This window comes from Luteimonas rhizosphaerae, assembly GCF_002849595.1.
Classification (GTDB): Bacteria; Pseudomonadota; Gammaproteobacteria; order Xanthomonadales; family Xanthomonadaceae; genus Luteimonas; species Luteimonas cellulosilyticus.
Genome location: NZ_NRQR01000022.1, coordinates 1 through 56,816 on the forward strand (window position 1 = coordinate 1; position 56,816 = coordinate 56,816).

A 56,816-nucleotide genomic window follows, 5' to 3' on the forward strand; every position below is an offset into this window, starting at 1 on the left:
GGCCGCGCCGGCCTGACGCCGGTCACGGCGACGCCCGACCGCGCGACCACGGTCAACCGCGGCGGCTTCGGCGCCTCGGGCCGCAGCCGCGCCAGCGCCGGCGGCTGATGCGTCGCGTCCCGATCGTCGAGCGCGGCGACTGGCGCGCGCGCGCCGCCGACAGCGGCTTCCGCTTCCACACCATCGAGGGTGAGCGCTACTGGGACGAACGCGCGTACTACGCGTTCACCCTGCGCCAGATCGAACACGATCTCGAGGACCCGAGCGCCGAGCTGCACCAGATGGCGCTGGCGCTGGTCGACGAGATCGCCGGCAGCGAGGCGCTGATGCAGCGGCTGGCGATTCCCGAGCCCTTCCGCGACTGGATCGCCGAGAGCTGGCGCCGCCGCGACGGCCATCTCTACGGGCGCCTGGATTTCGCCTACGACGGCCACGGCCCGGCCAAGCTCTACGAACTCAACTACGACACGCCGACCTCGCTGTTCGAGGCCGCGTTCTTCCAGTGGCAGTGGCTGGAAGACCAGCGCGACGCCGGTCGGCTGCCGGCCTCGGCCGACCAGTTCAACGCGATCCACGAAGCGCTGGTCGACCGCTTCGCTGCGCTGTCGCCGCAGCTGCCGCCGCCGCTGGTGTTCGCGGCGATGCGCGAATCGGAGGAAGACCAGGGCACGGTCGAGTACCTGCGCGATTGCGCGGCGCAGGCGCAGCTGCATGGCGCCGCCGTCGCGCTGGAGGACATCGGCCTGTCGGACGACGGCCGCTACACCGATCCCGGCGACATCGTCATCGGCTCGCTGTTCAAGCTGTATCCGCTCGAAGACCTGTTCGAGGACGACTTCGGCCGCGCGCTGCCGGATTCGGGCCTGCGCCTGCTCGAACCGCCGTGGAAGGCGCTGCTCAGCAACAAGGGCGTGCTGCCGCTGCTGTGGGAACGCCACCGCGGGCACCCCAACCTGCTGGCCGCCGAGTTCGACGACGGCGGTGCGCTGCCGCCGGGCTGGGTGCGCAAGCCGCTGCATTCGCGCGAAGGCGCCAATGTCGCGATGCGCCTGGACGACGGGCGCCTGATCGAGAGCGACGGCCCCTACACCGGCCCCTGCATCCGCCAGGCCCTGCATCCGCTGCCGCAGTACGACGGCAACTTCCCGATGGTCGGCAGCTGGATCGTCGGCGACGCCGCCAGCGGCATCGGCATCCGCGAAGACGCGTCCCCGATCACCCGCGACACCGCGCGCTTCGTGCCGCACGCGATCGTCGAGGACGGCGCGCCGGGCGTGTTCTACGCCTGACGGGGGAGGATGCGCCGCGTGCCGCGCGCGTGCGCCGATTCGCTAGCCCATGGCTTCCAGCCTGCGCTGCGCCTGCTGCCGGCGCATCGACCGGCCCATCAGATGCAGCGCCAGATCGGGCGCGAGCCGGCTCAGGAATCTGAGCGTGCTGGCCGAGCCCGGACGGATTTCCAGCCGGTCGCCCTGCATGCCTTCGATCGCATGCGTCGCCAGCACCGCGACGCTCATCGGGCTGGCGTCGCGCGTCGTCCCGGCGCGCAGGCCGCGATGCAGCGGCGTGTCGGTGGCCGGCGGCGCCAGTTCGAACACCTGGACGCCGGTGCCCCGCAACTGCAGGCGCAGCGACTGCGTGTAGGAATGGATCGCCGCCTTGGTCGCGCAGTAGACCGGACACGTCGGCAGCGGCAGGAAGGCCAGCGCCGACGACACGTTGACGATCGCCGCCTGCCTGTGGCGCAGCAGCTGCGGCAGGAACAGGGCGTTCATCCAGATCGTGCCGTTGAGGTTGGTCTGCACCTCGCGCGTGAGTTCGGGCAGCGACGGCGCGCCCTGCTGCAGGTCGATGGTCCGCAGGATGCCGGCCGAGTTGATCAGCAGGTCGAGGTCCGGAAACGTGCGGATCACCCGCTGGTGCAGGGCCTGCACTGCGGCCGGATCGTCGATGTCGACGTGCAGCGCGTGCAGGCCTGCGGCGCGGGCCGCGTCCAGGCGCGCCGGATCGCGGCCGGTGACGATGACGGTGTTGTCGTATTCGGCCAGTTGTCTGGCGAGCTCGCGCCCGATCCCGGACGTCCCGCCGGTGATCAGGATGGTGTGGCCTGACATTCTCATTGCGTGTCCTCGTGGAAGGGCCGGGCGCCCGTGGACGCCCGGCCGGTGGGGTCGCCGGACACGGCTCAGCGGAAGCGCGTGCCGGTCAGCTCTTCGGTCAGGGTCCAGAGCCGGCTCGCCGCGGCGGCGTCGCTGGCGCCGGCCGGGATCGTGGCCAGGCCGAGCGGGCCGCTGGTCTCGTTCTGGGCGGTCGGGCCGTAGTAGGTGCCGCCCCGGGCCTCGGGCGCCGTGGCCGCGTACAGCGTCGGCACCGCGCCCTGCGCCGCGGTCTGCAGGTGCTCGCGCATGGCCGACCACTGCCGGCCCTGGTCGCTCTCCAGGCCCGGGCCGCGTGCGACCAGTTCGGTGACCGCGACGCCGGGATGGGCGGCCATGCTCTGGAGGCCCCAGCCCGCCGCGTCGCTGCGACGCTGCAGTTCCAGCGCGAACATCAGGCAGGCGGTCTTCGACTGGGCGTAGGCCGCCATCGGCTCGTAGGCCTGCGTGGATTGCAGGTCGTCGAAGTTGATGCCGCCGCGGTGGATCGCGATGCTCGACAACGTGACGACGCGCGGCGCATCGCTCCTGCGCAGCAACGGCAGCAGTTCGGCGGTGAGCACGAAGTGACCGGCGTAGTTGGTCGCAAACTGCAGCTCGAACCCGTCGGCCGACGTGCCGCGCTCGGGCGGCGCCATGATCGCGGCGTTGTTGATCAGGATGTCGATCCGCGGCAACGCGGCACCGAGCCGCTGGCCCAGGGCGCGGACCGATGCGAGATCGGCCAGGTCCACGGCTTCGAACTGCACGCGGGCATCGGGCACGTCGGCGCGGATCCGCGCGATGGCGTCCTGGCCGCGCTGCGGATTGCGCGCCGCGATCACCACCTGCGCGCCGGCCGCGGCCAGCGCACGGGCATCCTCGAAGCCCATGCCGCTGGTACCGCCGGTGACGACGGCGATGCGCCCGGCCTGGTCGGGAATGTCGCCCTCGTCCCAGTCGGGCTGCGGCGTGGTCTGCGCCAGTGCCGTGGCAGCCGCGAGGACGCCGCCGAGCAGGATGCCCACGGCGACGAGCTGGCGGGGTTGCGGGCGACGGAGCGATGCGTCGGCGACGAGCAAGGCCGGCGGGAACGGGCCGGGGCGTTGGCGGGAAACGGAGATCTCGAACATGGTCTGCACCTGTCGTGGGGGAGGGAAAACGCGGGTACCGCAGGGACGCACCCGGAGGTGCGGAGGACGCTGTGCGCAGGCGTGCGCGACGTTGGGGCCGGGTCAGTCGCCGGCATCGAGCGGCGGGCCGGGCGACGCCACCGTGCCGCCGGGTGGCGCGTCGCGGCGACGGTCGCCCAGATGCGCCGCGTAGAACGGCGCCAGCGTCGCGATCGCCGCATCGACGTAGGCGGGCACGTGGTAGAGGTCGTAATGCCCGGCGCCGTCGACGACGCAGAACCCGTTCGCCGGGTTCGGCGCCAGCTCGAACAGGGTCTGCCCCGCCTCGTACTGGCCGGTGCTGCCGCGGCGGCCACCGACGACGACCTGCAGCGGCTGGACCAGCAGTTCGGGCACGAGATGGAAACCGTCGAAGCCGAGCACGGCACCGAAGCTCGTGAACAGCAGACGGTTGTGCGCATTGGGATGGCGGTGCGGCGGCTCGCGATAGAACGCGACCGCGGCGAGGACGTCGGGATCGTCGACACCGGCCGCATGCGCTTCGGCGAGGCGGTCGGGAATCCACGGGTCGCGACGCGGCGCACGACCGCGCGCTTCGGCCGTGCGCTGCCGGCCGACGTCCGCGAGCGTCTGCAGCAGCGCCTCGCGCGACTGCATGCGCCGGAACGACCGGCCGATGTCCGAGGCCACCACCGTGCCGACGGCGCGGAAGCGATGCTCGGTCAACGCCGCGGCGATCGCGTAGCCGCCGCCGGCGCAGATGCCGAGCACGCCCAGGCGCGTCTCGTCGACGTAGGGCAGCGTCACCAGGCAATCGACGGCGCAGCGCAGGTCTTCGACGCGCAGCGCCGGATCTTCCAGATCGCGCGGTTTGCCGCCGCTTTCGCCCTGGCACGAGGGATCGAAGGTCAGCACGACGAAGCCCTGCGCCGCGAGTTTCGCCGCGTAGATCGCGCCGATCTGTTCCTTGACGCTGCTGCCCGGCGTCGCAATGACCAGCGCGGCGTACGACGCCGCCGCGTCGAAGCCGTCGGGCAGGTACAGCAGGCCGGCGATGGGAATGTCGCGGTTGCGGAAGTCGATGGCGTGTTTCACGGCGGTGTCCTGGCGAAGAGGGGCGCTGCACGCGTCGTCGCGTGCGGCATCGGCGGTGGGGCTCACGACGTCAGCGCCTGCAGGCCGCTGCTGACGCGGTGTCCCCAGGCGCCGCGGGCGAAGGCGGCCGTCACGACGACGACGATGCCGCTCGCGACGACCAGGGTCGCCGTCGACGCCAGCGCCGCGAACGCGCCGCGCACGCGCTGGCGCGCGCGGATGCACAGTTCGGCGATGACGAGGTTGGGCAGATAGAAGAAGAACGCCATGACCTGGTCGAACCCCCCGGTGAACGCCGGGCCGACGCCGAGTCCGCCGGTCAGCAGGAACCACGCGCCGTACTCCATGCGGTAGAGCCAGGACCCGACGGTCAGCGCGAACAGGCGGATTGCCCACGCGCGATGCCGCTCGAAACGCCCGGCGCGCGCATGCACGAACGCCAGCGACGCGCACAGCACCATCAGCACGCCGTAGAGACCGAAGCCGATGTCCATCACCGCGCCGCCGATCGTGCCGCGGGCGACGATGAACCCCAGCCCGCCCACACCGGCGAGACCGGCGGCGACCACGTAGACCCGCCCGAGCCCGCGATGCAGCGCCGGCATCCGGCGGCGCACCCGGCCGATCAGCTGCACCGGACCGAGCAGCAGCAGCACGGCGCCGGCAAGGAAATGCGCGCCGATCGCGAGCGCCGCCAGCGGCGTGGCCGCATCGAAGAGCCCGGGCAGCGACGCGTTCCAGCGTTGTGCATCGCCGCCCAGCGCCGCGCCGCCGAAGAACACCACGATGTAGGCCGCGAACACCGCGCCGCCGATCCAGCTCGTCGCGACGAGCAGCCGCGCACTCCAGCGCAGGCCGGTGTCGAGCCGGCGCTCGGGCACGACCGGTGCGAAGGCGCTGCTTGCCGGCGCGTCCATCACGCGGCGCGGGCCGTCGGCGCCAGCAGATAGCGGACATCGCCCGGTCCGGCCCAGGCCTCGGCGACGGCCGACAGCGGCAGCGTGGCCACCGGCATGTGGAAGCCGGCGTGCGGCGCCTCGGCCAGCAGCTCACGTGCACCCGCCAGCAGCTCGGCCATCGCGACGCTGCCGATGCCGCTGCCCAGCAGTTCCAGGCCCGAGCCGCGCAGCGCATCGCCGCGCAGCGGGACCTCCTCGCCGGCCGCGGTGCCCAGCTGCACGTAGCGCACGCGCGGTTCGCCGCCGCGTCCACCGCGCGTCTGGGCGGCGGCGGCGATGACCCGGCGGCCCGGCGCGCCCCACAGGAAATCCAGCACGACATCGACGCCGCGATCGAATTCCGCGCGCAACGCGGCGTCGGCCGCGGTGTCGAGCGCGATCGCCGACGCCACGTCGAGTTCGCCCAGGCGCTCGACGTTGCGGCCGACCGCGACGATCCGGTCCGCGCCGAAATGCGGCGCGATCTGGATCGCCATGCGACCCGCGGCGCCGGTCGCACCGTTGACGAGCACGGTCGCGCCCGGCTGGATCGGCGCACGCCGCGTCAGTGCGACCCACGACGCCAGGCCGCCGGTCGCGACCGCCGCGGCGCGCGCGTCCGACAGCGCGTCGGGCACGTCGACCAGCATCGCGTTCGCCACCAGCGTGCGTTCGGCCATGCTGCCGAACGGCGCGCGGGGAAACAGGAAATAGACCCGCCGGCCATCGGGAGCGGTGCCGACGCCGTCCACGCCGGCAATGAAGCCGGTGCTGGCCTGGCTCGTGTAATGCCGGCCCGCGGCGAGCGCGCGGACGATCGGACTCAGCGGTGCGGCATGGACCTGCACCACCGTCTCGCCGGCGCCCGCGACGGGGTCGTCGAAGTCGGCATAGACCGGCGGGGCATCGAAACGTTGGACGACGGCGGCTTTCATGGCATTTCCGGGAGAAGGGTCGGACGGCGGGGCCGGCGGTGCGCTCAGGCGGCCTGCAGGGCGCGCAGCATCGGCAGCGTCGAGGTGAGGAAGCGCACGGCCATCGGCTCGAACGCGGTGCGGGCGTCGCCCGGCAGGCGGTCGCGTCGCACCGTGTCGCCGGGCTGCAGGAAGGTGCGCAGGTAACGGGTCAGGCCCTGCACGGTGTCGCGGCCCTGGTGGACGGCATCGAGGAACAGCAGGCCGATGCGCGAGACGTGGATCGCGCCGCCGGTCACCGGCGAGGCGAGGTATTCGACGGCGTCGTCGACGCGCGCGCGTTCGCAGACGTGGCGGTTGAGGCGATCGCAGCGGGCCACGACCTCGGTCGACGGCGTCTGCGCGAGGCTGGCGTGGCCGGTGCCGGCGAGCAGCAGCAACGCCGCGATGACCTCGTCGACGCTCGCGGTGCCGAGCCGCGGATGCGCGCACAGCGCGGCAATGGTCCGCGGCGCGTATCCGTCTTCCGCCAGCGCGGCGACGACCTCGCCGGGCACACGGTCGTCGAGGCGGATCGTGCCGGGCGGCAGCACCACGTGTCGCGGCAGTTCGCTGACGTGCGTGGTCAGCACGAAGCGCTGGCCGGCCCAGTGCGCGCTGAGTTCCTCGTCCGCCATCGGCCGCCCGCCCTTGACGTAGACGTCGCTGCGGCCACGCGCATTGGTCAGGAAATCCTTGGCGGTCTCGCGCAGCAGGCGGTCGTCGATGCGGTCCAGCAGACGGCGCTTGTCCGGCGTGAGGCGGAAGGACTCGACGTTGTCGAGCAGCCGCGTCGAGCCGGCGAAGGTCAGCCGCGCGCCGCCGAGCCGGGCCGCGGTCTCGGAGAACGTGGCCATCGTCCAGTCGGCGCTGCCGGAGGCCTGCACGCGGTCGCGGCCATCGAGCGCACCGAGTGCGTCGAGATGCCGCGACATCGCCGCATGGCCGTCGCCGTCGCCGTCGCGGGCCTGCAGCACGTCGGACGCGCACTGCAGGGCGTCGGCATCGGCGCCGCGTCCGGTGAACAGCGACAGCAGCTGGCGCACCGGCACATCCGGTGCGCAGCCGGGCGAGGTGTCGTAGCTGAGGTAGGCGATGCCCCCGGGCGCCAGCTTGCGGCGGATCAGATCGACGATGACGTCGCGGTTCTCGTCGGAGATCCAGCTCCACACGCCGTGCAGCGCGATGTAATCGAACTCCGGCAGATCGCGGCGGACGGCGAATTCCCAGAACGAATCGTCGGACAGATGGGTGCGCGCGCCCGATGCCGCGGCCAGCGACCGCGCACGCGCCGCATGCGCGGGATTGGCGTCCGTGCCCCAGTAGGTGCCGTCGGTCGCCGCCGCGTGGAACCCGACCGAAACGCCGTGGCCGAAACCGAGTTCGAGGTAGCGGAAATCCTCGCGCGGCGCCGGTGCGAAACCGGCGGTCAGCGCGGCCAGGCGCAGCTCGGACGGCGCGAGGTGCTTGCAGTAACCGTGCGTCCTGTCGACGCCGGCGTCATCGCGATGGGAAACGTGCATGGAAGCCTGCCCTCGGGAAGCGGGAGATGAAAACGGATGCGCGTGCATCGCGGTGATCGGCCGGTTCAGAAGCGCCGGCTCAGGCCCAGCACGACGCGCGCGGCGCCGTTGCGGTCCGGATCCAGCAGCGGGCTGTCGCGCAGTTCGCTCGACAGGAACTGGTACTCGACCGCGCCGAGCAGCACCCAGCGCGTCGCGCCGATCGGGCGCGACAGCGTCAGGCCGGTGCGCGGCAGCACCGTCGAGCCGGGCGCATACGCCACGACGCCGCGCGCGACTTCCTCGTCGAGCGTGCCGAAGTAGTAGCCCGCGAGATCGGCCGACAGCCAGCTCGCACCGGCGCTAGCGGTCAGCGCCGCGCCCTGGAACTGCCAGGTGTAGCGGTAGTCGAGGGCGATCTCGTAGCCCTCGCTCGCACCCGAGATGTCGTGCAGGCCTTCCAGCGAGACCGCGCCCCAGTCCGCGCCGAAACTCGCGCGCAGGCCGGCGTCGAGACCGTCGTCGCGATCGCGCAGCAGGTCCGCGTCCACGCCGTTGGCCAGCAGTTCGGCGCGGCCGAGGTCGTCGATGTCGAAGCCGTCGAGGCGCGCCGACAACAGCGCATCGAGCGAGAAGCCGCCCGACTCGACCAGGTGCACGCCACCCGACGCACCCTCGAAGAACAGGCGCTCGCCTTCGTAGCGCAGCAGCGGCACGGGCCGGACGCGGGTGCCTTCGCCGGCATACGGACTGTCGATCGCGACGGCGGCGACGCCGACGGACCAGACGTCGGACGGCGGCGCGGCCGCCTGGGCGAAGGCGAGGGCCGGGCAGGCCAGGAGGGCGAGCGTTGCGAGCGGGCGCAGGATCATGGGAACGGTCTCGAGAGAAGGAATCGGAGGAAAGGCAGGACGCAGCCGCGCCTGCCGCATGCGGCGCGGGCGGTCAGGGGCGCACGGCCACGTCGTGGCGCGCGGTCGGCGACGCGGCCGGGCGTTGCGTGTGCGGCGTGCGGCGGGCCTGCTCGCGGCCGAGCCACAGTCCCAGCGCGGCCCACACCAGCGCGAGCGGCAGCACCACGCCGACCAGCCCGCCCATCGCCATGCCGAGCCGGCCGAGCACGCCTTCGGCCTGGGCGCCGACGACATCGCCGGCGCGGTACATGAAGGTGTCGACGAAGGCCTTGGCCTTGTATTTGTCTTCGCGGCTGACGACGGTGAACAGCACTTCGCGCGCGGGCCGGGTGATGCCGCGCTGCACGGCGCGGTTGGTGGCTTCCAGCAGGATCAGCACCACGAACGAGCCGTAGATCGCCAGTCCGATGAAACCGAGCGCCGTGGCCACGGGCAGGATCGCCAGGGCGACGCCGAGGCCGAAACGCTGGATGAGCTTGCCGGTCAGCGTCAGCTGCAGCACCAGCACCGCGATCTGGGTCCACATGTCGATGCTGCCGAGCAACGCGGCGCGCGCGTCCATGTCGTCGGCGATGCCGGCGACCATCTGCAGGCGGGTGAAATAGATCAGCGTCGCGACCACGGTCATCAGCACGATGTAGCCGGCGATGCCCGCCAGGTACGGCGAGCGGAACACCGCGCGCAGGCCGGCCCACGCGCTGCCGCCGATGCGCGCGGTCTCCGGCGGCACGCCGGTCGCGTTGGCCGGTGCGGTGGCGCCGTTGCGATCCGGCGCCACGCGCACCAGCAGCCAGGCCATCGCCAGCGCCAGCAGCAGGAAGCCGCCCGCGACCAGCAGCAGGCTGGGCGTGCCCAGCGGACGCGCCAGCTGCGAGGTCAGCCACGGCCCGAAGATCGCGCCGAGCGTGCCGCCGATCGAGATCAGCGCGAACACGCGCCCGGCCTGCTCGCGGGTAAAGCGGTCGGCCAGCAGCGCCCAGAACACCATCGTCACGAACAGGTTGAAGACGCTGAACCACACGTAGAACACCTGGCCGCTCGCCTGCCCGACCACCGGCTCAGCACGAAGAAGCCGTAGGTCGCGCCGATGAACTGCAGGCGCCGCAGGCGGCTGACCAGCCAGCCGAACAGCGGATTGACCGCGAGCGTCGCGACCGCGGTGCCGATGAACAGCCAGCGGATGCTCTCGATGCCGCGCTCCATGCCGAGCGCATCGCGCGCCGGCCGCAGCAGCATCAACGCGGTCAGCACGAAGAAGAAGAACACGGCCGCGATCAGCACCGGCCGCACTTCCTCGCGGCGGAGGTTGAGCAGGGTCTGCAGGGCACGCGGTCGACGGGGGGCTGAAGTCATGGTCCGGCTCGCAGGGGGCTGACGACGGGCACGCAGGCGCCCGCAACGGGAATGGAGGACAGCGGGTGTCGCGGCGGCGCGCCCGACGGCGCGACCGCAGGCGTCAGGGACCGATGTCCGGGAACTGCGCGCCGGTCAGCGTTTCGCTGATTTCCCACAGGCGGGTCGACGCGTCGGCGTCCGCCGCGGCATCGGGCAGCGCGGCGAAGCCGAGCGGGCCGCGCATTTCCATGAAGCCGGTCGGGCCGTAATAGGCGCCGCCCTGCGCGTCCGGCGCGGTCGCGGCATACAGCGTCGGCAAGGCGCCACGCGACGCGTCCTGCAGGATCACGCGTCCCAGCGCGCGCCGCACCGGGCCGTTGTTCGCCTGCAGGTTGGTGCGCGACACGCCGGGGTGCGAGGCGATGCTGGTCAGACCCCAGCCGGCGGCATCGCTGTTGCGCTGCAGTTCGCGCGCGAACATCAGGCAGGCCAGCTTCGATTGCTGGTAGGCGTCGCCGGGATCGTAGGCGCGCGCGAATTGCAGATCGTCGAAGTGCAGCGCGCCGAGCCGGGCGGCGATGCTGGACTGGGTGACCACGCGCGGCGCGTCCGATTGCTGCAGCAGCGGCAGCAGAGCTTCGGTCAGCGCGAAATGTCCGAGGTAGTTGACCGCGAACTGCATCTCGAACCCGTCCGGCGACACGCCGCGCTGCGGCGGTTCCATGATGCCGGCGTTGTTGATCAGCGTATCGAGTCGCGGCAGCGTCGCATTGAGGCGATCGCCCAGTGCGCGCACCGACGCGAGCTCGGCGAGATCCAGCGGTTCGAACCGCACGTCGGCGCCCGGCGTCGCCTCGCGGATGCTCGCGATCGCCTCGGCGCCGCGCTTGGCGTCGCGCGACGCGATGATGACCTGCGCGCCCGACGCCGCCAGCGCCTTCGCGCTCTCGTAGCCGATGCCGCTGCTGCCGCCGGTGACGAGCACCACGCGGCCGCTCTGCGACGGCATGTCGCCGAGGCTCCAGTCCGGATCGGGCTGTCCCGCCGTCGCCGGATTGCCGATCGCGCAGGCCGACAGCACCAGCAGCGAAGCGGCGGCGGTGCAGGCCTTCCAGATCGCGTGCAGCGGCCGGCGTGCCGGGGCGGCCTCCACGAGGCTGCCGCGTTCGCGTCGGGGAGAGAGAAGTGTCGTCGCGTTATCCATGATCGATAGCCCTGGGGAGTAGGACGTGGCGCGTCGCATCGGCGGCGCGTGGTTGCGGGTGTAGATGCCACGTTGCGACAGCGCGATTAATCGATGTTTAAGGCGATGCCTATTTTTTTTTCTGATGTGATTCGCGCGGCGTCATCGCACGAGGCGATGCATGCCGGTGTCGGGCGACGGGGAAAGCACTGCGTCATCGCAACGCGTCCTGCATCGCGCGCGACGTCGCCCATCAGAAAGTCGGCTTCATCAGAGGCATCACCAGCGCGGTGCCACACAGAGTCAGAGGATTCTTGAACGACGCGCAATGCCAATGCGTCGCGCGTGGATCGCAGCTCGCCGCGCGGCGGGTACGCAGGACAGCAAGACGCAATGCAAGCTGCGCCAGGTCTGCAGTGGATGCGATCCGCAGAGCTGGCGTCAGCGCGGTGCGCGCAGAAACGAGCCCGGACGCAGGCGTGCCCGCGAGGCGAGCTGCATGGCGAAGACGCCGGCAGCAGCGCTGCCGGCGCAGCGGGTCGCGGTCAGCGCGCCGCGGTCGCGAACCGGACCCGGGCGAGCGACTCGCTGATCGTCCACAGATGGGCCGCGTCGTCGGTATCGCGTGCGGCGTCCGGCACTTTGGCGATGCCCACGGCGCCACGCGTCTCCATCAGACGGGTCGGTCCGTAGTACGCGCCGCCCTGGGCCGCCTCTGCGGTGGCGGCGTACAGCGGCGACAACGCGCCCTGCATCGCCGGCTGGAACAGGAACGCGAACTGGCGGCGCGCGAAGCCGTTTGCCCCTCCGTGATGGACCAGCAGATCGGTGCGCGACACGCCCGGATGCGACGCCATGCTTTGAATGCCCCAGCCCGCGGCATCGCTGCGACGCTGCAGTTCGAAGGCGAACATCAGGCACGCCAGCTTGGACTGGCTGTAGGCCTTGCGGGCGTCGTAACGCGTCTTGAACTGCAGATCGTCGAAGTGCAGCGACCCGCCGCGTGCGGCGATGCTCGACAGGGTGACGACACGCGGCGCATCGGCCTGACGCAGCAACGGCAGCAACGCCGACGTCAGGGCGAAATGCCCCAGATAGTTGACTGCGAACTGGATCTCGAAGCCATCGGCCGAGACGCCGCGCGTCGGCGGCTCCATCAGGCCGGCATTGTTGATCAACACGTCGAGACGCGGCAGCGTGCGCTGGATGCGTTGACCGAATGCACGCACCGATGCGAGGTCTGCGAGGTCGAGGGCTTCGAACCGCACGTCCGCGGTCGGCGTGACCTGTCGGATCTCCGCGATCGCCGCCGCGCCGCGTTTCGGATCGCGTGCTGCGATGACGACCTGGGCACCGGCAGCCGCCAGCGCCTTGGCGCTTTCGTAACCGATGCCACTGGTGCCGCCGGTGACCAGCACGATGCGACCCCGCTGCGATGGCATGTCGGCAAGCGTCCAGTCGCGTTTGGGCTGCACTTGCGAAGGTGAAGCATTGGTGGCGCTCGTCGACATCACGAATAGGGACGCGACACCAAGGGCGGCCTTCCACGCCTTGTCCATCGACCCTGGCCCTGGACCGGTCGAGACGGCGACCCGCGTGGTGCGTTGACGCCGGGGAATTGCAATTGTCGAGGTCTGCATGGTCGCTGCCTTGGAGAGTGTGGCGCCGCGAAGCACGACGCCGTTGGGGGAGTGTTGCCAACTTGCGGCCGCGTGATTAATCGATCTTTAAGCCATGGCGGTCGCGGCACCCACCCTGCGTGCGGTCACACACGCCGGATGCGGATCCCCGCGCCATGTCTGCTTGGTCCGCTCGCGTCAGGCGTCCGCCGCGGTAGCGCGGTGCCTTGTCGACGGGGCGACGCGAACGCGCACAGGGCACCCGGCTTGGCGCAGTCGGTCCGCGAGCCGATGTGCCACCGGCGGCGTCGCATTTCCGTCGCCTGGCTTGGGCGCGGGACCCGGTCGACATGCTTGTACGGTTTAATCCGTTATTAATGCGATGGGCGCACGCTCGCGCACCGAACGCTGCTGACTGTTTATGGATTCCATCCTGCTCGTCGAAGACGACCACATGCTCGGCCAGGCGCTCACGTCGGCGCTCGGCCAGGAAGGCTGGCGCGTGGTGCACTGCAAGGACGTGGCGACGGCGCGTGCGGCGCTGGTCGATCACGGCTTCTCCGCGGTGCTGCTCGACCTCGGCCTGCCACAGGGCTCGGGCCTCGACGTGCTGGAGACGATGCGCGGCCGCTACGACGCGACACCGGTCGTCATCATCACCGCGCGCGACCAGCTGAGCGACCGCGTGCGCGGCCTCGATGCCGGCGCCGACGACTACATCGTCAAGCCGTTCCAGCGCGACGAGATGCTGGCGCGGCTGCGCGCGGTGCTGCGCCGCAGCCGCGGCGGCGTGACGCCGCTGCTGCGCTGGCGCGATGTCGAGATCGATCCGGGCGCGGGCTCCGTGACCCGCGGCGGCACGCGCGTCGGCCTCAGCGGCAGCGCGTTCCGCATCCTGGTGGCGCTGTTCGAGGCGCGCGGCCGCGTGCTCAGCCGCGACCAGCTGCAGGACCGCCTGTACGGCGACGACGGCGAGATCGGCAGCAACACCGTCGCCGTCTATGTGCACCAGCTGCGGCGCAAGCTCGGCGACGGCATCGTGCTGACCGAGCACGGTTTCGGCTACCGCGCCGGGGACGAAACCTGATGGGCGCGTTACGCACCCGCCTGCTGGCCGCGCTGGCCGCCGTGCTGCTGGCCACCTGGGCCATCAGCTTTGCCGTCGTCTATCTCGACGTCCTGCAGCGCCAGGGCGGCGAAGTGGACAACATGCTGCGCAGCGTCGCCGAGACGATGCTGCAGTCGCTGCCGGCCGACATCGCGACCGCGGGACGCCAGCAGCAGTTCGTGCTCGGCAGCGAAACCGCACCGTCGGAAGGCAAGTTCGCCGCGCTCGGTTTCCAGGTCTGGGAACGCGGGGCAAAACGACGCCTGATGGCGTCGCGGCCGGCGCCCGCGCATGCGATGGCGCCCGCGTTCGCGGACGGATTCTCCGATGTCATGGTCGACGGCGAGCCCTGGCGCGTGTTCGCGCTCAGCGACGCCGACTCGCGCGTGCAGGTGCAGGTCGGCCTGCCGCAATCGGCGATGCGCACGGAAATGCTGCGCTGGCTGGGCGGTCCCACCCTGCTCGCCGCGCTGTCGTTGATGGTCGGCATCGGCGTGGCGATCTGGCTGGTCATCCACTGGTCGCTGCGGCCGGTGGTACGGCTGAGCGAATCGCTGACCGCGCGCACGCCGCTGGATCTCGCGCCGCTGCCCGAGCGCGGACTTCCGTCCGAGGTCACGCCGCTGGTCACGTCGTTCAACCGCGTGCTCGCGCGGCTGGACTCGGCGCTGCAGCACGAACGCGAGTTCCTCGGCGAAGCGGCGCACGAACTGCGCACGCCGCTGGCCGCGCTGCTCGCCCAGGCCCAGGTGCTGCAGCACGCCGGTGATGGCGAAGAAGCGCGCGAAGCGCTCGACCGCCTGGTCGCAGGCATCGAACGCACCTCGCGCCTGGCCCAGCAGCTGCTCGACGCAGCGCGCGTGGACGCCGGCGGCAGCGCCGCGCGTGCGACGGATGTCGACCTGGCGATGGTCGCCGGCATGGTCGCCGACGAGTTCGAGCTGGTCGCGCTGCGCGGCGGCCAGTCGATCGAACTCGAAGGCGGGCCCGCGCCGGTGCACGGCGACATCGACGACCTCGGCATCCTCGTGCGCAACCTGATCGACAACGCGCTGCGCCACGGCGGCGCGGGCACGCGCGTGCGGGTGCGCACCGGCGTCGAAGGCGTCGGTCCCGACCGGGTGACCACGTTGCGCGTCGAAGACGATGGCGCCGGCATCCCCGAAGCCGAGCAGGCGCACGTGTTCGAGCGCTTCTACCGCGCCGGCGACGGGCATCGCGCCCAGGGCATCGGCATGGGCCTGTCGCTGGTCGAACGCGTCGTCGCCTCGCATGGCGGCCAGCTGCGCTGCGGCGTGGGTCTCGACGCCCGCGGCTTCGGCGTCGAGATCCGTTTGCCGGTCCACCGCCGCCGGGCGGCCGACACCTAGGCGCCACACCGACGCGCCCCGTGGCAGCGAACGCGTCGGCGCGCGGCGCGACATGCTGGCCAGACGCACGACGCGCGCCGTGGTCCTGCGCCGGATCCGCTCGAGCCGCGTTGACCGGATCACCGATGTTACGCGGCCGTCATGCGCGGCGCGCGTGCATGCATCGCCCGTTGCGGCGTACCCCGCGTGACAGCCGTTTCTCGACGCGTGCGAGCCTTCGACACTAGGGCCGACCCTAGCTGTCGCGCGCGCGGCCGCGCATTAAGGTCGGGCCACACGCAGGCGCTCCGGCGCCGGCGCGTTCCCCCACCGATCTGGAGTTCGACCGATGACCGACAGCAGCTCGGGCGTGTCCGGCAGCGATTCTGCCGGCAGCGCCAGCGACGCACGCGGCACCGCAGCGGAAGCCGCCGCGCAGCACGATCTCGATACCGCAGGCGATGCCGCCAGCGACGCCACCGCCGCCTCGAAGACCGCGACCGACGCGGCCGCCAGCGGTGATGTCTGCACTGCCGAAGCCGCGACCACGCGCGCCGAAGCCGCCGCCGCCGAGGCCCAGGCCGCGGCCGCCGCGCTCGCCGACATCGCCGAGCAGACACCGACGGCCGGCACCCAGGCCATGGCGGGTTTCGCCGCCGGCTATGCGGAGCAGGCCCAGGCTGCCGCGGATGCCGCGCGCGCGGCGCTCGACGGCTTGCAGGCGGACCAGGGCGTCGGCGCCTGCATCTCCGAAGCGCCGTCGACCCCGGCCACGCCCACCCAGGGCCTGGCCCTCGGCACGATCAACCAGCTCGGCGCGATCTGGTCGTAAGGCACGCGTTCGCGTCGCATCCGCCTGACCCTAGGCCTGTTCGCCGTCGCCGCTCGCGGCGCAGGCTGCGATTCGGGCGTGTCCCAGCCGCGTGGCGCGCGCGTTCGGGCTGTCACGCCTTCCACCGGCGTCACCCACTGGGCGCTGTCCCACGTTCAGCGCGGGTCGGCGCGCCGGAGCCCCCGGTACACGCCGTCCCGGGGGCGCAGCATCGTGCCGACGCCGCAGCAGCCAGAATGGTCGGCCCGCGCGCCTGGTCGGCCTTCTGCGCGCGCCCCACACGAGGACGTCCCGATGGCAGTGCACGATCTCTTTTCCAGCCCGCTCGGCTTCGGCAGCGCGCCGCTGGGCAACATGTTCCGCGACATCCCCGATGCCGAAGCGCAGGCGACGGTGGATGCCGCCTGGCGCGACGGCATCCGCTATTTCGACACGGCGCCGTTCTACGGCGCCGGCCTGGCCGAACTGCGGCTCGGTGAGGCGCTCGCCGGCAAGCCGCGCGGCGACTACGTCATCAGCACCAAGGTCGGCCGTCTGGTGCTCGACGAGGTCGAAGACGTGGACGCGCGCGACCAGGGCGAGAAGGGCGAGGTGTTCAAGCACGGCCGTCCCAACAAGGTCGTCAACGACTACTCCCACGACGCCACGCTGCGCTCGATCGACGACAGCCTGAAACGGCTGCGGACCGATCGCATCGAGATCGCCTTCGTCCACGACGTGGCCCAGGATTTCTACGGCGACGACTGGCTGCGGCAGTTCGAGAGCGCGCGCACCGGCGCGTTCCGCGCGCTCGACCGGCTGCGCGACGAAGGCGTGATCCAGGCCTGGGGCCTGGGCGTGAACCGGGTGGAACCCATCGAGCTGCTGCTGGCGCTCGACGAACCGCGTCCGGACGTCTTCCTGCTCGCCGGCCGCTACACCCTGCTCGACCACGCCATTGCGCTGCAGCGGGTGATGCCGCAGGTCGCCGCGCAGGGCCTGGGCATCGTCGTCGGCGGGCCGTATAGCTCCGGCGCACTGGTCGGCGGGCCGAACTTCGAATACGCGCCGGCCACGCCGCAGATTCTCGACAAGGTCGCGCGGATCAAGGCCATCGCCGAGCGCCACGGTGTCGGCATGAAGGCGGCCGGCCTGCAGTTCGCGCTCGCGGACCCCGCGGTCGCCGCGGTGATCCCCGGCGCCAGCCGGCCGGAGCGCATCGCCGAAGACACCGCCGCGCTCGCCGAGACCGTGCCGATCGATTTCTGGCGCGAGCTGCGCGAGGCCACGCTCGTGCATCCGGACGCGCCGCTGCCCGGCAACGCCTGAGCCGCCAGGATCGGCCCACGGGTCGTTCCACTGTGTTGCACGCGGCGCGATGCGCCGCGCATGCGCCGGGTCTACGCTCGGGGTCACACCACCCCAGGCCCGTCGCATGCGCATCCCCGCCCTGCTCGCCACCGCCGCCCTGCTGCTGGGGCTGACCGCTCCGGCGCTCGCGGCGCCGCCGAAGATCACCGTGCTCTACGACGCCTTCGGCAACGACGCCACGATGGACAAGGACTGGGGCTTCGCCGCACTGATCGAAGTCGACGGCCGCCGCATCCTGTTCGACACCGGCAACGATGCCGGGGTGTTCGCGCGCAACGTCGCCGCCAAGGGCGTCGACCTCGCGACGGTCGATTCGGTCGTGCTGTCGCATCGCCATGCCGACCACATGGCCGGCCTGGCGACGGTGCTGGCCGCCAATCCCGACGTCACCATCCACGCGCCGCAGGAAGGCTTCGGCATCTACGGCTCGTCGCTGCCGTCGACGTTCTACCGCAAGGACCCGTCGTTGCCCGCGCGCATGCGCTACTACGACGGCGCGCCGCCGGAGACGATGACCTTCGGCAGCGCCTGGCCGGGCGCCGACTTCAAGCCGCTGGCGCAGACCACCGAAATCGCACCGGGCGTGTGGGCGATCGCCGCGGTGTCCGACGCGCCGGGCACGCGCGAACTGCGCGAACTCTCGCTGGCCATCCGCACCGACCAGGGCCTGCTGCTGGTCGTCGGCTGTTCGCATCCGGGGCTGCCGGCGATCGTCGCCGAAGCGGCGAAGATCGATCCCCACCTGCACCTGGTCATCGGCGGCTTCCATTACGTCAACGCCGACGATGCCGCGATCCAGTCGCTGGTCACCGCGCTGGCGCCCTACACCATCGACTACATCGCACCCGGCCACTGCACCGGCGAGGCCACCTTCGCCGCGCTGCAGGCCGCGTACGGCGCGCGCTATCTGTACGCCGGCGTCGGCGCCGAACTGGTGCTCGACGGCACGGCGCCACGCGAGCGCCAGGGCGACGCCGCCGCGTTCGACGCCTCCGAGCGCGTCGCCTATCGCGCCCTCGCGCTGCGCGGCGCCCACGTGCACGACCACAGCGCGGCGCACGCGCATCCCTGAGCGTGGCGCGCGGGCGACGAGTTGGCGTCGCGTGATTCAGGCAGGCAACCTGCTCGCGTCAGCGCACCAGTTCCTGCGGCGCGGAATGCGACGCGGGCGCTGGCGGCAGTGATATTGCCGCTTCGTGCTCCATCGATTCCTGCAGCTGCGCCTGCCCGCGCCGCAGCCAAGCCTGGCCGTCATCGCTCTGCAACTGCTCGCGCACTAGGCGCGCCACGTCGGCCCCATCGTTATCGCGTGCCGCTTCCAGCAGGCGCTGCACCATCGGGTTGCCGGCCTTTGCCGATGGCTGGGCGCGCGCATCGTCGGGCCCGTTGGGCACTTGGCCGATCTGCACCGGGCGCCATGACAGCGCGGCGGCCATCGCCTCATTGCGCGGTTCGGCGTCGCGGCAGTCGATGCGGCACAGCGCTTCCGGCGCCAGCAGATCCTGGTGCGCGCGGATGCCCGCGCGGTCGTAGATCGACGTGCGATAAAAAGGCCTGGTGGTCCTCCGAGCGGTGGATCATGTTGCGCGCCGGATCATCGGGCTCCGGGCGCTTGTCTAGGTACGGACGGTCACTGAGCGCGTTGAGGTAGTCGACCATCAGGTTGCCGCTGCGTACCGACAGCCCGTCCAGCGAATAGCTGCCGCCGATGTTGCTGTGCGCGCCGGCAACGGTGACGTTCAGGAAGCGCCCGTCCGCGGTGGCCCCGGCGTCGAGCACGCGCGTGCCCTGGAACAGGTTGCGACGCTCGTCGGCGGCGGTGATCTGGAACCCGGAGACGACCGAGGCCGCCAGCCGCCGGTCGTGGTCGCGCGGCGTGCCGGTGCCGACCGGGTCGAACAGGCCCGCCGCCTGCACCACGGTGCCCGGTTCGCGCAGCGGCGCGCCCTGGTAGTCAACGCGGTCGATCAACCCGTCGCGACCTCGATGGACCCCTGCACCCTCGGGATCACGGATCCCGCGCTCCTCCACCATGCGCGTAAACCCCGCGGCCTGCTCGGCACCGCGGCTGAAGCCCACCACGGCGACGCGGATGTCGACATCGGGGTTCTCGCGGATCCAGCGGGCAGACTGCGTCGCGAACTGCAGGTACATGTCCTCCAGGCGAGATTCGTAGGTACGGCCTGAAATCTGGTCGCGCAAGCCATCGATCCCCCCTTGCGTCCCGACGCCTTCGACGTACCCGCTGCGGATGTTCTCGACGCCCTTCTCACGCAGCGCCTGTACCTGCGCGTGGAGATGCGCAACGTTGGTGTGGTTCTCGGGGGCGTCGCGCAGCATGCTGTTGCCAGTGCCATCGAACGCGGCGATGAACAGCCGGTCGCCGGGACGCGACCCTTCGACCAGGACAGGCGTGGCGAATGCCGCAAGCTGCTCGCCGGCATGCGCATACGTGGCAAGTTGCTCCGCCGTCGCAGATCGTGTCCCGACGCCGTCGGGATGCCGTCCACCACCCATGCTGCACCTCCGTGTCGTGCGGAATCAGTACGTCCTGCTCCAGACCCGCACCACGTCATCGCGATGACCGCTATGCGGGTTATCCGCGTCCTGCAGCGCCTTCGTCGGAATGAACGAGCGCATGTAGACGTTGACCGTACGGTAATTCACCTCCAGCACGATCTCCGGGTTGCCGATCGAGACACCCTCGCGGATATCTTCACGTGGCACCTCGTGGCGGATCCGGCCGTCATCGAAGATGCCGCCGATGTCCACCTCGGCGACGTGCGCGGCGCCGTCCTTCGAACGCCACCGCACCCGCGCGGGTCCAGGGAAGTTAGCGATGCCCAGCCATCCTGCACCCAGATTGCGCGGGTAGCGGTCACCCAGGGAGTCCGACGACAGCTTGAGTTCGTCGTCAGGATCCGATCGGACCAGCCGCCCGCCGTATTCCACCTGGCAGCCATACGCCGAATAGCAGAAGGCGCCAAAACTATGCTGCACGAACTTCAGCGGCCAGTCGGCCACCGTATTGTCCGGGCGCGAAGCGCGTTCGCTTCCCGTGTCCTGTGTCGTTGCCGCCATGCCTTGGCACCCCGTTGTTGCGATCGTCGCCGCCACCATGGCCACCACCAGGGGGCGGACCTGACGACGGGCCTGTGGTCGCGCGTCGGGTCGATCATCCATGACAGCCTCCGGATCCCGCGCTGTGGCGGGTTGCCCCCGACGACCGTACTCCCGGGGCGGGTCATCGACAAGGCGGGGACCCGGCAGGCGGGCGCCTGCATGTCCGCTCTTCATACCGCTTTACCGTCCACCCGCCCAGAATCGCGGCTCCCTTCCACCGGAGTGTCCCGCATGGGCCTGTTCTCCAAGATCGCCGACCGTATCTTCGGTCGTAAACCCGCCGCCGCCCCGGCGCCCACGCCGGCCGCCAGCACGCCCGCGCCCGTCATCTTCGAGGGCAAGGCCAGCGACCCGAAGGTGTCTCCGCCCGCATTGAACCCGGCGCCCGCCGCGCCGGCCACGCCCGCCGAACCCGTCGATGTCGAAGCCGTGCTGCGCGAGATGGCCGAGGCCAAGGGCGGTTCGAGCGACTGGCGCCGTTCGATCGTCGATCTGCTGAAGCTGCTCGACCTCGACTCCAGCCTCGACGCGCGCAAGGAACTCGCCGCCGAACTCGATGTCGACGCCGGCGCGCACGGCAGCGCCGAGCAGAACATCGCCCTGCACAAGGCGGTGATGCGCAAGCTCGCCGAGAACGGCGGCAAGGTGCCGGACGACCTGAAGGACTGATCCGCGCGCGAGCGCCGCGTCATCGCGTGGCGGTCGCGAACGACAATGCACGGACGAACGCCCCGGCTCTCAGGCCGGGGCGTTCTGCGTTCGGAGCCCTGCGTTCCGTACGACGCGGCGACGCGTCACTCGTGATGCCCGGTCGGCGGCGGCAGCGAGGCGAGTTTCGCTTCTTCCGCTGCTGCGCGCGCCGCGGTCCAGTCGTCGCGCAGAAAGCCGTGGATCGCCGCGATCTCCGCGTCCGTCAGGTGGGAGAACTGCAGCCGCGCGACCGCGCCCATCAGGCTGCCCTGCGCGTACATGTCGCGGCCGTCTCGGGTCACGCCGCTGCGCATCAGCGTCGCGAATTCGGGCAACGAGTAGGTCTTGGCGATGACCAGCGGCGGCGCATCGATGATCGTCTTCGGCGTCTGGTGGTGGCAGTTCACGCAGCCGGCGATGTAGACGAGATGCTCGCCCGATGGCAACGCGACCGCAGGCGCCGGCGCAGGTCGCGCGCTCGTCGAGGGGACCGACGTCTCGGCAGTACACGACGCCAGCCACGGCAGCAGACACAGCGTGACGGCGCAGAACAGTGTGCGAAGCATCGTGGCGTCCCCGGTTTCGATTGCTGCCATGGAAAGCAGACGCGGCGCGCGGCGCGAAGCGGCCAATGCGGATGACGCGCGCAGCCGGTGACCGCAAATGCCACACGCATCGCGCGATGCCGCAACCGCCGCGCTCACGACCACGCGCCGGTGACCCGCCGCGTGCGCGTCTTCGCGAACCGCACCTGACCCGCGCCCCGCTCACGCTGCGCGCCCGCCACGAACCCGTCCCCGGCCGCGTTACGATGCCGCGTCCCCACGTCACCCACTGCCGATCCGCATGAAGGCCCACCCCTCCGACGCCCCGCCGTCGGCATGAGCGCGACCCAGCGCCGCGCGGCGCCCCAGAGCGGATCCCGGATCGAACGCCTGCAGCCGTGGATCGCCGGCAGCCTCTGCGTGCTGCTGCATCTGCTGCTGCTGTGGCTCGTGCTGTCGCGACCGCCGGTGACCGTCACCACGCCGCAGGGCGGCGACGCCGGCAGCCGCACGGAAGTCACCTTCATCGACGACGACACCGGATCGCCGCCGCCGACCGATGTCCCACCGGCGCGCAGCACCGCGCCGCGCACGCCGCGCCCTCCCCGCCCCGACGCGCCCGCACCGGCACCTGCCGCCTCGCGCCTGCAGGCGACGACGGTCGACCGCGCCGACGAACCCGTCGCGCCCGACGTCGCCGATCCGGCCGACCCCGTCGCCGCGATCCCGCCGCCGCCAGCGCCGCAACCCGACGAACCCGAGCCCGAGCCGCCATCGTCGCCGCCGGAGGTCACCGCGCAGGCGTCGGTGCCGACTCCGCCGCCGCCGTCGACGCCGCGTCCCGCGCGCACCTGGGGCCAGCCCCCGGGCATGCAGGCCGAACCGCGCGCACCGGTCAACGCCGGCATGGCCAACAGTTCGGCTGTCGTACGCGGCCGCGGGCGCGACGGCACCACGTCCGAGCTGTCGATGGACATCGGCGGCTACCAGGTCTACTACGAGGTGCGCAGCGAAGACCGCCTGCGCGCCTGGCGCGACGAGGGCATCACCGAGCTCTACCTGCCGCTGCCGGGCATCCGCGAATACATGATCTGTCCGCTGGAAGTCGCGCTGCGCCGCGGCTCCGGCAAGTGCCGCCTGCTCGACCCGTATTCGCCGGAGATGGAAAAGATCGGCGACGCGCGCGAGGTCATCAACATGCAGGAGGTCTACCGGCGCGGCCAACCGATGTGGCGTGGGCCGGGGCCGTACCGCTGAGGCCGGACACCGGGCATCTGCACCTGATCGCACGATCGCGCCACCGACGATGCCAGCTACCTGCATCCCGGACGACGCCGCGCACGATTCCGGTTGCGAGGCTGGCTACGCCGATTGACTCGCGCAGCACGCAGCTCGCGGCGACGAAGACCGGAATTGAGACGTTGGGTCAGCGCGAATCATGGATCGCACTCGTCCTTGCGTCATGCCGCCTGCACCTTGAGTGGCCGCTCCTCCACGACCTGCGCGTTTCCTGCCTGCGGGGCCAGTGACCGGGCCCGACTGCGTGCACAGCGGTTTCGTGAAGGAGCATGACATGGCGTTGTTCGAAGAATGCAGGGGCCGCTGGTGGTTGCACACGCGCATCGATGCGCATTCACTCGGGACGGCCCTGCAAGCCGACGGCGCGCACATCGCCGATCTGGAAGTCCATCCCGGCGCTGACGCGCTCCGCTTCAGCGCGGTGGCATTGCCGAACCGGCCGGGCGGCGCCTACTGGTGGTATTTCGGACTCGATGGCGCCGCTGTCGGCGCCCGTCTCACGGAACACGGCGCCGTCCCTGTGTCGTTGACCTGTTATCGAAGCGCGGGCGGGATGCGGATGGCCGTCGCGATGCGTCGCGCGCCGGGCCAGGGCTACTGGTGGTACTTCGGGCTGTCCGCGTCGGACCTGGGGCAGCGACTCGCCGCCCACGACGCGCTGCCAGTCGACATCTGCGCCTACGAAGAAGGCGGACAGCTCTGGTTCGCGGCCGTCATGGTGCCGGCCCGAGGCAAACGGCATGCGTGGTACTTCGGACAGCATCCGCACGATGTCACCCGGCTGCTGCGGGAGACCGGCGGCCAGCTGCACATGCTCAGGGGCTACGCCACGACCGCGGGCACGCGCTACGTGGTGGTGATCCATCTTCCGAACCAGGACCGCAGCTGGTGGTACTGGGGCCAGACGCCTGACGACATCCGGCGCAACGCGCTGTTCAACGGCGCGTTCCCGTCGGATATCACGGTCTACCGCGAGGGCGGCGGCGACCGCTATGCGTGCGTGATGCGCGAGCGCACCGGGCTGACGACGGATTCCACGCGGCACCGCCGCGTGCGCGCCATGATCGAAGCCAGCCAGCAGGGCGGCTACTTCGGCTTCTATCTGCGAAAAACCGGTGGCAGCGTCATCGAGGCCTTCAACGAGGACGTGGTGTTCGATCCGTGCAGCTGTCTCAAAGCGCTGGTGCATGCCCATGCGCTCAGGGCCGTACAGGACGGAGCGCAGTTCGATGGCGCGCCCCTGACGCTGGCCACGACGGTCGCGGTCCCGGACCACACGACGGGCTCATGCCCGTTCGATGATCCCGGGGACCCGGCTTCCGGCTGGCAGTCGGGGACCCTGCGTGACGCCCTGCAACGCGCGATGCGGGATTCCAGCAACATCACGCCGGAGGCCGTCCGGCAGGCCCTCGGGCCTGCCAACGTGGCCGCGTCCGCGCAGCAGCTCGGGATGCCCCACACGCGTCACCTGGGTCCGACGGGCTGCAAGAGCAACGAAGCGACCCTGCTCGACTTTGCCAATCTCTACGAACGCTGCGCATCGATATTCTTGGACGCGACACATTGGGATCTGTTTCGGAACCTGGCACGAAGTGGGGAAATCCTCGCCGCCGTCGAGCGCCGTTGCGGCGCGCTCATGCAGGCGCACCCGTTACCGGCCGATTTCCCACGCCGCTTTCGTGCGCACTGCGTCGGCGTGCTCAAGCGCGGCAACGGCAGCGACGGCGACAACCACAAGAAGGCCACCGCCGGCTATATCGCGATCCCCTTCTGCACCGACGGGCGCGTGGTACTGCAGGGCTACGTCTATGGCGTCTTCAGCGAATACAACCGCTCCGGCCCGACGCTGGATTATGAGGATGTCGCCGCCGAGATGCTTTCGGGCGAAATACTCGCTGCGATACGCAGCTTCGCCGGCGGGAGCTGCTCGCTCTGACCCGACATATGCACTGATCCGTGCAGATTGCTGGACGTAGTCGACGCGCGATCCGATGACACGTGCCGCAATGCGATCTGCGCCTAGCGCGGCTCGTCCGCCGGCTGCGCCGCCGCACCCGTGAAGCGACCCTCGTCGACGTCGTCCGCCTGCCAGCCGCGATCGGCGTCCAGTCCCGTCAGCCACCAGGTGTGCGCGTCGATCCGCAGCGGGCCGCGGACGCGTTCGTGGAAGCGCGTCGGCACGCGCACGCCGCCGAGGTCGCGGTAATCGGTCAGCGTGGTGTCGACGTGCGCGCCCTGGGTGGTGGCGAAACCGTTCAAGGTCAGGTGCACGCGGTACAGCAGCTGCGTCTGCGGGTCGATCCACGCGACCACCTCGTCGCGCGCGGCCTCGCCGAAGCCCGGCGCGATCTCGACCAGCACGCGCCTGTAGTCCGCGCCGGCCTCGCGCGCATCGGGCAGCCGGGTCACGCGCGTGGCGCGCGCCGCCAGGAACGAGGGGCCGAAGTGGAAGAGTTCGAACGCATCGGTCGTCATTGCGGACGCCGCCAGGATGTCCGGATCCGTCACGGGCACGCCGTCGTAGTGCACGGCGATCGCGCCGGGCGTGCGCAGCACGTGCTTCACGCCGTTCGGCCCCTGGTAGCGGATCGCATGGATGCCTTGCGACGGCGCATAGCGCGCCTCGGCCGTGACCCGGTAACCGGCGTCGGTGACCACCGGCTGGATGCGCTGGATCAGCGACTGCCAGCGGCCGTCGCTCGCATAGTTGAGGTCGCCCTGGCGCGTGCGCAGATCGCCGCCGTGCGCCGCCACGCTACCCGCCAGCAGCGCGGCGCCGTCGAGGCCGTCGCTGCCTGCGTACGGCGCGGACGCGCGGGGAAATCCGGTCGCGCAGCCCGCGAGCCACGCGGCGGCGACGCACACCAGCAGAATCCGGATCACGACGTGCATCGCAGGTGCTCCTTCGAAAGTCTGCCCCGCTTACGCGCGACCACGCGCGATGGATGCAGCGATCGCGATGCGGAGATTCGGCCGGACGTCCGACGCCATCGGGCGACGCGGAACGGCGAGACCCTAGTCGGCCGCCTCCGGCGCCGACATCGATCTGCTGAAAAGACCCGAGCGGTCGAAGCAGCAGGCGCGGCGCTTGCCCGAGGCCAGCATGTCGCAGGCCGTCGCCAGGCGTTTGGTGCGCGTGTCGGCCTTCTTGCCGGACACGATCCAGTGGATCCAGTCGCGTCGCTGCACCGGCGTCAGCGTCGTCCACTGCGCGTGAGCGTCCGCATGGGCCGACAGCGCCGCGCGCACGTCGTCCGGGACCACGGGCTCGGGTTCCTCGGCAACCGGCGCGAACACGAGCGCGACCGCGTCGCCGACCGCCACGTCCGCGGCATCGGACAGCGCGCGCGGCACCCGCAGCCAATGGCCGCCCTGTCCGTCGGGTTGCAGCGTCGCGACGAAGGCCTGGCCAGCGAAGGTGCCGTCGACGGTGACCAGGCCGCGCGACGGCAGCCTGGCGCTGGCAACGGCCGGCACCAGGAGAAAGCGCCAATCCGCATCCGCCGGCGCAGCGGGGCGCTGGAGTCGGGCGGTGCAGCGGATGCGCGCGGGCGTCGAAGGCATGGCGAGCGGTCAGGTGAGCGAAGCCAGCACCGAGCATGCGACGCGCCGTCGTGGAAGTGAACCTGCCGCCATGACCCGACATGGCACGATGCCGCACCGTTCCCCGCGTTGCGCCTGCCATGACCCGTTCCCTTGCGTCCTTGTTGCTGCTGTCGCTGCTCACCGGTTGCGCCACCCAGGCGCCGCTGCAGATGCAGCGCAGCCCGGACGACGTGCGTGCGGAGATCGTGCGCAAGCTGCCGGCCGGCGTGGACGACCGCCAGGGCTGGGCGAACGACGTCTACGTCGCGCTCACCGCGCAGGACATCGCGCCCAGCAGCGAGCACATCTGCGCGGTGCTGGCCGTCACCGAGCAGGAGAGCACCTACACCGCCGATCCCGCGGTGTCCGGGCTGTCGACGATCGCGCGCGCCGAGATCGAACGCCGCGCCGATGCGCTGCACGTGCCGGGCTTTCTGCTCAATGCGGCGCTGCGGCTGGATTCGCCCGACGGCCGCACCTACGCGCAACGGCTCGAGCGCGTGCGCACCGAGCGCGACCTCAGCGAACTCTACGAAGACTTCATCGACATCGTGCCGCTGGGCGGCCGGCTGTTCGCGGGTCTCAATCCGGTGCGCACCGGCGGACCGATGCAGGTCCGCATCGACTTCGCGGAAACGCATGCGCGCGGCTATCCGTATCCGGTCGAGCGCGGCATCCGCCAGGAAGTGTTCACCCGGCGCGGCGGCCTGTACTTCGGCACGACCCATCTGCTGGGGTATCCCGCGACTTACGACACGCCGCTGTACCGCTTCGGCGATTTCAACGCCGGCTGGTACGCCAGCCGCAATGCGGCCTTCCAGAACGCCGTGACCGAAGCCTCCGGCATCGAGCTCGCGCTCGACGGCGACCTGCTGCTACCGGGCGCGAACCTCGACAATCCCGGCGCCACCGAACGCGCCGTGCGCGCACTCGGCGGCCGCATCGGCATGGACGACGCACAGATCCGCCGCGCACTGGAACAGGGCGGCGAACTCGACTTCGAAGAGACCCGGCTCTACGCGCGCGTGTTCGAACTCGCCGATGCCGCCGCCGGCACGCCGCTGCCGCGCGCCGTGCTGCCGGGCATCGTGCTGGACAGCCCCAAGATCACCCGCACCCTGACGACCGCGTGGTTCGCGAACCGGGTGCAGGAACGCTGGGAGCGGTGCATGCGGCGGTGACGCCGCGTGCGCCGTCGCTGGCACGCGACTCGGCGGTACGCGTCCTGCCCCCGAGCGCTGATGCGCCGGTGCGGTCGAACGGTCAGGACGCGTCGGCGCGCGGCGTGAAATAGCCGGGTGCCGCGAGGTCGGTCAGCAGATCGGGCTCGACGGGAGCCCAGCCGAGTATGTCGCGCGTGTGCGCGCTCGACGCGGGCTGATCGATCGCGGCGAACCCGGACATCCAGCCGAAATGCGCGCACGCCTCGTCCGCGGACAGCGACACGCACGGCACATCGAGACCGGTCGCGATGGCCTCGGCGATCTTCCGGAAGGCGACGCCCTGCTCGGCGACCGCGTGCCAGGTTCCGGCATACGGGCCACGTTCCACGGCAAGCCGGAACGCACGCGCGGCATCGCGCACGTGCACGGTGGGCCAGACGTTGTCGCCGGCGCCGATGTAAGCGGAGCAGCCCGTGCGCCGGGCGATGTCGATCAGCGTCGGCACGAAGCCGTGATCGCCCATGCCGTGCACGGTCGGCGGCAGCCGCATCACGCCCGTCGCGATGCCGCGCGCCGACAGCGCAGCGGCGGCGGCCTCGGACGCCCGTGGATAGTCGTCCGTCGGCGGGAAGGCGGCGTCGGCTTCGGTCGCAACAGGACCCGCCGCATCGAGAGAGGCGACGCCAGCGGTCACGATCAGCGGCTTACCGGTGCTGCCGATCGCCGCGCCCAGGGCGTCGATCGCGCGCCGATCGATCGCGCAGGCCTCGCCGAAGCGCGCGAAATCGTGCACGAAGCCCAGATGCAGCACCGCGTCGGCGCGTTCCGCACCAAGCTGCAACGTGTCGAGCGCTTCGAGGTCGCCGCGCAGCGCCTCGGCGCCCAGTGCGGCGAGTGCACGTTCGCTGTGGTCGGAGCGCGCGAGGCCGAGGACCCGGTGCCCGTGCGCAGCGAGTTCGCGGACGACGGCCGAGCCCACGAATCCGGTGGCGCCAGTGACGAATACCTGCATGACGATCGCTCCCTCTGTGGTTGACGGGCGAAGCGTGTCGCTACACTCCATGGTGGTAAAGACGTGGGCTTATCCTGGTATGGACGCTACTCCCCTCGCGACCGCGCACGGCGCAAACCGCCTCGGTACCTTTCTGCGGGACCGTCGCCAGCGGCTGGATCCCGCCGCCTTCGGGCTCGGCGGGCGCCGCCTCACGCCGGGCCTCCGGCGCGAGGAAGTCGCCCAGCGCGCCCACATCAGCACCACCTGGTACACCTGGCTCGAACAGGGCCGCGGCGGCGCACCGTCGCCGCGCGTGCTCGACCGTCTCGCGGACGCGCTGCTGCTGACCGAAGCCGAGCGCGAGCATCTGTTCCTGGTCGCGATCGGAAGTGCGCCCCGGGCCCAGGCCCGGACGCACGACGGCATCTCGCACCGGTTGCAGCGCCTGCTCGATGCGATGCCGATGATTCCGGCCACCGTCGCGACCGCGACCTGGGACATCGTCGGCTGGAATCGCGCGGCCCGGCTCGCACTCACGGATTACGAGACCCTGCCACCCGGCGAGCGCAATGTCCTGCGGCGGATGTTCCTGGACCCCGCCGCGCGCGCGGCGCAGCGCGACTGGGCGGCGGTGGCGCGCTTCCTCGTGGCGACGTTCCGCGCCGAGACCGCACGCGCGGGCCAGGATGCGCGTGCCGGGGCGCTCGTGGCCGAGTTGTCCGGCAAGAGCGACGACTTCGCCCGCATGTGGATCGAGAACGACGTGCACACCACCGGCGAAGGCGCGAAGACGATCCGCCATGCCGCGGTGGGCGACATCACGTTCGAGTTCTCGTCCTTCGCGATCGACGGCCGTCCGGACCTCAAGCTGATGATCTACAACCCGGCGGGCGACGCCGACCTGGCGAAGATGCGGCGGCTCTGCGGCTGAAGTCGAGCGAAGATCTGAGGCGCTCGCCCGAGCGCTTGAACCTGACGACCGCGTGGTTGGCCGACCGGTTCTGGAGCGATGGGAGTGGTGCGTGCGGCGTTAATTCGTCATGTGCGGCGAGCTTGGCGGCGCTCGCCGCTGACAGCGCCGCCACAACCTAACCAGCGGGCATCCTGCTCGGCAATCCGTGACGTGGACCAAGCGCAGCGGTGGTGCGTTGGCAACATCCGGGATCCGGTCGACTCAATCCTGCGAGAGCACGACAAATGCCGTAGCGATTTAACACGTCATCGATGCAGACTTAATGTTCTGTCCGTGACGCTCCTAGGTCATATATCCATGGGGTCGTCGTAATGCATCGATATCTGGCTGCAGTCCTCTTTATCGTCGGCGCTTGCGTCGTTCCGACCGACGCCCGTGCAGAGACCTGCCCGGGCAATTTGATTGGGGTCAAACCATTGCTGTGGGGCGATGGGGCACGTCTCGGCGAGTTGCAGCTCTACTACAACCCGGGGAATGGCAGAAACTGCGCCCGTGTTGTGCACGGCGGCGAGACATGGGGCAAACGGCGCACCACCAGCGTCCAGATCGAGACCTGCACGCAGGCGGTGTTCCGCGCCAACGGCAGGACCTGTCCCGGAGCTGCCTCTATTCCGAGACGTCAATGGAGCGGTGTCACGCAATACTCGACCAATGCAGTGTCGCTACCCGGACAAGGGCGTTGCGTAGACGCAACGGGAAGTATCGAGCGACGGCTGAATGCAGGCGGGGTGACTGCATCGCGGCTTGCAGGTTTCTGCGGCGGCTGACTCTATGGATGCGGAACTCACCCTTCACGAACATCGCCACGTCGAGAGGTCGCCCGCGACGCGTTCCGCTTCTTGGCCGACAGTTTTCTTGGCCTGTGCAGGCGCCGCCATCGTTGGAACAACGATCGGCTGGTTTGCCGGGTCCATAGATTCTGGCGCCGAAACTCCCGCACAGGCTCCTGCAGCATCGGATAGTCCGCAGCGTCGCCAAAACCCATCCGATTCCCGGAGCGCAACGTACGCGTCACGGAGCGGCGAGGCTGTTGCTCTAACTGATGCGCGTCCCTCGGTAGAAACGGTGGACTCGGCGTGTCCCGGCAGCCGCACCGCCACACCCGATGCAGGGTGTGTCACGGCCTTGACCTCCGCCAACCTGCGTGATGCGTCGGTCCGATATGCGCTGGTCGCGGCGCTCAAGTCGGAGCAGTCACCCGCTGCCAAGGCGGCGATCTTCGGCGCACTGCAACCGACGCCGTTGGCAACCGAGGACCTGGCGCCCCTGTTGGAAGAGCTGCGGGTGATTTATGACACGGGGCAGCCTGAACTGCGTGCAGCCGCGCTGGTGCATTGGGCGCAGTGGGATCGCGGCGATGGCATTGCTCCGTTGCTGCGCGACGGCCTGTACGACGACAGTCCCCAGGTCGTCCTTGGTGCGGTGACCGCGGTCGCGCTGTCGAACGTGCGCACTCAGGAAATGAAGGAAGCGCTGCTGCTGCTCGCGAACGATGCAGCGCCGGACTCCGAGGCCCGCGTCGCCGCGCTGGACGCGCTGCGCGATTTCAGTCTCTCTCGCACCGAAGACGCGATTTTCCGTGAAAGCGAAGCCGCATTGGCTGACGGCATAGACGACTCGTCCGGATTCACTTGAGCGAGCGGCCCATCTGGAACCACTAGCCCCCGGCAGGGATGCCGTTTGAAAGAAGCCCGCTGCACTCAGCGCCTGACCGACTCCGCATCCGACGGTGCGTCCGCCGGCAAGGTCGCGCGCTGCGTCGACCAGTGCAGCATGGCGTCCAGCGCGGGGCACAACGCCTGGCCCCAGGGCGTGAGGCGGTAGTCGACCTTCGGCGGCACCTGCGGATACACCGTGCGCGTGACCAGGCCGTCGGCTTCCAGCTGGCGCAGCTGCTGGGCAAGCATCTTCTGCGAGATGCCGGGCACCCGGCGTTCGAGATCGGAATAGCGTTGCACCTGCCCACCGAACAGGTGGAACAGCAGCTCGAGTTTCCAGCGTCCCTCGAGCAGGCGCAGCACCGTCTCCACGTCGCGCGCAGCGGTTTCAGGCGTGTGGTCCTGACCCATGGGTGAGGTCCTTACCTTGCGGTGCGTTCTTGATGCGGCCCGAGTCTATGACCACCATCCCGGGCAGACAAACGCAAGGACACGGACATGCCCCCTTCCCTGCCCGCCGTGGTGGCCGACTACTTCCGCATCAGCAACGGCGGCGACGATGCCGCGCTCGGCGCCTGCTTCACCGACGACGCCGTCGTGCACGACGAAGGCGGCACGCACCGCGGCCATGCCGACATCCAGGCGTGGAAGCGCGCGGCGCGGCGCAAGTACGACTATTCGGTCACGCCGGTGGAACACCAGCGCGACGGCGACCGCCTGACCGTCGCCGCCGAGCTCGTCGGCAATTTCCCCGGCAGCCCGGTGACGGTCGATCACGTGTTCGAACTGGCGGGCGATCGCATCCGCACGCTGCGGATCGGCTGAGCGCGGCGTCCCGCGTTGCGGGGCGCACGCCGGAAGCGGATGCTCGCGCGATGGAACGTTCCGCCACCGGCCACGAGACCGCCGCGCACCCGCCCGGTGTGCTCGGGCTGACCCGCGCGATGGACCTGCCGCAGGCGCCGGTGCTGGCGACGCGCGACGCCGGCGTCACCGGCATGGCCTTCCTCGAACTGGGCAGCGGCGAGGCCGCATCGGGCGTGGCCGCGCCGGTCCGCGACGATGCCTTCCTGATCGCACTGCAGCTGCGCGACTGCACCGATTTCGACCTCTACGCCGACGGTCGCCTGGTCCGCCCGCGCGACTTCGCCGCCGGCAACGTCGCCATTTTCGACCTGCGCGAGAACCTGGCCACGGAGCGCCGCGCGGCCTTCCACGCCGTCGATCTCTACCTGCCGCAGGCCTCGCTCGCGGCGATCGCCGAAGACGCCGGCGCGGCGCGCATCGACGACCTGCGCCACGACACCGGCGCGGCGTTCCGCGATGCCGTCGCGCGCGATCTGCTCTCCTCGATCCGCCCAGCCCTGGCCTTGCCGGCGCAGGCCAACCAGTTGTTTCTCGACCACGTCGCCCTGGCGCTGGCCTCGCACGTGGCCCACACCTACGGCGGCCTGCGGGCGCGCCCCGCCACGCAGCCCGGCGCGCTGGCGCCGTGGCAGGCGCGGCGCGCGCAGGACCTGCTGGCGTCCCATCTTGGCGGCCGCGTGAGCCTGGCCGAACTGGCCGGCGCCTGCGAGCTGTCGATCCGACACTTCACGCGGGCGTTCCGCGCGACCAGGCTGCTGCGCCTGCGTGTCGAACGGGCGAAGGCGCTGCTGGCCGACGCACGGCGGTCGCTGGGCGAGGTCGCACTCGACTGCGGCTTCGCCGACCAGAGCCATTTCACCCGCGTGTTCCAGCAGCGCGTGGGCCTCAGCCCGGGCGCGTGGCGGCGCCTGCAGCGGCGCTAGGCACCCGCACGAACGCGCATCGACGCATCGCGTGATCCGCACCCGACGGCCCGCCGCACGCGCGCGGCCCGATCGTTCAACGCACGGCCCGCGCGTGCAGGATCGTCGGCCGCCGCTGCATCAGCCTATGGGCTCCCCCAAGGTGCGAGGCACGCAGCACATGCACAGCAACAGCGACCGCCCGCCGGCGGCCGGCCCCACGTCCACAGCGCGCGCACGCGACAGCCGCGAACGCGACGCGGCGCATTACGACTTCATCGTCTGCGGCGCCGGCCCCGCCGGCTGCGCGCTGGCCGGCCGTCTCGCCGAGAACCCCGATGTCCGCGTGCTGCTGCTCGAGGCCGGCGGTACCGACGACGTGCCCGAGGTGCAGGTCCCCGGCCAGTGGCCGGCCAACCTCGGCTCCGAACGCGACTGGGGGTTCGTCGCCGAACCCAACCCGCACCTCAACGGCCGCGCCATCCCGCTCAACATGGGCAAGGTGCTCGGCGGCGGTTCCAGCATCAACGTCATGGTGTGGGCGCGCGGCCACCAGGAGGACTGGGACCAGATCGCCGAAGCGGTGGACGACGACGCCTGGGGCTACCGCGCCGTGCTCGACGTCTACCGCCGCATCGAGGACTGGCGCGGCCTGCCCGATCCCGAGCGCCGCGGCAGCGGCGGGCCGGTGCATGTCGAGCCCGCGCGCGATCCGCAGCCCGCGGCGGTGGCGATGGTGGCCGCCGCGGAGTCGATCGGCCTGCCGGTCTTCGCCAGTCCCAACGGCGCGATGATGGAAGGCCGCGGCGGCGTCGCCCTCGAAGACCTGATCATCCGGGCCGGGCAGCGCACGTCGATGTACCGCGCCTACATCTGGCCCCGGCGCCACCAGGCCAACCTCACCGTGCTGACCCGTGCGCACGTCGCGCGGCTGCTGTTCGCAGGCCGCGCCGTGGTCGGCGTGGAGGCCATCGTCGGCGACCGCCGCGAGACGTTCATGGCCGACCGCGAAGTCGTGCTGTCGATGGGCGCGATCAACACGCCGCGCGTGCTGCTGCAGTCCGGCATCGGCCCGGAAGAGGAACTGCGGCCGCACGGCATCCCGGTCGTGCATCACCTGCCGGGCGTGGGCCGCAACCACCAGGACCACGTCGCCTTCGGCTGCCTGTTCGAATCCACCCGGCCGCTGGTCGTCGGCCATGGCGGCTCGGAATCCACGCTGTACTGGAAGACCGATCCCGCGCTGCGCCTGCCCGACATCTTCCAGTGCCAGCTCGAGTTCCCGGTGCCGACGCCGGAAACCGCGCATCGCGGCGTCCCCGAGCACGGCTGGATGACGTTCGCCGGCCTGTCGCATCCCAAGAGCCGCGGCACGCTGCACCTGACCGGCGCGGATCCGCACGACCGCATCCGCATCCAGGCCAACACGCTGTCGCACCCGGACGACCTGCGCGCGGCGAAGGCGACGGTGGCGATCGCCCGGGAGATCGCCCATGCGCCGGCCTTCAAATCGCTGCTGAAACGCGAAGCCATGCCGGGCCCGCTCGCCGGCGTCGAGCTGGAGCGCTACATCCGCGATGCGGCGATCACGTTCTGGCACCAGGCCTGCACCGCGAAGATGGGCCGCGATGCGATGTCGGTCGTCGACGGCCGGCTGCGCGTGCACGGCATCGACCGCCTGCGCATCGCCGACGCCTCGGTGCTGCCCAACATGCCGAGCGGCAACACCATGGCCCCGTGCGTCGTCATCGGCGAACGCGCGGCCGATCTCATCAAGGCGGCGCACGGCATCTGATGCCGGCGCCCGCTCCCGTCCCTGTCCCACGTCGATCGGAGGAACACCCCATGCGCTTCGCACTCCCCACGCTGCTCGCCGGCGCCCTGAGTCTCGCCGCCGCCACCGCCACGGCTGAAACCCGCACCGCCGCGCCATTGCCCGCAGACGCGGCACGCAACGTCGTGCTGGTGCACGGCGCCTTCGTCGACGGCGCCGGCTGGCGCGGCGTCTACGATTTGCTGGTCGAGCGCGGCTACCGCGTCAGCATCGTGCAGAACCCGCTGACGTCGCTGGCCGACGACGTGGCCGCGACCCGGCGTGTCCTCGACCGCCAGGACGGCCCCACCGTGCTCGTCGGCCATTCCTGGGGCGGCACCGTGATCACCGAGGCCGGCCTGCACGACCAGGTGGTCGGCCTGGTCTACGTCTCCGCGCTGTCGCCGGATGCCGGGGAGACCACCGCGCAGCAGTACGAGGGCTTCGAGCCGCAGCCCGAATTCGTCATCGACACCCGGCCCGACGGCTACGGATTCCTCGACCGCGCGGGATTCAAGGCCGGCTTCGCCCACGATGCCAGCGACGCGGATGCCGCGTTCATGGCCGACGCGCAGGTGCCGATCCACATGAGCGCCTTCGCCACGCCGCTGCAGCATGCCGCCTGGCGCAGCAAGCCGAGCTGGGCGGTGATCGCGACCGAGGACAAGGCGTTCGACCAGGCCATGCTGCAGCACATGGCCAGGCGCATCGGTGCCGAGGTCACCAACGTGTCGGCCAGCCACGCGCTGTATGCCACCCAGCCAGGCGTGGTAGCCGACGTCATCGACCGCGCGGCACGCCAGGCGGCCCAGGCGCGCTGACGCCCACGCATCGCCGCGCGTCGCTGCGCGGCCGTGCGGTAGGCGCGGTTGTCCGGGCCCCACCTTTACGGGATAGTCGACCGCGTTGTCAGCGCAGGGCGCCGCCGCCCTGCGAACGCCACGCATCCGCCTGGCGACAGGACGCGGAGGGCGCATGCAGATTCGACATCCCGGCGGCACGGGGCCGCGGACACGCCTGCGCCTGCGCGAGCAGGTGGGCTACGGCATCGGCGATTTCGGCTTCAATCTCTACTGGGCCAACATCGCCGCGTTCCTGCTGATCTTCTACACCGACGTGATGGGCCTGGCGGCCGCGGCGGTGGGCACGATGATCCTCGTCACGCGGGTGCTCGACGCGGTCACCGATCCGCTGATGGGCGCCATCGCCGACCGCACCCGCACGCGCTTCGGCCGCTTCCGGCCCTACCTGCTGTGGGGTGCGTTGCCGCTGGCGTTCACCGGGGTGCTGACCTGGACCGTACCCGACCTCGGCGACACCGGCCGGCTGGTGTGGGCCTACCTGACCTTCAGCCTGATGATGCTGGCCTACACCGTGCTCAGCACGCCGTACTCGGCGCTGTCGGCGGTGATGACCAACGACAGCCAGCAACGCACCACGCTGATCAGCTTCCGCTTCATCGCCGCGTTCGCCGGTACCACGGTCGTCAATGCGTGCACGCTCGACCTGGTGCGCTGGTTCGGTGGCGGCGACGAGGCCCTGGGCTGGCAGCTCACGCTGGGGTTGTACGGGGTGGTGGCGTCGCTGCTGTTCGCGACGGTGTTCTTCAGCACGCGCGAGCGCATCGCGCCGCCGCCGCAGCAGCGCAGCGACGTGCGCCAGGACCTGCGCGACCTGCTCGACAACCGGCCGTGGATGGTGCTGTTCGTGCTGGCGCTGGTGATCATGGTCACCATCGTCATGCGCAGCGGCGCCACCGTGTACTACCTCAAGTACTACCTCGAGCGACCCGACCTGACCGGCTGGTTCCTCGGCAGCTATTCGCTGGCGCTGGCGGCGGGCGCCGCGCTCACGCCGGTGATGACGCGTTTCGTCGACAAGAAACGGCTGATGGTGTGGCTGATGGCGGCCGTGGGCGTGCTCAGCTGCGCGATGTTCCTGGTGCCGCGCGATGCGATCTGGCTGCTGTTCCTGCTCAACACGCTGGTCGGCCTGGCGCTGGGGCCGAAATCGCCATTGGCGTTCTCGATGTATGCCGACTGCGCCGACTACACCGAATGGAAGACCGGGCGCCGCGCCACCGCGCTGACGTTCTCGGCCGCCACGTTCTCGCAGAAGCTCGGCGGCGCGCTGGCGGCGGCGGTGATCGGCTGGATGCTCGCGGCGATGGGCTACGTCGCCAACGAGGCGCAGTCCGATGCCTCGCAGCTCGGCATCGCGCTGCTGCTGACCGTGATCCCCGGAGTCGTCGCGTTCTTCGCGGCCGTGGTGATGCGGGCCTACCCGGTCGATGCGTCGACGATGGCCGACGTGCAGGATGCGCTGGATGCGCGCAGGGCGGCACGCGCATGAGCACGCTGCAGTACGGCTTCAGCGACGACGGCCGCAGGTTCACCATCGACAGTCCGACCGCGATGCCGCACGCCTCGTCGTTCCTGTGGAACCGGCGGATGATGGTGCAGGCCACCTGCCGCGGTTTCGCCACCGCGCAGTTCATGCAACCCGAACCGGCGAAGTACGCGCATGCGCCGACGCTCGAGGCGCGCAGTTTCATGCAGCCCGAGCAGCCGGTCTACGCGCACCATCCGGGCCGCTTCTGCTACGTCAAGGACGAGGACGACGGCACGCTGTTTTCGCTGCCGCATGAACCCGCGCGTGCACCCGCGGATGCCTTCGCGTTCGAGGCGGCGCCGGACACGCTCATCTGGCGCATCGAACGCGATGGCCTCGCCTTCGAGTGGCAGCTGACGCTGCCGGTCGACGATGTCGCCGAGCTGTGGAGGCTGCGCGTGCGCAACAACTCGGGCAGGACGCGACGACTCAGCCTGTATCCCTATTTCCCGGTCGGCTACATGTCGTGGATGAACCAGTCCGCGACCTGGCGCGAGGATCTGGGTGGCATCGTCTGCAACAGCGTCACGCCCTACCAGAAGGTGGCCGACTACTTCGTCCAGCGCGACTTCATGGACCGCACGGTGCTGCTGCATGCCAACGCGCCCGACGCCTGGGACGCGCGCCAGGCCGCGTTCGAAGGCGAGGGTGGGCTGCATGCGCCGTCGGCGATCACGGATGCACCACTGCTGGGCGGCCGCGATGCCGATTACGAAATGCCCACCGCGGCGCTGCAGTACCGCTTGGTGCTGGCCGATGACGACGCACATGAAGAGCGCTTCGTGTTCGGCCCCGCGCGCGACGACGCGCAGATCCACGCGCTGCGTGCGACCTATCTCGTCCCCGGTGGCTTCGAAGCGGCCGCGGCGGCGTATGCGGATTACCTGGCCGGCGGGCGCGGCTGCGTCGACATCCGCACCCCCGATGCATGGCTCGACGCCTTCGCCAACCACTGGCTGCCGCGGCAGGTGTACTACCACGGCGACGTCAACCGCCTGACCACCGACCCGCAGACGCGCAACCTGCTGCAGGACCACATGGGCATGGCCTACCTGCAGCCGGCGACCGCGCGCACCGCGTTCCTGCGCGCGCTGTCGCAGCAGGCGCCCAGCGGCGCGATGCCCGACGGCATCCTGCTCGTTGACGGCGCGCAGCTGAAATACATCAACCAGGTGCCGCACACCGACCACTGCGTCTGGCTGCCGGTATTCCTGCAGGCCTACCTCGACGAGACCGGCGACGACGCCCTGCTCGACGTGCCGGTCACCGATGCCGACGGCCAGGTCGCCAGCGTGGCCGCGCGCGTGGACAAGGCGATGCACTGGCTGCTGGCGGCGCGCGATGCGCGCGGGCTGGGCTACATCGCCCAGGGCGACTGGTGCGATCCGATGAACATGGTCGGCTACAAGGGCCGCGGCGTATCGGGCTGGCTGACCCTGGCGACCGCGCATGCCCTGCGGCTGTGGGCCGGCATGCGCACGCGCCATGCCGGCAGTGCTGCGGCCGCGGTCTTCGTGCAGGGCGCGCAGGCCTGCAACGACGCCGCGAACCTACACCTGTGGGATGGCGACTGGTACGCGCGCGGCATCACCGACGACGACGTGACCTTCGGCGTGCAGCGCGACACCGAGGGCCGCATCTACCTCAACCCGCAGAGCTGGGCGATGCTCTCGGGCGCGGCCGATGCCACGCGTCGCGAACAACTACTGGCAGCGGTGGAAGCGCAGCTGGTCTCCCCGTACGGCGTGGCGATGCTCGATCCGCCCTACACCGGCATGCGCGACGACGTGGGCCGCCTCACCCAGAAATTCCCGGGCTCGGCCGAAAACGGCTCGGTCTACAACCACGCCGCCGCGTTCTACCTGCACGCGCTGTATGAAGTGGGCGACGCCGACCGCGCCTGGCGCGTGCTGCGCGCCATGCTGCCCGGGCCCGATGCCGACGATCTGCTGCAGCGCGGCCAGCTGCCGGTGTTCGTGCCCAACTACTACCGCGGCGACTGGCGCGGCCATCCGCGCACCGCGGGGCGTTCCAGCCAGCTGTTCAATACCGGCACCGCGGCGTGGCTGTATCGCTGCCTGATCGAAGGCCTGTTCGGCTTGCGCGGCGAAGGCGACGCGCTGCGCATCGCGCCGCAGCTGCCGTCGCACTGGTCCGGGGCTTCCGTGGTGCGCCGCTTCCGCGGCGCCGAGATCACACTGCAGGTGCGGCGCGTGCCCGGCCTGACGGCCATGCGCGTGCGCGCCGACGGGCACGTGCTCGACGCGCCGCTGCTGCGCGGCATCGTCGCCGGTGGCCGGCATCGCATCGACGTGGAGTTGCCGGAATGACGGCCACGCCGCAGGTGGTGATCGTCATGGGCGTCTCGGGCAGCGGCAAGACCACGCTGGCACGCCTGCTGGCGGAGGCCTGGCACGCGACCTTCCTCGATGCCGACGACATCCACGACGATGCCGCCCGGGCCCGCATGGCCGCGGGCCTGCCGCTCACCGACGCCATGCGCGACCCCTGGGTGGCGCGCATCGCGACCGAGCTGATGACGCGGGTGGCGGCCGGCGAGCGCGTGGTGCTCGCGTTCTCCGGCCTGCGCCGTCGCCATCGCGACCGGCTGCGTGATGCCGGCCTGTCGCTGCGCTTCCTCTTCCTGCAGGGGGACAAGCCCCTGATCGCGACGCGCATGCAGGCCCGCAGCGGGCACTACATGCCGGCGTCGCTGCTCGACAGCCAGTTCGAGGCGCTGGAGATGCCGGCCGGCGAAGACGACGTCGTGACGCTGGCGATCGATCGACCGCCGGCCGAGGTGCTGCGCGATGCGCTCGCGGTTTGCGTGTGAGCTTCCAGCTGCGGGCTGGAGGAAGTACCGGTCCGTTGCGGGGGAACGGTCAACCTCATGGGCTGGGCAGTGAATCTGCAACCGGTATCGCTGAGGTCACGACCCGGATGCGCCTGGCACCGCTGCATGCGGGCGCCTGGGCGACCTGCAGGCGAAAGCGCCCATCCAGGTCAGCGGCCGTTGTAGCGGGCCGAGAACCGACCGTTGGTCACATGCAAGCGCGGCGCATCATCAGCGGCGCCATGCTCCTTGAGCACGCCGGAGAACGTGCCCGCCACGCCGTCTGCATCCAGCCGGGTCAGCGTCATCCCGAAGCGCGTGCCTGGGGCGCCGGCCGCCATGTAGGTGGTCGTCTGCCCGCGCCCGTTGCTGGCGTAATACGTGCCGTGCAGCTCATCGCGTTCGCCGTCATAGGTGCCCAGCTCGACACCCGGCGAGACAAGCTGGAAGGAAAAGCTCGACCCGCTCCAGTCGGGCGTCTGGCTGCCGCCGACCGTCACGAAGTGCACGGTGGGCTCGGACGGCGGATCGTTCGCACTCACGGCGGCGTTGAACGTCATTGGCGTTCCATCGATCTCCAGCGTCAGGTACTGCGCCTCCGCCTCTTTCGATGGTCCGCCGCCGCAGGCGACAAGCGCCGCCATCGCCAGGACGCCCACGGTGCTGCGAATCGGGTGCTTCAAATAATTCATCGATCGCTCCTTGATCGTCGTGTAGCCGTCATGGCCGATGTATCCGGGTCCAGCCGTCGCACCGAGCAGCTGTTCGCCTCGGAACCTACCTCGGGACGTGATCGCGTTCTATCGGGATGTCGGCCAAGGGGCTTCAGTTGAAGCTGGAAGCGAGCGCCAACCTGATGTCCGCCATAAGAAACTGAAGCCGTAGGCTGTCAATCGGAACGCGGTTCTGCAGTCTGAGTTCAGAAAAATTTGGCCTACAGCGCGACGCAGCATGGGAAGTGAACCTGACACCGTTAGTTCACGCCGCGTTAGTTCACGCCGTGTGCGCACGGTTGACCTGATGGTCTGGGAAGTGAACTTGGCACCGTTATCCTGCGGCCGCTAGAAGTGAACCTGACCCCGTTACCCTGCTGTAAGTGAACCTGGCACCATTATCTCGCGCCTGTTCTCTCCTATAGCCTGGGCGGCTTGTCAGTCATCGGTCCAAGCCGACTAACGTGGCGGAAACTGTTAGCTCCAGAAGTGAATCCGACACCGTTATCGACGAAAATTGAGCGAGGATGCCGCTTTGCCCGCCAACTATGGTGTCGTTCGCTCCGTCCTACGGCAGTTCTCGCTAGAAGAGTCGCTTCCTCACATCTGGCATTATTCACGGCTTGTATCGCAGAATGTGCCGCTACCGAGTAGCTATACCTACGGTAGACCGGGCTACTGGGACCGCCTCCCGCAGACCTTGTTCCCTCACAAGGTTGATCTGCTTGTACGCGAACTATTGCTGCATGCCGATCATTGGGACACAAAGCAGATCAAATCGCTTTCCCGTTGGGACGATTTGGCGGACGCAGTCAACGCCTTGAGGGACTTCGGCGATAAGTCGTTTGATCCGCATGCCGGGGGTGGAGTCCGGTTGACCCTTCATCGGTTGGCTCAGCAACAGTTCCCACGTTTTAGCTTGTTGACGAGCCCGAAGATGGGCCGTCATCTGGCGCTGTACCGCACACCGGCAATCCGCGAGGTGTTTGAGAGAAACCTAGGCATCGGCGTGGATGCGTACTTCCTCATGGCGTTCGCTGTCATTGCCGGTTCGCTTTCCCGTCCGCACAACAACCTAAGAACGGATTACACAATCGTTGGGCTGGATCCAGAGCAGACCAAACGCTTCTTTGATCTGATCGTGGGTCAACGCAAGGAAATGCGAAACAAAGCGATTGAGGTACAGCGGTTGGACGATCAATGGGAGTACGCGTTCAACGTCTTCCATTACAAGCCAATGATCTCGCTGGATCCCAACCACCCTGAGCGCGCGTTCTGCCCTGTTCCGGCCGCATTGGAAAAGCGCGTGGTGGAAGGCCTGTATTACGATCTGGTCAACGCACAAGGCTTCGATAACGCCTTTGGTGAAGCCGTAGATGGTCTCATCGGTCGCATGCTCAGAAGCCTGGCGCCTGAGTGCGAAGTCTTCAAGCCGGAAGCTCTGATCATCGGCAAGTACCGGTACGACGGGTCTGACTGGATCATTCGCAAGGGCAACTACGATGCCCATGTCGAGTGCAAAGCCAAACGAATGTCGATGTCAGGACGTGTCGCAGACAACGTCCAAGCCCTGAGGAAAGAGCTTGCCAAGTTGGCCGAGGCCATCGTTCAGAACTACGGAAACATCCAGCGATCTCGACAGCATGGCAGCCAACCCGGCATCACTGAGCGTCAGCATTTCAACTTGGTCATCACGCTCGAAGACTGGCTCATTTTTAGTGATCTGACGTTCGATCTGCTGTACGAATTGGTTGTTGAGCAACTTGGCGCTGCGCGCCTATCCTTAGACCTCCTGGATGAGGTCCCATATCGAGTGATGAGCTTCGAGACGGCCCAGCACTTTTGCGGTGCTGTAAAGACCCATCCCATGGAAGAGGTGATTGGAGCGTCCAATGACGCCAAGTACGGTGGCATGGCGTTTACACACGAGCTGCAGGATCGGTTCCCAGACGTGGATTACCACGGTGTGGGCGGCTTCGATGCAGATTTCGATGCGCTAGTAGCTCCAATCGTTGAAGCCAGCGGCTTTCGTAAGACTGCAGAGTAGAAGAGGCGCGTCGACCCTCAAGGCCGGGGGCAGCCGTGATTGCGGCATGCCCCCAGACCAAACACAGCGTCAACCGACGCGGTGCTTACTTTTTGATGCCAGCAATCTTCTCGTACTGAGCTTGGACGACATCCTTGCCGTACTTTTCTTCCAGACGCAGGACGGTGAAATGGCCTCGCGCCATGTCCTGGTAGAAGTCAGTGAAAAGCGTGTTGATCGCAGCGCCAGACACTGCGCCAATGATTGGCACCGCCTGAGCCGCAAACTTCTGTGAGATCACTATCCCGAAGCGTGCTGCGACCTTTTCGATGAGCTTTGCGAGCATGGTGCTCGCTTGCTTCTCCGCGGCCTTGGACAACGCGCGGGTACCAGCCTTCTTGCCCGACTTGACAGCAATGTCAGCCAGGCTCTTGCCTACCGCGCCTGTAAAGCTGTTCAAGAAGCTACGGGTCATGTAATAGCCCGTCTCCGCGGCATCATCCGTTGAAGAGCCTCCGCCCATCGAGAAGACCTCGATACATGCGCGTTTGGTCTCGAAGTCATCCAGGTCGAAGTTCTCGCTGCGGGCAATGTCCACCACAGCTCGCATCATGATTGTTGTGGAAACTGGCAGATCTACCAGCAAGCCCGGCAGGCCGAAAGCGCCTCCAATACCGCCGGAGGTCGCCGCCAACAGCTTGTTGAAGCCTGTCGAGGCCTCAGTGCCAGGCTCGTTCTTGATCGTCAAAAGTGCGCCTTCAACAGCCTTGTTGAACGCAGCTTTGACAGCCAAGTCCAAAGGCCTCTTCATCATCTTAGGCAGCATCTTGATAGCGCCTTCAACAGGCGTGCCTATGAGATTGGAAATCTGGGCAGTGAGAGATGGCGACTCAAGCAGATCAACTGCCTTCTGCAAATCTTTGTAGTCCTGCGAACCCTTGGTGATCATTTCTTGCTCTCGGACGTCCATGCCGACGTAGGCGCCAAGCCCCCTGACCTGACCTGGTCAGTTTACAAGTTGGCTGCGGAGTAGCGGTTCCAGGTTAACTTCCAGCGCAGTTATAGCGCCCATCATCGCCCCCCCACTCCCCCGATACGCCGCAATCGTCTGCTCCGTAATCGGATTCGACATCGCCAAGCCGTTGACGTACACCGCCGACGCAGCTAACGGTTCCGCAGCTAACGGTTCCAGGTTCACTTCTACCCGCACCACTGCGCCTCACACGGCACCCCATCGTGATTGCCATCCATCTTCGTATCCGGGCAATTGCGGATGAAGAACGTCGCCTCCTCGCACGACCGCATCTGCGAGCAATGCTGGCGGCCATCGCAGCTGAAGGTCTGGGCCGGCCTGGGCAGCACCCGTTCCGGTGTCGATGGCCGAACTGTCGAGGTGGCGGCAACTGGCGCCGCCATCGTGGGTTCCGACGGATTGAAGTAGCGATAGCCGGCCCAGACGGCGAGACCCAGGATCAACAGCATGACCAGGCGTGTCATGGCGCGGCCTCCGAATTGACGGGATGACGGACGTGGACTGCGCCTGCCGCCGCGCTCATCGCGTGCCGCGGCAGACGGGGAATGCGGTGCAGCCCCAGAAGGTGCTGGCGGTGCGGCGGTTGGTGCGTTCGACCATCGTGGTGCCGCAGCGTGGGCAGTCCGGGGTGGGGGTCGCGAGAGATGCGGGCACGACGACGGGGTCGCGTGGTGGGGCGGGCGTCTGCGCCGGCAGCGGCTGGGCCGCGTGCGTGGCGGCCTGCGCGCTGCGGATCATCGCCAGCAGCGCGGTGCCGTCGAGCAGGGTGATGGGCTTGCCCTGGGCGAAGCGCGCGGCGTCGCGGGTGAAGCCGTGCAGCGCGGCGATCTGCACCGCGTGCGCGCCGTGGTGGGCGAGCAGGCCGTACATCTCGCGGACCACGCTGACGGGCACCTGCCGCCGGCGCCACTGCTTGCACTGCACCAGCGTGCGCTGGCCGTCCCTGCGCAGCACGAGGTCGATGCCGCCATCGGCGCCGCCGAGCCCGGTTTCCTCGATGGCGTAGCCCTGGCGCCGGAAGGCCTCGCCAACCAGGCGTTCGAACTCGCGCCAGTCGAGCGTGGCGATGCTGTCGAGCCCGGTGCGGGTCTCGAGCAGGCGACGCCGCCGGCGCGCGCGCACGAACGACACCAGCGAGGCGATGGTGCAGAGGGCCAGCACCGCCCATGCGATGGGCGCGAGGGTATCGGCCTGCGCGGCCAGTGCCTGGGCGAACGGCCCGTCCTGGTGCGCGAAGAATGCGGGAATGCCATGGCGGATGCCGGCGTAGCCGACGAGGCCCACGACCAGACCGACCGGCCACGGCGATGCAGCCAGATCTTCGAGCGTGCTGCGTCGTGCGCGTCCCATGCGACTTCCCCGTTCCCCTGGGCCGACGATAACGCGAAAGTCGCGCACTGCGGTTTGCAGGGTCGGAGAAAAGGCCTGCGTGCTGCGCGATCCACGCGTGCGTCGCCGGCGGGATGCGGGCGCGACCGCTGCCCTGCCCCACTCGCGGCACGTGCGTCACGGTCGTGCCTGGACAGCGTGGCGATCAGGCGATGGCACATCCGGGCGGCATGGTCGCGGCGGCGAGTCAGGTCACGGCTTCTGGCCCGGGAGCCATGCCGGTTTGCCTGCAGAGCGGGGCATTGCAGGCCGCGGCCCGGGTGCGGGATCCGGACGGCCTGCGCTATCGCCCGGCCTGGCGGCGCATGTCGCGGGCGAGCATGCGGGCCTGTCCGGCGCGCGATGTGAACGGGCTGAGCCACGCCAGCAGGCGGTTCAACCGGCCGGACACCACGCTGGACCGTCCTGCGAACAGGGCGTCCAGGCCGATCTCCACCGCCGCCTCCGGGGTGATGACCGTGGCCCTGGCCCAACGCGGGCCCGCGTAGCCGCCAGCCGCGTCGCCGAACCCCGTGTCCATCAACCCGGGGATGAGGGTCGTGACGCGCACGTCCGGCGCCAGCTCGGCGTGGAGCGCCTCCCCGAACGAGCGCACGAAGGCCTTCGATGCGCCGTAGGCGGCCAGCCCCGGGGTGGGGCCCAGCGACGCCATGCTGGCCACCTGCAGGATGTAGCCCTCGCCCTGCCGGGCCATGGCGCGCGCCGCCAGGCGGCTGAGCTCCATCACCGACAGCACGTTGAGCTCGATCATCGCGCGCAAGGCGGCACCGGACTGTTCGGCCAGCGGCCCCGACAGGCCGCGGCCCGCGTTGTTGATCAGCACGGTCGGCGTGACGCCCAGCGCCGACACCGCGTCCATCAGCGTCGACGCCGCGCCCGGGCGGGCCAGGTCCATCGGGCGGACGTGGACCCGGCGTCCGGGATGCGCGGCGAGGATCGTCGCGGCCAACGCGGTCATGGGCGCCTCCCGGCGCGCGACCAGCACGAGCGAGTACCCGCGCCTGGCGAGCGACCACGCGAACGGCAGGCCCAGGCCGCTGGACGCGCCGGTGACGACGGCCCAGCGTTCGGGCGTGCGGGAACTGGCGGGCATCGTGGTGTCCTCATCGAGCGCCCGGGACCGGGCGATGGAGGCAGCAGACCTGCGCCGGATTAATTTCCGATTGCGGGCGGCATCCGCTGCCGGCGGCTGGCGACGACACGACGCGTGCGGCCCCGCGGCCGCCGGGCTATGGTGCCGCCCTGTTGAGGAAGATGTCCGATGAAGAAGATCTACGACCCACCGCTGACGCAGAACTCGAATGCGCCGCTGTTCCGGTTCGACAGGGCGATCGAGAAAGCGCAGCAGCGCGTGACCGACGCGATCGACATGAAGCGCCACCACACCAGCCACAGCCTGGCGCAGGAAGTGATCCGCGAAGCGCGTGACGCGCTGCGGAAAGCGGAGCACGCACGCGAGGCCAAAGTGCGCGAACTCGCGCAGAAAGACGCCGAGCGCAAGGCGTCACGCCCCTAGTCGATGGGCGCGGTGCGCGTCGGGCACACAGCGGTGCTAGTCACGAGAGCGGCGTTGTCGGCAGCCCGTCGTCCTGACGCGGACGGAGAGCGCATCACCTTCGCGCGTCCTGCCGGAGGCGGCGCCGGACACGTGAGGTCGCACGTGCCACGCGTGGACATCCGCGCTCGACGGCACCGCCAGGGGCAGCGCCCCTTTCCGTGACCGGATCAGCCGCCGACGTGCTGGGCTTCGATGCGCAGGCGGAGGCCTGCGTCATGCCGGATCAGAACAGGGCGCCCTGCGTCGGCGTTGCGTCGGGGGCACGCGGGCCGGGCGGCAGCGCCGGTGTGTCCGGCGCGCCCAGGCGCCAGCCCAGCCCGGACCAGCGACTGGCGTGGCGGGCGAGCGCATCGGTGAGGACATCGGCGCGCGCGGCGAGGTGCAGCGCGCTGCGCGCGCGGGTCATGCCGGTATAGACGAGTTCGCGCGACAGCACGCGATTGAAGCGCTCGGGCAGGACCAGCCAGACGGTGTCGAACTCCGAGCCCTGCGCCTTGTGCACGGTCATCGCGAACGCGCTGTCGTGCGCGGGCAACGCAGAGGGATGGAAGGGGCGCGGGTGCAGCGGATCGTCGCCGGGGAACCAGGCCATGACGGGGCCGGTGTCGTCGCCCCGGAGACAGATGCCGATGTCACCGTTGAACAGGCGGTGGCGGTAGCTGTTCTCGGTGACCAGCAGCAGGCGGCCGTGGAAGTAGCCGGGGCCGGCGCCGCGACGCGTGCTGCCGCCGAGCAGCTCTTCGATGCGGGTGTTCAGGCCACGTGCGCCCTGCGGGCCTTCGCGCACGGCGGTGAGGATGCGCAGTCGACCGGCGCGGACGAGTGCCTCGGCGGGATCGGTGGTGTCGGCGAGCGCGGCCCAGTGCGCGAGCAACGCATCGCGGTGTGCGGCGAGCGGATCGGACGGGTTCTCGTGGAAGTGCACACCGGACAGATCGCCCGCGCGCAACAGCGACAGCGCGGTGCCGGCATCGCCATCGCGCACGGCGGTCGCCAGCGGTACGAGATCGAGCGCGGCGCTCTGGCGATAGCCGCGCTGCAGGTGGATGCGGCGGCCGGGGAAGCTCTCATCGTCGTTCCCGCGCAGGCGCAACGTGCTTCCCGACGGCGCGTTGCGCTGGTCATCCATGGACGTTGCCTGTGCTGCATCCGCAGTCCCTGGAGTCCCGCCCGCAGGAGATGTGACGGCACCTGCGTCAGTGACGCGTGTCGCGCTCATGGTCCACGCAGGTTCGCCGAAAAGAAGCTTCGACACTGCGGCATCGCCAATGGGGAAGTCCGTGCCGTCACCGGCCGCACGCAGGATGCCGCTGAGCACGTCGCCGGCTTCGACCGACGGCAGCTGGTCGGGATCGCCGAGCAGCACGAGCCGCGCGCCGTCGGCGACGGCGTCGACCAGCTTGGCCATCAGCGGCAGATCGATCATCGAGGCTTCGTCGACGACGACGACATCGAACGGCAGCGGGTTGTCGGCGTGGTGTCGGAAGCGCGGGCTGTCGGGAATCGTGCCGAGCAGGCGATGCAGCGTGGTGCCGGCGGTGGGCAGGGCGTCGAGCAGCGCGCCGTCGACACCGGAGGCCGTCAGCGTCTGCACGGCCTTGCGCACGCTTTCGGCCATGCGCTCGGCGGCGCGGCCGGTCGGCGCGGCCAGCGCGATACGCGGCGCGGGCTGGCCGGCCTGCTGCGCCTGTGCGGTGAGCAGGGCGAGCAGGCGGGTGATGGTCGTGGTCTTGCCGGTGCCGGGTCCGCCGGTGACGAGGACCAGGTTATGGCGCAGCGCCACCGCGGCGGCCAGCGCCTGCAGATCGTCGCCGTTGCGGGCATGGGGAAACAGCTGCGCGAACAGCGGAGCGAGTGCGTCCAGAGCGAGTGCGTCCAGATCGCCGCCTTCGGGCCTGTACGCGCCGATGCGTCGCAAGCCGAGCGCGAGGCGGCGTTCGTACTCGCGATAACGGCGCAGGTAGAGCAGGCCGTGTTCGAACACCAGCGGGGTGTCGGCGACGGATTCGGTGTCGCCGTCGTCGGGTTGCGAGATCCAGGGCGAGGCGTCGAGCGCCGCGCGCCAGGTGTCGGGGGACGGCCAGTCGATGTCGGCGTCGACGAGGCGCTGCGGCGCGGCGGGATCGAAGCCCGCGTGACCGTTGGCGACGGCGAGCGAGGCGAGCGCGGCGGCCGCGAGCACGGCGTCGGGCGTCGTGGGATCGAGCCGACGCAGCGACTGCGCGAGCGCGTGGTCGAGCGTGCGCAGTGCGCCGGTCTCGCGCAGGGTCTGCAGCAGCGTCACGCGGCGATCTCCTGGTCGCGTCCGGCGAACAGCCCGTCCAGCGCATCGACCAGCTCCGGCGCGAACCGCCAGGCCTGCACGCCCGGCGCGTCGTCGCGGCGCGCATCGAGCCCGCGGCAGAACAGGTAGCGCACGCCGCCGAAGTCACGTGCGTAGTCGTAACCATCACCCAGACGGAATCGCAGCCAGCGGTGCAGCGCGACGGTGTAGATCAGCGCCTGCAGGTCGTACTCGCTGTGCGCCATCGCGGCCTCGAGCTGCGCGGGGCCGTAGCCGGGCAGGCGGTTGGTCTTGTAGTCGAGCACGTACCAGCGGCCGTCGTGCACGTAGGTCAGATCGATCAGGCCGGTCATCAGGCCTTCGAGCTGGCGACGCGTGCCGAAACCGCTGCGCGCGGACAGCACGCCGTGGCGGTGCAGCAACGCGAGCAGGGCGTCGATGCGCGTCGGCGCGAGGGCGAACTGGAACTCGATTTCCGGACGACGCGCATCCGCCGGCACGTCGGCGAGGCGCACGCCTTCGGGCAGGGTGACGGTCAGCGTCTGGCCGACGAGCGGGGTCAGCACGTCGATGCCGTCGTCGAGATCGGCGTCCGCATAACCGGCCGCGCGCAGGCGCTCGACGATGACATCCGCGTCGGCTTCGGGCGCAGGCGCATCGGGCGTCCAGCCGGACCACTGCGTGAAGTCGCTGCGTTCGAGCACGTCGTGCAGCACCACGCCGAACCGCGCGCCGGCGAAGCGTGGATCGTAGGCGTCTGTATCGGCGGCGGTGTCGGGCGCGGCGTCGGGATCGACGGCCGGCTCGTCCAGGCCGCCGGGCGCGGCCAGGGTCGACGCGCTCGATGCATCGTTGCCGGAATCCGCATTCGCCAGCTGGGTGAAGCTGTAGACCCACCAGTCGCTGAGCAGCGAGCGCGTCGCGATGCGCGCGGCCGGCACGGCGTCTTCGGATTCGGGCGGCAGCCACGGCAGCGATGCGGGCGGCGCCTGCGTGTCGATGCGGATGGCAGTGCCCAAGGTTTCGGCCAGCGCGTCCGGCGTGGCGATCATGTGTGCGATCGCGGCCTTCTCAAAGCCGTAGAACGTGCCGCCCGCGATCCACAGCGCATGCCGCGCGCGGGTCAGGCCGACGTAGAGCAGGCGGGCGTCTTCGGCGCGCTGGCCGTCCTGCCAACGCTGCTTCGCGTCGTTCCAGCCCGACCGCGACGGCAGCAGTTTCCAGTGCAGGGCGCGGCCAGCGTCATCGGCCACGGTGACGTGACGCCCGGCGTCGCGCGGCTTGCCGCCGATGCCGGCGAACGGCAGGAACACCAGCGGATATTCCAGACCCTTGCTCTTGTGCAGCGTGACTACCTGCACCCGGCGTGCGTCGGATTCGAGGCGCAGCAGCTGGCTGTCGTCGTCACTGCTGGCGGACGCGATCGCGCGCGACAGCCAGTCGACCAGACCGTGCAGGCCCAGCGCGTGCGCCTGCGCTTCCTGCAGCAGCTCGGCGAGCTGCAGATAGTTCGTCAGGCGACGCTCGCCATCGAGCAGGCCGAGCAGGCGGCCTGCGTGCTCCGCGCAAAGGTCGGTGATCAAGGCAAGCGGGCCGCCGCGTTGCAGACGATCGCGCCAGCCGAGTGCGGCGAGCTGCCAGGTGCGCAGCGCGTCGCCGTCTTCGTCGAGCGCGGCGACGTGTCTCGCGTCCTCGCCGATCAGCACCGTCGACAGCACCATGCGCAGGCGGCCGTCGTCGGCGCCGTGCAGCAACGCGAGCAGCAGGGCATGCACATCGCACGCCTCGGCCGTCGCGAACAGGCTCTGCTTGCCCGCGGCGACCGCGGGAATGCCGACCATCGCCAGCGCGGCGCGGATGCGCGTGGCCTCACTGTGCGAGCGCACCAGCACCGCGATGTCGGCGGGCTGCACCGGGCGGCCCTCAATCAACGCGCGGCCTTCGCGCGCATCGGACAGCACGCGATGGATCTCGGCCACACAGGCCTGCGTCGCGAGTTCGCGCGAACGGCCGGCGCTCCACGGTTTGACCTTGCCCTTGTGGTCGGGCGGCGGATCGGGCGCCTGCCACAAGGTCAGCGCAGGCGCAGGTGCGCCATCGCGCAGATAGTCGTCATCGCGACGCACGCCGCCGGGTTCGACTTCGCGAAACGCGATGCGGTCGTCGACAAACGGCGGATGGCCTGCGCCTTGCGCCTGCGCGTACAGCGCCGCCACCGCGCGCAGCACGCCGGGGCGCGAACGGAAGTTCAATGCCAGCGGCGGCGCGAGTTCGGCAGAGGCCTGCGCGGCGAGATAGGTTTCGACATCGCCACCGCGGAAGCCGTAGATCGCCTGCTTGGGATCGCCGATGACGAACAGCGCCGGCGCACCACTGGCGGCGCCGAACACGCGTTCGAAGATGCGCCACTGGCGCGGATCGGTGTCCTGGAACTCGTCCACCAGCGCGACCTTGTACTGCGTGCGCAGCTGCGCGACCAGCGCATCGGCCTGCGGCCCGTCGACGGCATCGGCCACGCGGTCGATCAGATCGTCATAGGTCTGCACGCGTTGCTGCTGCTTGAAGCGGCCGACGCGAGCGCGCGCGTCATCGCGCAGGCGATGCAGCAGTTCGACGCGGCGCGCGTCCTGCCATTCGGCGATCTCATCAAGCGCGTCGAGATACGCGGGGATCGCATCGCACACCGGCGAGTCCGGCGTCGGTCCCTTCGCGGTCTTGTTGGTCTTCTCGATCAGGCGCTCGCGACGCAGATTCGCTAGCTTCGCGTGATGGAACGGCGCGTCGTGATTGCCGGCCGCGCACCAGGTGCGCAGATCGGCGAACAGCGCGGTGATCCAGTCGGCCTTGTAGCTGGCGCCATGCAGGATCTTGCTGTCGACGGCCGCGACCAGTGATGCGCGGAAATCGTCGCCGTGCGCGTGGAACGCCTGGGCAAGCGCGGCACCCGCGGCACGCAGGCGCGGCGCCGGATCGTCGGGTAATTCCGCCAGAGCAGGACGCAGCACGCGCTCGCGCACCAGCGGCGACAGATCGCCGGCGAGCGCGAGCGGACCGCCGGACCACAGGCTGAGCAGATCGTCGGCGGCATCGGGTTCGACGCCTTGCGAGCGCCACAGATCGGCGGCGATGGCTTCGCGCAGCGCGGTATCGCTGGCCATCAGTTCTGGCGCGTCGAAACCCTGCCCGGCTTCCAGCGCGTGTTCGCGCAGCACGCGCGCGCAAAAGCCGTGGATGGTGAAGATCGCCGCGAGATCGATCTCGTCGGCCGCCGTGCGCAGGCGGCGACGCAAGGCATCGGCGCTTTCCTCGCCACGCGCGAGATGCTGCGCGAGCACGGTGTGGGTGAGCGCAGCTTCCGGCGAGGCGTCGTCGCCGATGTCGGCCTCGACCAGCGCTTCGGCCATCTTCAGGCGCGTGTGGATGCGGCTACGCAGTTCCTGGGTCGCGGCCTCGGTGAAGGTCACGGCCAGAATTTCGCCGACGCGCAGGCCACCTTCGACGACGAGCCGCACGACCAGCGTCGCCAGCGTGAAGGTCTTGCCGGTGCCGGCCGAGGCCTCGATGGCGCGCACGCCGTCGAGCGGCAACAGCAGATAGGGATCGGTGCCGCTCAATCCGATTCCTCCACATCGAGGTCCGCGGCGATCGCGCGCAGCGCATCCAGATCGGTGCCGCCGTAGACCATGCCGGAGACGACCGCGTTGAACACCGTCAGCGCCTGATCGACGAATGCGACCTGCGTGGCGGCGTCAGTAAACGGATCGCGCCCGCGCAGCGCGAGCCGCAGCGCTTCGGTACTGCCTTCGCCCCAACTGCGGTCGCTGCCGTGCCATTTCTTCGCCGCGTTCTGAAGACCACGTTCGAGTGTCGGCGCGTTGAACAGTTCCCAGCCGCTGTAGGGCGCAAAGGGAAACGGCGCGCGCAGGCCCTGGGTGCGCAGCGCGATCAACTGCGCGAGCAGGGCGCGGGCGTCGTGCGGTGCGAGCGTGGCGCGCGTGTGCGGACCGAGGCCGGAATCGTCGCCATCGTGGAACTGCACCAGCGGCGTGTCGAGTCCGGCTGCGCTGGCGAGCAGCCAGTCGAGGCCGTCGCGGATCGCGGAATTGCCGTTCGGCGCGTCGAACCGGATGCGCGCGATGCCGTGCGGATACACGTCGCCGAGCCGCCCGTGCAGGCGCACAGCCTGTCCCGGACCCGATCCGGGGACGTCGATGTCGGCCTCGATCCGCGGTGATTCGGCTACCGCATCGCCACGCCAGGCAAGGAAGGCCTCGGCATAGCCGTCGACCTCGCGTCGCACCGCATCGAGCGTGCGACGCCCCAGCGGCCCGGACGGCAGCAGGCCGCGTGCGCGCAGCAGGGCCTGCGTGGTCGCATCATCGTCGCCGCGCAGACGCGCCTCGAACACCGCGCGCTGCAGCTGCTGCTTCGCGAGGCCGCGGCCGGGCGCGAGCAGCGGTTCGACATCGCCTTCGAGCGTGTCGACGTCGGCCAGTCGCATGCCGAGCCGCTGGCGCAGGAAGGTCTCGGCCGGTGCCTGCAGGAAGCGGCGCAGCGCATCGAGCGACAGCGACGCGTCTTCGTCTTCGGTCGGCGGCAGCGCGGTGCCGTCGAACCATGCCGGCAAGGCGATGCGCCGCTGCGCCGGCTGCGAGGCGGCCTGCCACCACTGCTGCCGGTACGAGAACCGGCGCGGCTCGTCGCCGGCGCCGAAGGCCGCGGGCGCGAACGGCTGCAGCGGGTGATGCACGACGAGGTCGTCCGCCGCGTGCGCGTCGGGTGCGTGCTGCACATCGGCGGCGGCCAGCAGTTCGGTCACCAGCACCGAGGGCTCGCGCACGCTGCCGTCGCGCGGGTCCGCGCCCTGGTAGCTGACGTAGAACACGTCCTGCGCGGCGGCGAACAGTTGCAGGAACAGGAAGCGGTCGTCGTCGCGCGTGCTGCGGTCGCCGACCTGGCGTCGATCGGTGCCGAGTTCGGCGGTCAAGCGGTTGAGGCCGGCGGCCGAATCGCGACGCGGGAAGTCGCCGTCGTCCATGCCCAGCAGGCAGATCGCGCGGAACGGCAGCAGGCGCATCGGCACCATGCGACCGACGCTGACGCCGCCGGTCAGCAGCGGCGCGCGCGTGTCGGCTTCACCGAGCACGGCGGCGAAATGCGCGCGTACGGCCTCCGACGGCACCGGCGTATCGAAGCCGGCGCGCGTGGCATCGGCGGCGAACGCGTCGATCAGGCTGCGCAGGCGATCGAGTGCGCGCTGGGTCGCGGGCGCGGACGGCGGCTTCGGCAGCAGCGCGTCGAGCAGGCGCAGCAGGCGGTCGCGCCAGGCTTCGGGCGGCATCGCCTCGCCGAGCAGGTCGGCATGCCGCGCGAGCACGCGCAGCAGGCGGACCAGCGTGTCGAGCGCATCGAGCGCGCTGCCTTCGAGTTCGGGCAATGGTGCGATCAGTTGACCGGATGCCGTCGCGATCGGCACATCGCTGCCGCTGGCGTGGCCGAGCAGCAGGCGGTCGAGCGCGAACGCCCAGGTGTAGGCGTCGTCGGCCGGCGCATCCAGGCGCGCACGATGGGCGGAGTCGATGCCCCAGCGCGCGCCGGCCGCGAACAGCCAGGCATGCAGCCGCGCGAACGCACCGGCATCGAGCCCGGCGGAGTCGGCGAGAGGCGGGCTCGCCAGCAGGTCCAGTGTTTCCTCCAGACCGAAGCGCGCGACCGGCAGGGCGAGCAGGCGGAGGAAGACGTCGGCCAGTGGTTCGCCGGCGAGCGGGCTGGCATCGGCCAGCGCGTAGGGAATGTGCTCGTGCGCGCCCTGCCCCTCACGCCCGCGCCCGCCGAACACCGCATCCAGATACGGGATATAGGGATCGATGTCCGGCGCCAGTACCGCGACGTCGCGCGGCTGCAGCGGCGGATCGAAACGCGGATCCTCGAACAATGCGCGCAGCTGGTCGTGCAGGACCTGCAGTTCGCGCAGGCGCGTGTGGCAGGCGTGCACCTGCAGGCTGGGATCGTCGCGGCGCAACGCGGGCAGACGTGTGCGCGGATCCATCGCGGTCGGCGTCAGCGGCGGCGATGGCAGCCGCTGGAACAGATCCGACTGCAGACGCCGCAGCAGGCTGCCGTGAAACGCGCCGCCGCCCTCGGCGGGATCGGCATCGCTGCGCAGTTCGACATCGGGATGCACGACTTCGTAGCTGCCGAGCACGGCCATGAAATCGCGGCCGGCATGGCCCCAGGCCTGCAGCAATGGATTCTCGGTACGTGCGGCGTCGGCGCCGCCGGCGCGCACGCGCTGGAGGTCACCCCAGTAATCGCGGCTGGGCGAGGGCACGTAGAAATGCAGCGTGCCCACGCGCGCCTGCGTGGCCAGCACGCGCAGCACGTCGGGCGACACATTGAGCGTGGCGAATGCGAACAGCCGCGGCGGCAGGCCGACGGGCAGCGGCGCGTCTGTGCTTTCGAAGCGGTCGAGATACTGCTGGATGCGCCGCGCGCGATGCTGGCGGCCGCGCGCGATGCGCCGCCACAGGATCGCCTGCGGATCGTCGGCATCCGCGCCCGCTTCCCAGCGCAGCAGCCAGTCGCGGCGCCAGGCCTGGTACTTCTCGAACACCGAGGCGAGTTCGCCGGCCAGCGCCCACGGCCGCAGCGGATCATTGCTGTCGACATGCGCGCGCAATGCGGCGAGCGCGGGCTGGGCGAGGAAGGCCGGATCGGTCAGCGCGGCATACAGATGCCAGCGCAGCGCGGCGGCATCGGGTTCGTCGGTCGGCGGGCCGAGATTGGCCGACAGCGCCTTGCCGACGAATTCGCCCGGCGTCACGAACTCCAGGTTTGCGGCGACGCCATGTTCGGCAGCGAGTGTCGCCTGCAGCCAGCGCCGCATCGCGACCTGCGGAATCAGGACCACGTCCGGCGCCAGCAGCGATTGCCCCGGTGCCGGCGTGCGCAGCGCATGCGCCATCAGGCCCGCCAGCACCTCCAGTGCGTTGGAATGGTAGAGGCGGAAGTCGGGCGTGGGCGCTGCGGGCATCGCACCATGATGCCGGAGCAGGCTCTCGCCGCGTGAGACCGCACGGGTCGACGCCGTCAACGTCGCCCGCCGTCACACCATCATGCGCGCCGCAATCAGAAGTAACCGAGCACCATGTCGGCCTGCGACCCGCTCAGCGTGCCCGCCTCGATCGCATCGGCAACCGACTCGCGTACCGCGCCGGACCACGTGTCGCCGTAGCCGCTGGTCATCTGCGCGAACATCTCCAGTCGCTGGTCGCCGTCCTCGGCGAGCAGGCGCAGGACTTCGGCGCGATAGGCCGGGTCGTCGTTGTTCTTCAGCAGGTTGCCGATGTCCATTTCCCAGGTGGAAGAGCTGCCACTGCGGTTGTAGTCGGCCAGCGCGAGTTCGCGCGCCTGCGCGGCATCGCCGAACAGATCCGGCGACAGCGTCTCGGCCAGCGACGCGGCATCCGGATAGGTGTTGCCGATGTAGTCGCGGTAGAAGGTCGCGGCCTCGCCGGGATCCGTCGGCGCG

50 protein-coding genes (1 of these 50 running past the window's edge) are annotated in these 56,816 nt (G+C 70.1%); 22 read left to right on the forward strand and 28 right to left on the reverse strand.

All coding sequences use genetic code 11. The features are described 5' to 3' along the window. The first annotated feature begins 107 nt into the window (after positions 1–107). Positions 108–1,289: a glutathionylspermidine synthase family protein gene (locus tag CJ022_RS11035; RefSeq protein WP_101926707.1), complete on the forward strand. Its 1,182-nt coding sequence runs from the start codon at positions 108–110 to the stop codon at positions 1,287–1,289. A gap of 42 nt (positions 1,290–1,331) precedes the next feature. On the opposite strand, the gene CJ022_RS11040 is transcribed toward CJ022_RS11035, so the two are convergent. From CJ022_RS11040 to CJ022_RS11085, 11 genes are all read right to left on the reverse strand, one after another. Further along, on the reverse strand, positions 1,332–2,120 hold the full coding sequence (locus CJ022_RS11040; protein WP_101926708.1) for an SDR family oxidoreductase: 789 nt from the start codon (positions 2,118–2,120) through the stop codon (positions 1,332–1,334). A gap of 65 nt (positions 2,121–2,185) precedes the next feature. Beyond that, positions 2,186–3,268, reverse strand: coding sequence for an SDR family oxidoreductase (locus CJ022_RS11045; protein ID WP_101926709.1), 1,083 nt, complete (start codon positions 3,266–3,268; stop codon positions 2,186–2,188). A 102-nt stretch (positions 3,269–3,370) separates the two neighbouring features. Then, a complete protein-coding gene (locus tag CJ022_RS11050) occupies positions 3,371–4,363 on the reverse strand; it encodes an alpha/beta hydrolase (RefSeq protein ID WP_143703939.1) in 993 nt (330 codons plus the stop codon). Positions 4,364–4,425: 62 nt separating this feature from the next. Next, positions 4,426–5,280, reverse strand: coding sequence for a DUF2306 domain-containing protein (locus tag CJ022_RS11055; protein WP_101926710.1), 855 nt, complete (start codon positions 5,278–5,280; stop codon positions 4,426–4,428). Next, complete coding sequence (locus CJ022_RS11060; RefSeq protein WP_101926711.1) at positions 5,280–6,236, reverse strand: quinone oxidoreductase family protein; 957 nt, start codon at positions 6,234–6,236, stop codon at positions 5,280–5,282. Before CJ022_RS11060 ends, CJ022_RS11055 begins: the two co-directional genes overlap by 1 nt. 44 nt (positions 6,237–6,280) lie before the next feature. Beyond that, positions 6,281–7,777, reverse strand: coding sequence for a class I SAM-dependent methyltransferase (locus CJ022_RS11065; RefSeq protein WP_158238406.1), 1,497 nt, complete (start codon positions 7,775–7,777; stop codon positions 6,281–6,283). Between the two features lie 65 nt (positions 7,778–7,842). Then, on the reverse strand, positions 7,843–8,628 hold the full coding sequence (locus CJ022_RS11070) for a MipA/OmpV family protein (RefSeq protein WP_101926713.1): 786 nt from the start codon (positions 8,626–8,628) through the stop codon (positions 7,843–7,845). A 73-nt stretch (positions 8,629–8,701) separates the two neighbouring features. Continuing rightward, positions 8,702–9,691 carry an NTP/NDP exchange transporter gene (locus CJ022_RS11075; protein ID WP_199171516.1) on the reverse strand — a complete coding sequence of 330 codons (990 nt, stop codon included), beginning with the start codon at positions 9,689–9,691 and terminating at the stop codon, positions 8,702–8,704. Beyond that, positions 9,661–10,023 carry a hypothetical protein gene (locus tag CJ022_RS17260; RefSeq protein WP_199171518.1) on the reverse strand — a complete coding sequence of 121 codons (363 nt, stop codon included), beginning with the start codon at positions 10,021–10,023 and terminating at the stop codon, positions 9,661–9,663. The genes CJ022_RS11075 and CJ022_RS17260 overlap by 31 nt, the downstream gene beginning before the upstream one ends. Before the next feature lie 103 nt (positions 10,024–10,126). Continuing rightward, positions 10,127–11,209 (reverse strand): oxidoreductase, encoded by a 1,083-nt coding sequence (locus tag CJ022_RS11080; RefSeq protein ID WP_101926714.1) that lies wholly within the window; start codon positions 11,207–11,209, stop codon positions 10,127–10,129. A 524-nt stretch (positions 11,210–11,733) separates the two neighbouring features. Next, the gene (locus CJ022_RS11085; RefSeq protein ID WP_101926715.1) at positions 11,734–12,699 is read right to left on the reverse strand and encodes an SDR family oxidoreductase; all 966 of its coding nucleotides are present in this window, start codon (positions 12,697–12,699) and stop codon (positions 11,734–11,736) included. A 529-nt stretch (positions 12,700–13,228) separates the two neighbouring features. On the opposite strand from CJ022_RS11085, the gene CJ022_RS11090 reads away from it, so the two are divergent. The 5 genes from CJ022_RS11090 to CJ022_RS11110 all read left to right on the forward strand — a co-directional run bounded on the left by CJ022_RS11090 (position 13,229) and on the right by CJ022_RS11110 (position 18,518). Continuing rightward, positions 13,229–13,894, forward strand: coding sequence for a response regulator transcription factor (locus CJ022_RS11090; protein ID WP_101926716.1), 666 nt, complete (start codon positions 13,229–13,231; stop codon positions 13,892–13,894). After that, complete coding sequence (locus tag CJ022_RS11095) at positions 13,894–15,285, forward strand: ATP-binding protein (protein ID WP_101926717.1); 1,392 nt, start codon at positions 13,894–13,896, stop codon at positions 15,283–15,285. Before CJ022_RS11090 ends, CJ022_RS11095 begins: the two co-directional genes overlap by 1 nt. A gap of 328 nt (positions 15,286–15,613) precedes the next feature. Beyond that, positions 15,614–16,096 carry a hypothetical protein gene (locus CJ022_RS11100; protein ID WP_101926718.1) on the forward strand — a complete coding sequence of 161 codons (483 nt, stop codon included), beginning with the start codon at positions 15,614–15,616 and terminating at the stop codon, positions 16,094–16,096. A 294-nt stretch (positions 16,097–16,390) separates the two neighbouring features. Then, positions 16,391–17,404, forward strand: a complete 1,014-nt coding sequence (locus tag CJ022_RS11105) for an aldo/keto reductase (RefSeq protein ID WP_101926719.1) — start codon at positions 16,391–16,393, stop codon at positions 17,402–17,404. Between the two features lie 106 nt (positions 17,405–17,510). Beyond that, on the forward strand, positions 17,511–18,518 hold the full coding sequence (locus CJ022_RS11110) for an MBL fold metallo-hydrolase (protein ID WP_101926720.1): 1,008 nt from the start codon (positions 17,511–17,513) through the stop codon (positions 18,516–18,518). A gap of 58 nt (positions 18,519–18,576) precedes the next feature. Here CJ022_RS11110 and CJ022_RS11115 read toward each other — a convergent pair whose 3' ends face one another. The 3 genes from CJ022_RS11115 to CJ022_RS11125 are packed head-to-tail and all read right to left on the reverse strand — an operon-like array spanning position 18,577 to position 20,629. Continuing rightward, positions 18,577–18,882, reverse strand: a complete 306-nt coding sequence (locus tag CJ022_RS11115) for a hypothetical protein (protein WP_101926721.1) — start codon at positions 18,880–18,882, stop codon at positions 18,577–18,579. Between the two features lie 4 nt (positions 18,883–18,886). Next, the gene (locus CJ022_RS11120; RefSeq protein ID WP_101926722.1) at positions 18,887–19,963 is read right to left on the reverse strand and encodes a phospholipase effector Tle1 domain-containing protein; all 1,077 of its coding nucleotides are present in this window, start codon (positions 19,961–19,963) and stop codon (positions 18,887–18,889) included. Positions 19,964–19,987: 24 nt separating this feature from the next. Further along, positions 19,988–20,629, reverse strand: coding sequence for a hypothetical protein (locus CJ022_RS11125; protein ID WP_143703940.1), 642 nt, complete (start codon positions 20,627–20,629; stop codon positions 19,988–19,990). A gap of 171 nt (positions 20,630–20,800) precedes the next feature. Between CJ022_RS11125 and CJ022_RS11130 the strand changes: the two genes are divergently transcribed. Then, positions 20,801–21,238 carry a DUF3597 family protein gene (locus CJ022_RS11130; RefSeq protein WP_101926724.1) on the forward strand — a complete coding sequence of 146 codons (438 nt, stop codon included), beginning with the start codon at positions 20,801–20,803 and terminating at the stop codon, positions 21,236–21,238. Positions 21,239–21,363: 125 nt separating this feature from the next. On the opposite strand, the gene CJ022_RS11135 is transcribed toward CJ022_RS11130, so the two are convergent. Next, positions 21,364–21,825, reverse strand: coding sequence for a hypothetical protein (locus tag CJ022_RS11135; protein WP_101926725.1), 462 nt, complete (start codon positions 21,823–21,825; stop codon positions 21,364–21,366). Between the two features lie 315 nt (positions 21,826–22,140). On the opposite strand from CJ022_RS11135, the gene CJ022_RS11140 reads away from it, so the two are divergent. Beyond that, positions 22,141–23,061, forward strand: coding sequence for a plasmid stabilization protein ParE (locus CJ022_RS11140; RefSeq protein WP_101926726.1), 921 nt, complete (start codon positions 22,141–22,143; stop codon positions 23,059–23,061). Between the two features lie 316 nt (positions 23,062–23,377). After that, positions 23,378–25,039, forward strand: a complete 1,662-nt coding sequence (locus CJ022_RS11145) for a serine hydrolase (RefSeq protein WP_143703941.1) — start codon at positions 23,378–23,380, stop codon at positions 25,037–25,039. Positions 25,040–25,122: 83 nt separating this feature from the next. Here CJ022_RS11145 and CJ022_RS11150 read toward each other — a convergent pair whose 3' ends face one another. Beyond that, positions 25,123–25,995, reverse strand: a complete 873-nt coding sequence (locus CJ022_RS11150) for a hypothetical protein (protein ID WP_101926728.1) — start codon at positions 25,993–25,995, stop codon at positions 25,123–25,125. A gap of 123 nt (positions 25,996–26,118) precedes the next feature. After that, positions 26,119–26,667, reverse strand: a complete 549-nt coding sequence (locus tag CJ022_RS11155; protein ID WP_101926729.1) for a YdeI/OmpD-associated family protein — start codon at positions 26,665–26,667, stop codon at positions 26,119–26,121. Positions 26,668–26,786: 119 nt separating this feature from the next. Between CJ022_RS11155 and CJ022_RS11160 the strand changes: the two genes are divergently transcribed. Then, positions 26,787–27,869, forward strand: a complete 1,083-nt coding sequence (locus CJ022_RS11160) for a DUF1615 domain-containing protein (protein ID WP_101926730.1) — start codon at positions 26,787–26,789, stop codon at positions 27,867–27,869. Positions 27,870–27,951: 82 nt separating this feature from the next. Here CJ022_RS11160 and CJ022_RS11165 read toward each other — a convergent pair whose 3' ends face one another. Continuing rightward, complete coding sequence (locus CJ022_RS11165; RefSeq protein ID WP_101926731.1) at positions 27,952–28,863, reverse strand: SDR family oxidoreductase; 912 nt, start codon at positions 28,861–28,863, stop codon at positions 27,952–27,954. A gap of 79 nt (positions 28,864–28,942) precedes the next feature. Here CJ022_RS11165 and CJ022_RS11170 point away from each other — a divergent pair, with 79 nt between their 5' ends. The 3 genes from CJ022_RS11170 to CJ022_RS11175 all read left to right on the forward strand — a co-directional run bounded on the left by CJ022_RS11170 (position 28,943) and on the right by CJ022_RS11175 (position 31,453). Further along, entirely contained in the window at positions 28,943–29,776 is an 834-nt protein-coding gene (locus CJ022_RS11170) for a helix-turn-helix transcriptional regulator (protein WP_101926732.1), read from the forward strand. Positions 29,777–30,129: 353 nt separating this feature from the next. Beyond that, entirely contained in the window at positions 30,130–30,585 is a 456-nt protein-coding gene (locus CJ022_RS16780) for a hypothetical protein (protein ID WP_143703942.1), read from the forward strand. Between the two features lie 358 nt (positions 30,586–30,943). Then, positions 30,944–31,453 carry a hypothetical protein gene (locus tag CJ022_RS11175; protein ID WP_101926733.1) on the forward strand — a complete coding sequence of 170 codons (510 nt, stop codon included), beginning with the start codon at positions 30,944–30,946 and terminating at the stop codon, positions 31,451–31,453. Positions 31,454–31,518: 65 nt separating this feature from the next. Here the strand turns inward: CJ022_RS11175 and CJ022_RS11180 are convergent, their stop codons facing one another. Continuing rightward, complete coding sequence (locus CJ022_RS11180) at positions 31,519–31,887, reverse strand: winged helix-turn-helix transcriptional regulator (RefSeq protein WP_101926734.1); 369 nt, start codon at positions 31,885–31,887, stop codon at positions 31,519–31,521. An 87-nt stretch (positions 31,888–31,974) separates the two neighbouring features. Between CJ022_RS11180 and CJ022_RS11185 the strand changes: the two genes are divergently transcribed. From CJ022_RS11185 to CJ022_RS11215, 7 genes are all read left to right on the forward strand, one after another. Beyond that, entirely contained in the window at positions 31,975–32,301 is a 327-nt protein-coding gene (locus CJ022_RS11185; protein WP_101926735.1) for a nuclear transport factor 2 family protein, read from the forward strand. Between the two features lie 50 nt (positions 32,302–32,351). After that, entirely contained in the window at positions 32,352–33,266 is a 915-nt protein-coding gene (locus CJ022_RS11190; RefSeq protein WP_101926736.1) for an AraC family transcriptional regulator, read from the forward strand. A gap of 160 nt (positions 33,267–33,426) precedes the next feature. Then, positions 33,427–35,040 (forward strand): GMC family oxidoreductase, encoded by a 1,614-nt coding sequence (locus tag CJ022_RS11195; protein WP_101926737.1) that lies wholly within the window; start codon positions 33,427–33,429, stop codon positions 35,038–35,040. Positions 35,041–35,090: 50 nt separating this feature from the next. Next, the gene (locus tag CJ022_RS11200) at positions 35,091–35,879 is read left to right on the forward strand and encodes an alpha/beta fold hydrolase (RefSeq protein ID WP_101926738.1); all 789 of its coding nucleotides are present in this window, start codon (positions 35,091–35,093) and stop codon (positions 35,877–35,879) included. Positions 35,880–36,033: 154 nt separating this feature from the next. After that, positions 36,034–37,410 carry an MFS transporter gene (locus CJ022_RS11205; protein WP_101926739.1) on the forward strand — a complete coding sequence of 459 codons (1,377 nt, stop codon included), beginning with the start codon at positions 36,034–36,036 and terminating at the stop codon, positions 37,408–37,410. After that, on the forward strand, positions 37,407–39,779 hold the full coding sequence (locus CJ022_RS11210) for a GH36-type glycosyl hydrolase domain-containing protein (protein ID WP_101926740.1): 2,373 nt from the start codon (positions 37,407–37,409) through the stop codon (positions 39,777–39,779). Before CJ022_RS11205 ends, CJ022_RS11210 begins: the two co-directional genes overlap by 4 nt. Further along, positions 39,776–40,282 carry a gluconokinase gene (locus CJ022_RS11215; protein ID WP_101926741.1) on the forward strand — a complete coding sequence of 169 codons (507 nt, stop codon included), beginning with the start codon at positions 39,776–39,778 and terminating at the stop codon, positions 40,280–40,282. The genes CJ022_RS11210 and CJ022_RS11215 overlap by 4 nt, the downstream gene beginning before the upstream one ends. Positions 40,283–40,452: 170 nt before the next feature. On the opposite strand, the gene CJ022_RS11220 is transcribed toward CJ022_RS11215, so the two are convergent. After that, positions 40,453–40,974 carry a hypothetical protein gene (locus CJ022_RS11220; protein ID WP_101926742.1) on the reverse strand — a complete coding sequence of 174 codons (522 nt, stop codon included), beginning with the start codon at positions 40,972–40,974 and terminating at the stop codon, positions 40,453–40,455. Between the two features lie 721 nt (positions 40,975–41,695). On the opposite strand from CJ022_RS11220, the gene CJ022_RS11225 reads away from it, so the two are divergent. Then, positions 41,696–43,042, forward strand: a complete 1,347-nt coding sequence (locus CJ022_RS11225; protein ID WP_143703943.1) for a hypothetical protein — start codon at positions 41,696–41,698, stop codon at positions 43,040–43,042. 85 nt (positions 43,043–43,127) lie between these two features. On the opposite strand, the gene CJ022_RS11230 is transcribed toward CJ022_RS11225, so the two are convergent. The 4 genes from CJ022_RS11230 to CJ022_RS11245 all read right to left on the reverse strand — a co-directional run bounded on the left by CJ022_RS11230 (position 43,128) and on the right by CJ022_RS11245 (position 46,536). Continuing rightward, positions 43,128–43,970: an EcsC family protein gene (locus CJ022_RS11230; protein WP_101926791.1), complete on the reverse strand. Its 843-nt coding sequence runs from the start codon at positions 43,968–43,970 to the stop codon at positions 43,128–43,130. A gap of 251 nt (positions 43,971–44,221) precedes the next feature. After that, positions 44,222–44,518, reverse strand: a complete 297-nt coding sequence (locus tag CJ022_RS11235) for an excalibur calcium-binding domain-containing protein (protein ID WP_101926744.1) — start codon at positions 44,516–44,518, stop codon at positions 44,222–44,224. A gap of 55 nt (positions 44,519–44,573) precedes the next feature. Then, the gene (locus CJ022_RS11240; RefSeq protein WP_101926745.1) at positions 44,574–45,404 is read right to left on the reverse strand and encodes a restriction endonuclease; all 831 of its coding nucleotides are present in this window, start codon (positions 45,402–45,404) and stop codon (positions 44,574–44,576) included. A gap of 322 nt (positions 45,405–45,726) precedes the next feature. Further along, positions 45,727–46,536 (reverse strand): SDR family NAD(P)-dependent oxidoreductase, encoded by an 810-nt coding sequence (locus CJ022_RS11245; RefSeq protein ID WP_101926746.1) that lies wholly within the window; start codon positions 46,534–46,536, stop codon positions 45,727–45,729. A 168-nt stretch (positions 46,537–46,704) separates the two neighbouring features. Between CJ022_RS11245 and CJ022_RS11250 the strand changes: the two genes are divergently transcribed. Next, entirely contained in the window at positions 46,705–46,959 is a 255-nt protein-coding gene (locus CJ022_RS11250) for a hypothetical protein (RefSeq protein WP_101926747.1), read from the forward strand. A 265-nt stretch (positions 46,960–47,224) separates the two neighbouring features. Here the strand turns inward: CJ022_RS11250 and recD are convergent, their stop codons facing one another. The 4 genes from recD to CJ022_RS11270 all read right to left on the reverse strand — a co-directional run. Further along, positions 47,225–49,285 carry an exodeoxyribonuclease V subunit alpha gene (recD, locus tag CJ022_RS11255; protein WP_101926748.1) on the reverse strand — a complete coding sequence of 687 codons (2,061 nt, stop codon included), beginning with the start codon at positions 49,283–49,285 and terminating at the stop codon, positions 47,225–47,227. Further along, complete coding sequence (locus tag CJ022_RS11260; RefSeq protein ID WP_425490845.1) at positions 49,282–52,899, reverse strand: UvrD-helicase domain-containing protein; 3,618 nt, start codon at positions 52,897–52,899, stop codon at positions 49,282–49,284. Before CJ022_RS11260 ends, recD begins: the two co-directional genes overlap by 4 nt. Next, positions 52,896–56,318 (reverse strand): exodeoxyribonuclease V subunit gamma, encoded by a 3,423-nt coding sequence (recC, locus tag CJ022_RS11265; protein ID WP_101926750.1) that lies wholly within the window; start codon positions 56,316–56,318, stop codon positions 52,896–52,898. The genes CJ022_RS11260 and recC overlap by 4 nt, the downstream gene beginning before the upstream one ends. Positions 56,319–56,413: 95 nt before the next feature. Beyond that, positions 56,414–56,816 carry the final stretch of a hypothetical protein gene (locus CJ022_RS11270; RefSeq protein ID WP_101926751.1) on the reverse strand. It continues 2,189 nt past the right edge of the window, so 403 of the gene's 2,592 nt are visible here — the last part of the coding sequence; the start codon falls outside the window, past its right edge; the stop codon is at positions 56,414–56,416.

Excerpts from the sequence above, each read along its gene's own strand:
- CJ022_RS11035 (WP_101926707.1), top strand. The coding sequence starts at position 108 with ATGCGTCGCGTCCCGATCGTCGAGCGCGGCGACTGGCGCGCGCGCGCC.
- CJ022_RS11040 (WP_101926708.1), bottom strand. The coding sequence starts at position 2,120 with ATGAGAATGTCAGGCCACACCATCCTGATCACCGGCGGGACGTCCGGG.
- CJ022_RS11045 (WP_101926709.1), bottom strand. The coding sequence starts at position 3,268 with ATGTTCGAGATCTCCGTTTCCCGCCAACGCCCCGGCCCGTTCCCGCCG.
- CJ022_RS11055 (WP_101926710.1), bottom strand. The coding sequence starts at position 5,280 with ATGGACGCGCCGGCAAGCAGCGCCTTCGCACCGGTCGTGCCCGAGCGC.
- CJ022_RS11060 (WP_101926711.1), bottom strand. The coding sequence starts at position 6,236 with ATGAAAGCCGCCGTCGTCCAACGTTTCGATGCCCCGCCGGTCTATGCC.
- CJ022_RS11065 (WP_158238406.1), bottom strand. The coding sequence starts at position 7,777 with ATGCACGTTTCCCATCGCGATGACGCCGGCGTCGACAGGACGCACGGT.
- CJ022_RS11070 (WP_101926713.1), bottom strand. The coding sequence starts at position 8,628 with ATGATCCTGCGCCCGCTCGCAACGCTCGCCCTCCTGGCCTGCCCGGCC.
- CJ022_RS17260 (WP_199171518.1), bottom strand. The coding sequence starts at position 10,023 with ATGACTTCAGCCCCCCGTCGACCGCGTGCCCTGCAGACCCTGCTCAAC.
- CJ022_RS11080 (WP_101926714.1), bottom strand. The coding sequence starts at position 11,209 with ATGGATAACGCGACGACACTTCTCTCTCCCCGACGCGAACGCGGCAGC.
- CJ022_RS11085 (WP_101926715.1), bottom strand. The coding sequence starts at position 12,699 with ATGTCGACGAGCGCCACCAATGCTTCACCTTCGCAAGTGCAGCCCAAA.
- CJ022_RS11090 (WP_101926716.1), top strand. The coding sequence starts at position 13,229 with ATGGATTCCATCCTGCTCGTCGAAGACGACCACATGCTCGGCCAGGCG.
- CJ022_RS11095 (WP_101926717.1), top strand. The coding sequence starts at position 13,894 with ATGGGCGCGTTACGCACCCGCCTGCTGGCCGCGCTGGCCGCCGTGCTG.
- CJ022_RS11100 (WP_101926718.1), top strand. The coding sequence starts at position 15,614 with ATGACCGACAGCAGCTCGGGCGTGTCCGGCAGCGATTCTGCCGGCAGC.
- CJ022_RS11105 (WP_101926719.1), top strand. The coding sequence starts at position 16,391 with ATGGCAGTGCACGATCTCTTTTCCAGCCCGCTCGGCTTCGGCAGCGCG.
- CJ022_RS11110 (WP_101926720.1), top strand. The coding sequence starts at position 17,511 with ATGCGCATCCCCGCCCTGCTCGCCACCGCCGCCCTGCTGCTGGGGCTG.
- CJ022_RS11115 (WP_101926721.1), bottom strand. The coding sequence starts at position 18,882 with ATGGCCGCCGCGCTGTCATGGCGCCCGGTGCAGATCGGCCAAGTGCCC.
- CJ022_RS11120 (WP_101926722.1), bottom strand. The coding sequence starts at position 19,963 with ATGGGTGGTGGACGGCATCCCGACGGCGTCGGGACACGATCTGCGACG.
- CJ022_RS11125 (WP_143703940.1), bottom strand. The coding sequence starts at position 20,629 with ATGGATGATCGACCCGACGCGCGACCACAGGCCCGTCGTCAGGTCCGC.
- CJ022_RS11130 (WP_101926724.1), top strand. The coding sequence starts at position 20,801 with ATGGGCCTGTTCTCCAAGATCGCCGACCGTATCTTCGGTCGTAAACCC.
- CJ022_RS11135 (WP_101926725.1), bottom strand. The coding sequence starts at position 21,825 with ATGCTTCGCACACTGTTCTGCGCCGTCACGCTGTGTCTGCTGCCGTGG.
- CJ022_RS11140 (WP_101926726.1), top strand. The coding sequence starts at position 22,141 with ATGAGCGCGACCCAGCGCCGCGCGGCGCCCCAGAGCGGATCCCGGATC.
- CJ022_RS11145 (WP_143703941.1), top strand. The coding sequence starts at position 23,378 with ATGGCGTTGTTCGAAGAATGCAGGGGCCGCTGGTGGTTGCACACGCGC.
- CJ022_RS11150 (WP_101926728.1), bottom strand. The coding sequence starts at position 25,995 with ATGCACGTCGTGATCCGGATTCTGCTGGTGTGCGTCGCCGCCGCGTGG.
- CJ022_RS11155 (WP_101926729.1), bottom strand. The coding sequence starts at position 26,667 with ATGCCTTCGACGCCCGCGCGCATCCGCTGCACCGCCCGACTCCAGCGC.
- CJ022_RS11160 (WP_101926730.1), top strand. The coding sequence starts at position 26,787 with ATGACCCGTTCCCTTGCGTCCTTGTTGCTGCTGTCGCTGCTCACCGGT.
- CJ022_RS11165 (WP_101926731.1), bottom strand. The coding sequence starts at position 28,863 with ATGCAGGTATTCGTCACTGGCGCCACCGGATTCGTGGGCTCGGCCGTC.
- CJ022_RS11170 (WP_101926732.1), top strand. The coding sequence starts at position 28,943 with ATGGACGCTACTCCCCTCGCGACCGCGCACGGCGCAAACCGCCTCGGT.
- CJ022_RS16780 (WP_143703942.1), top strand. The coding sequence starts at position 30,130 with ATGCATCGATATCTGGCTGCAGTCCTCTTTATCGTCGGCGCTTGCGTC.
- CJ022_RS11180 (WP_101926734.1), bottom strand. The coding sequence starts at position 31,887 with ATGGGTCAGGACCACACGCCTGAAACCGCTGCGCGCGACGTGGAGACG.
- CJ022_RS11185 (WP_101926735.1), top strand. The coding sequence starts at position 31,975 with ATGCCCCCTTCCCTGCCCGCCGTGGTGGCCGACTACTTCCGCATCAGC.
- CJ022_RS11190 (WP_101926736.1), top strand. The coding sequence starts at position 32,352 with ATGGAACGTTCCGCCACCGGCCACGAGACCGCCGCGCACCCGCCCGGT.
- CJ022_RS11195 (WP_101926737.1), top strand. The coding sequence starts at position 33,427 with ATGCACAGCAACAGCGACCGCCCGCCGGCGGCCGGCCCCACGTCCACA.
- CJ022_RS11200 (WP_101926738.1), top strand. The coding sequence starts at position 35,091 with ATGCGCTTCGCACTCCCCACGCTGCTCGCCGGCGCCCTGAGTCTCGCC.
- CJ022_RS11205 (WP_101926739.1), top strand. The coding sequence starts at position 36,034 with ATGCAGATTCGACATCCCGGCGGCACGGGGCCGCGGACACGCCTGCGC.
- CJ022_RS11210 (WP_101926740.1), top strand. The coding sequence starts at position 37,407 with ATGAGCACGCTGCAGTACGGCTTCAGCGACGACGGCCGCAGGTTCACC.
- CJ022_RS11215 (WP_101926741.1), top strand. The coding sequence starts at position 39,776 with ATGACGGCCACGCCGCAGGTGGTGATCGTCATGGGCGTCTCGGGCAGC.
- CJ022_RS11220 (WP_101926742.1), bottom strand. The coding sequence starts at position 40,974 with ATGAATTATTTGAAGCACCCGATTCGCAGCACCGTGGGCGTCCTGGCG.
- CJ022_RS11230 (WP_101926791.1), bottom strand. The coding sequence starts at position 43,970 with ATGATCACCAAGGGTTCGCAGGACTACAAAGATTTGCAGAAGGCAGTT.
- CJ022_RS11235 (WP_101926744.1), bottom strand. The coding sequence starts at position 44,518 with ATGACACGCCTGGTCATGCTGTTGATCCTGGGTCTCGCCGTCTGGGCC.
- CJ022_RS11240 (WP_101926745.1), bottom strand. The coding sequence starts at position 45,404 with ATGGGACGCGCACGACGCAGCACGCTCGAAGATCTGGCTGCATCGCCG.
- CJ022_RS11245 (WP_101926746.1), bottom strand. The coding sequence starts at position 46,536 with ATGCCCGCCAGTTCCCGCACGCCCGAACGCTGGGCCGTCGTCACCGGC.
- CJ022_RS11250 (WP_101926747.1), top strand. The coding sequence starts at position 46,705 with ATGAAGAAGATCTACGACCCACCGCTGACGCAGAACTCGAATGCGCCG.
- recC (WP_101926750.1), bottom strand. The coding sequence starts at position 56,318 with ATGCCCGCAGCGCCCACGCCCGACTTCCGCCTCTACCATTCCAACGCA.